Origin of the sequence: Shewanella sp. AC34-MNA-CIBAN-0136, from assembly GCF_040309945.1 — a bacterium.
Classification (GTDB): Bacteria; Pseudomonadota; Gammaproteobacteria; order Enterobacterales; family Shewanellaceae; genus Shewanella.
Genome location: NZ_JBEOPJ010000011.1, coordinates 1 through 57,671, shown reverse-complemented (window position 1 = coordinate 57,671; position 57,671 = coordinate 1). Strand labels below are relative to the sequence as shown.

General features: G+C 42.0%; 43 protein-coding genes (1 of these 43 running past the window's edge). 18 read left to right on the top strand and 25 right to left on the bottom strand.

Features of this window, described 5'->3' with window-relative positions; all coding sequences use genetic code 11:
• The 15 genes from AAEY94_RS12390 to AAEY94_RS12320 form a co-directional block, all read right to left on the bottom strand.
• On the bottom strand, window positions 1-260 hold the 5' portion of the coding sequence (locus tag AAEY94_RS12390; protein ID WP_350978985.1) for a hypothetical protein. Its footprint begins 319 nt before the window's first position; only the first 260 of its 579 coding nucleotides appear in the window; the start codon lies at window positions 258-260; its stop codon lies off the left edge, out of view.
• Between the two features lie 56 nt (window positions 261-316).
• On the bottom strand, window positions 317-1,531 hold the full coding sequence (locus AAEY94_RS12385; protein WP_182744106.1) for a type II secretion system F family protein: 1,215 nt from the start codon (window positions 1,529-1,531) through the stop codon (window positions 317-319).
• Window positions 1,532-1,533: 2 nt separating this feature from the next.
• Window positions 1,534-3,294, bottom strand: a complete 1,761-nt coding sequence (locus AAEY94_RS12380) for a GspE/PulE family protein (protein ID WP_182744105.1) — start codon at window positions 3,292-3,294, stop codon at window positions 1,534-1,536.
• The gene (locus tag AAEY94_RS12375) at window positions 3,291-4,583 is read right to left on the bottom strand and encodes a tetratricopeptide repeat protein (protein ID WP_350978984.1); all 1,293 of its coding nucleotides are present in this window, start codon (window positions 4,581-4,583) and stop codon (window positions 3,291-3,293) included. Before AAEY94_RS12375 ends, AAEY94_RS12380 begins: the two co-directional genes overlap by 4 nt.
• Window positions 4,580-5,524 carry an ExeA family protein gene (locus AAEY94_RS12370; RefSeq protein WP_350978983.1) on the bottom strand — a complete coding sequence of 315 codons (945 nt, stop codon included), beginning with the start codon at window positions 5,522-5,524 and terminating at the stop codon, window positions 4,580-4,582. The genes AAEY94_RS12375 and AAEY94_RS12370 overlap by 4 nt, the downstream gene beginning before the upstream one ends.
• 69 nt (window positions 5,525-5,593) lie before the next feature.
• Window positions 5,594-7,264 (bottom strand): pilus (MSHA type) biogenesis protein MshL, encoded by a 1,671-nt coding sequence (mshL, locus tag AAEY94_RS12365; RefSeq protein WP_101087696.1) that lies wholly within the window; start codon window positions 7,262-7,264, stop codon window positions 5,594-5,596.
• A 13-nt stretch (window positions 7,265-7,277) separates the two neighbouring features.
• A complete protein-coding gene (locus AAEY94_RS12360) occupies window positions 7,278-7,604 on the bottom strand; it encodes an MSHA biogenesis protein MshK (RefSeq protein WP_101087697.1) in 327 nt (108 codons plus the stop codon).
• Window positions 7,585-8,241 (bottom strand): MSHA biogenesis protein MshJ, encoded by a 657-nt coding sequence (locus AAEY94_RS12355; RefSeq protein ID WP_101087698.1) that lies wholly within the window; start codon window positions 8,239-8,241, stop codon window positions 7,585-7,587. Before AAEY94_RS12355 ends, AAEY94_RS12360 begins: the two co-directional genes overlap by 20 nt.
• Window positions 8,238-8,858, bottom strand: a complete 621-nt coding sequence (locus AAEY94_RS12350; protein ID WP_101087699.1) for a PilN family protein — start codon at window positions 8,856-8,858, stop codon at window positions 8,238-8,240. The genes AAEY94_RS12355 and AAEY94_RS12350 overlap by 4 nt, the downstream gene beginning before the upstream one ends.
• A complete protein-coding gene (locus AAEY94_RS12345) occupies window positions 8,855-9,736 on the bottom strand; it encodes a protein-tyrosine phosphatase family protein (protein WP_242445183.1) in 882 nt (293 codons plus the stop codon). The genes AAEY94_RS12350 and AAEY94_RS12345 overlap by 4 nt, the downstream gene beginning before the upstream one ends.
• Before the next feature lie 287 nt (window positions 9,737-10,023).
• A complete protein-coding gene (gene csrD / locus AAEY94_RS12340; protein ID WP_350978982.1) occupies window positions 10,024-11,934 on the bottom strand; it encodes an RNase E specificity factor CsrD in 1,911 nt (636 codons plus the stop codon).
• Window positions 11,935-12,139: 205 nt separating this feature from the next.
• Entirely contained in the window at window positions 12,140-13,387 is a 1,248-nt protein-coding gene (locus tag AAEY94_RS12335) for a malic enzyme-like NAD(P)-binding protein (RefSeq protein ID WP_350978981.1), read from the bottom strand.
• Window positions 13,388-13,822: 435 nt separating this feature from the next.
• Entirely contained in the window at window positions 13,823-14,035 is a 213-nt protein-coding gene (gene rpmE, locus AAEY94_RS12330; protein ID WP_011639173.1) for a 50S ribosomal protein L31, read from the bottom strand.
• A 139-nt stretch (window positions 14,036-14,174) separates the two neighbouring features.
• Window positions 14,175-15,407, bottom strand: a complete 1,233-nt coding sequence (locus AAEY94_RS12325; protein WP_335692182.1) for a FimV/HubP family polar landmark protein — start codon at window positions 15,405-15,407, stop codon at window positions 14,175-14,177.
• 288 nt (window positions 15,408-15,695) lie between these two features.
• Window positions 15,696-16,520: a FimV/HubP family polar landmark protein gene (locus AAEY94_RS12320; RefSeq protein WP_350978980.1), complete on the bottom strand. Its 825-nt coding sequence runs from the start codon at window positions 16,518-16,520 to the stop codon at window positions 15,696-15,698.
• A gap of 82 nt (window positions 16,521-16,602) precedes the next feature.
• On the opposite strand from AAEY94_RS12320, the gene priA reads away from it, so the two are divergent.
• The 7 genes from priA (at window position 16,603) to AAEY94_RS12285 (ending at window position 24,284) form a co-directional block, all read left to right on the top strand.
• Window positions 16,603-18,798 carry a primosomal protein N' gene (gene priA, locus AAEY94_RS12315; protein WP_350978979.1) on the top strand — a complete coding sequence of 732 codons (2,196 nt, stop codon included), beginning with the start codon at window positions 16,603-16,605 and terminating at the stop codon, window positions 18,796-18,798.
• Between the two features lie 182 nt (window positions 18,799-18,980).
• Window positions 18,981-20,726: an arginine--tRNA ligase gene (gene argS, locus AAEY94_RS12310; RefSeq protein WP_350978978.1), complete on the top strand. Its 1,746-nt coding sequence runs from the start codon at window positions 18,981-18,983 to the stop codon at window positions 20,724-20,726.
• A 2-nt stretch (window positions 20,727-20,728) separates the two neighbouring features.
• Complete coding sequence (locus AAEY94_RS12305; protein WP_101087707.1) at window positions 20,729-21,328, top strand: SPOR domain-containing protein; 600 nt, start codon at window positions 20,729-20,731, stop codon at window positions 21,326-21,328.
• Between the two features lie 170 nt (window positions 21,329-21,498).
• The gene (hslV, locus tag AAEY94_RS12300) at window positions 21,499-22,023 is read left to right on the top strand and encodes an ATP-dependent protease subunit HslV (RefSeq protein WP_101087708.1); all 525 of its coding nucleotides are present in this window, start codon (window positions 21,499-21,501) and stop codon (window positions 22,021-22,023) included.
• 25 nt (window positions 22,024-22,048) lie between these two features.
• Window positions 22,049-23,374 carry an ATP-dependent protease ATPase subunit HslU gene (gene hslU / locus AAEY94_RS12295; RefSeq protein ID WP_101087709.1) on the top strand — a complete coding sequence of 442 codons (1,326 nt, stop codon included), beginning with the start codon at window positions 22,049-22,051 and terminating at the stop codon, window positions 23,372-23,374.
• Between the two features lie 174 nt (window positions 23,375-23,548).
• On the top strand, window positions 23,549-23,935 hold the full coding sequence (locus AAEY94_RS12290; RefSeq protein WP_011639181.1) for a gamma-butyrobetaine hydroxylase family protein: 387 nt from the start codon (window positions 23,549-23,551) through the stop codon (window positions 23,933-23,935).
• 127 nt (window positions 23,936-24,062) lie between these two features.
• On the top strand, window positions 24,063-24,284 hold the full coding sequence (locus AAEY94_RS12285; protein ID WP_350978977.1) for a hypothetical protein: 222 nt from the start codon (window positions 24,063-24,065) through the stop codon (window positions 24,282-24,284).
• Between the two features lie 1,728 nt (window positions 24,285-26,012).
• Here the strand turns inward: AAEY94_RS12285 and AAEY94_RS12280 are convergent.
• Window positions 26,013-26,792 carry a helix-turn-helix domain-containing protein gene (locus tag AAEY94_RS12280; RefSeq protein WP_101087712.1) on the bottom strand — a complete coding sequence of 260 codons (780 nt, stop codon included), beginning with the start codon at window positions 26,790-26,792 and terminating at the stop codon, window positions 26,013-26,015.
• A 176-nt stretch (window positions 26,793-26,968) separates the two neighbouring features.
• Here AAEY94_RS12280 and AAEY94_RS12275 point away from each other — a divergent pair, with 176 nt between their 5' ends.
• The gene (locus tag AAEY94_RS12275) at window positions 26,969-27,283 is read left to right on the top strand and encodes a hypothetical protein (protein WP_350978976.1); all 315 of its coding nucleotides are present in this window, start codon (window positions 26,969-26,971) and stop codon (window positions 27,281-27,283) included.
• Window positions 27,284-27,432: 149 nt separating this feature from the next.
• Here the strand turns inward: AAEY94_RS12275 and acnB are convergent, their stop codons facing one another.
• Window positions 27,433-30,030 (bottom strand): bifunctional aconitate hydratase 2/2-methylisocitrate dehydratase, encoded by a 2,598-nt coding sequence (gene acnB / locus AAEY94_RS12270; RefSeq protein WP_350978975.1) that lies wholly within the window; start codon window positions 30,028-30,030, stop codon window positions 27,433-27,435.
• 402 nt (window positions 30,031-30,432) lie between these two features.
• On the opposite strand from acnB, the gene hxpB reads away from it, so the two are divergent.
• Window positions 30,433-31,092, top strand: a complete 660-nt coding sequence (gene hxpB, locus AAEY94_RS12265) for a hexitol phosphatase HxpB (RefSeq protein ID WP_182744122.1) — start codon at window positions 30,433-30,435, stop codon at window positions 31,090-31,092.
• 433 nt (window positions 31,093-31,525) lie between these two features.
• Here hxpB and AAEY94_RS12260 read toward each other — a convergent pair whose 3' ends face one another.
• The 8 genes from AAEY94_RS12260 to ampD all read right to left on the bottom strand — a co-directional run bounded on the left by AAEY94_RS12260 (window position 31,526) and on the right by ampD (window position 47,916).
• On the bottom strand, window positions 31,526-33,790 hold the full coding sequence (locus AAEY94_RS12260; protein ID WP_101087715.1) for a patatin-like phospholipase family protein: 2,265 nt from the start codon (window positions 33,788-33,790) through the stop codon (window positions 31,526-31,528).
• A 108-nt stretch (window positions 33,791-33,898) separates the two neighbouring features.
• Window positions 33,899-38,362 (bottom strand): EAL domain-containing protein, encoded by a 4,464-nt coding sequence (locus tag AAEY94_RS12255; RefSeq protein WP_350978974.1) that lies wholly within the window; start codon window positions 38,360-38,362, stop codon window positions 33,899-33,901.
• Window positions 38,363-38,760: 398 nt separating this feature from the next.
• Window positions 38,761-40,191, bottom strand: coding sequence for a dihydrolipoyl dehydrogenase (lpdA, locus tag AAEY94_RS12250; protein ID WP_101087717.1), 1,431 nt, complete (start codon window positions 40,189-40,191; stop codon window positions 38,761-38,763).
• Between the two features lie 199 nt (window positions 40,192-40,390).
• Window positions 40,391-42,388, bottom strand: a complete 1,998-nt coding sequence (aceF, locus tag AAEY94_RS12245; protein WP_350978973.1) for a pyruvate dehydrogenase complex dihydrolipoyllysine-residue acetyltransferase — start codon at window positions 42,386-42,388, stop codon at window positions 40,391-40,393.
• An 11-nt stretch (window positions 42,389-42,399) separates the two neighbouring features.
• The gene (gene aceE / locus AAEY94_RS12240; RefSeq protein WP_101087719.1) at window positions 42,400-45,066 is read right to left on the bottom strand and encodes a pyruvate dehydrogenase (acetyl-transferring), homodimeric type; all 2,667 of its coding nucleotides are present in this window, start codon (window positions 45,064-45,066) and stop codon (window positions 42,400-42,402) included.
• A 91-nt stretch (window positions 45,067-45,157) separates the two neighbouring features.
• Entirely contained in the window at window positions 45,158-45,910 is a 753-nt protein-coding gene (gene pdhR, locus AAEY94_RS12235) for a pyruvate dehydrogenase complex transcriptional repressor PdhR (RefSeq protein ID WP_101087720.1), read from the bottom strand.
• Between the two features lie 463 nt (window positions 45,911-46,373).
• Window positions 46,374-47,225, bottom strand: a complete 852-nt coding sequence (ampE, locus tag AAEY94_RS12230; protein ID WP_101087721.1) for a beta-lactamase regulator AmpE — start codon at window positions 47,223-47,225, stop codon at window positions 46,374-46,376.
• 136 nt (window positions 47,226-47,361) lie between these two features.
• Window positions 47,362-47,916, bottom strand: a complete 555-nt coding sequence (ampD, locus tag AAEY94_RS12225) for a 1,6-anhydro-N-acetylmuramyl-L-alanine amidase AmpD (RefSeq protein ID WP_350978972.1) — start codon at window positions 47,914-47,916, stop codon at window positions 47,362-47,364.
• Between the two features lie 417 nt (window positions 47,917-48,333).
• Here ampD and nadC point away from each other — a divergent pair, with 417 nt between their 5' ends.
• From nadC to mutT, 9 genes are all read left to right on the top strand, one after another.
• Complete coding sequence (gene nadC / locus AAEY94_RS12220) at window positions 48,334-49,212, top strand: carboxylating nicotinate-nucleotide diphosphorylase (protein ID WP_101087723.1); 879 nt, start codon at window positions 48,334-48,336, stop codon at window positions 49,210-49,212.
• Window positions 49,213-50,277: 1,065 nt separating this feature from the next.
• A complete protein-coding gene (locus AAEY94_RS12215; protein WP_350978971.1) occupies window positions 50,278-50,718 on the top strand; it encodes a pilin in 441 nt (146 codons plus the stop codon).
• A 92-nt stretch (window positions 50,719-50,810) separates the two neighbouring features.
• Window positions 50,811-52,517: a type IV-A pilus assembly ATPase PilB gene (gene pilB, locus AAEY94_RS12210; protein WP_350978970.1), complete on the top strand. Its 1,707-nt coding sequence runs from the start codon at window positions 50,811-50,813 to the stop codon at window positions 52,515-52,517.
• 104 nt (window positions 52,518-52,621) lie between these two features.
• Window positions 52,622-53,881 carry a type II secretion system F family protein gene (locus AAEY94_RS12205; protein ID WP_350978969.1) on the top strand — a complete coding sequence of 420 codons (1,260 nt, stop codon included), beginning with the start codon at window positions 52,622-52,624 and terminating at the stop codon, window positions 53,879-53,881.
• A gap of 32 nt (window positions 53,882-53,913) precedes the next feature.
• Complete coding sequence (locus AAEY94_RS12200; RefSeq protein WP_350978968.1) at window positions 53,914-54,840, top strand: prepilin peptidase; 927 nt, start codon at window positions 53,914-53,916, stop codon at window positions 54,838-54,840.
• Entirely contained in the window at window positions 54,837-55,466 is a 630-nt protein-coding gene (coaE, locus tag AAEY94_RS12195; RefSeq protein ID WP_350978967.1) for a dephospho-CoA kinase, read from the top strand. Before AAEY94_RS12200 ends, coaE begins: the two co-directional genes overlap by 4 nt.
• Window positions 55,459-56,193, top strand: a complete 735-nt coding sequence (zapD, locus tag AAEY94_RS12190) for a cell division protein ZapD (protein ID WP_350978966.1) — start codon at window positions 55,459-55,461, stop codon at window positions 56,191-56,193. The genes coaE and zapD overlap by 8 nt, the downstream gene beginning before the upstream one ends.
• A 42-nt stretch (window positions 56,194-56,235) precedes the next feature.
• Complete coding sequence (gene yacG, locus AAEY94_RS12185; protein WP_162024085.1) at window positions 56,236-56,448, top strand: DNA gyrase inhibitor YacG; 213 nt, start codon at window positions 56,236-56,238, stop codon at window positions 56,446-56,448.
• Window positions 56,449-56,471: 23 nt separating this feature from the next.
• A complete protein-coding gene (mutT, locus tag AAEY94_RS12180) occupies window positions 56,472-56,867 on the top strand; it encodes an 8-oxo-dGTP diphosphatase MutT (RefSeq protein ID WP_192116417.1) in 396 nt (131 codons plus the stop codon).
• Window positions 56,868-57,671 lie beyond the last annotated feature (804 nt).

The window sequence follows — 57,671 nt, the reverse complement described above, 5'->3', positions numbered from 1 at the left end:
GATGTCACATTCGATGCCATATGATGCCAGGACAACTGCATTTTATGAGGTCGGCCAGAAGCTAACCACTGACTACGCACCATAGCTAAGACATTCAAAAAACGATTATGTTCAAACTCTAAACCACGCCCACCTATGTTTGAGGTAGTATTGACATAACGTCCGCCAAAAATAGCCAGCAGCGTTAACACCACCACAATCGCAATAACTCGCCCATAGACTTTAAGCAGATCGCCATCCGCTTTTTGCTGGCTCAACATCTCGATACCCAATGATCTGTTTGCATTCTTTGTTGCATTCTTTGTTGCATTCTTTGCTAACCGCCTTTTACCACATTCAGCATATCCCACATAGGTAGATAAATACCCAGTGCCAATATCAATACAATGCCAGCAACAAATGCGATTAAAATAGGTTCGAGTTTTGCGGTGAGGTTTTTTAAATCATAATCCACCTCACCTTCATAAAAATCAGCGGCATCATTGAGCAGCTGATCTATTTGACCGGTTTCTTCACCCACGGCAACCATTTGCAATACTAATGGGGTAAACAATTGGCTGCTATTTGATACCCTTAGCATTGACTCACCAGATTCAATACCACGGCGCATACCCACAATTTTGTCATGCATATAAGCGTTATCGACCGCATCTGCGACCAAGCTTAATGCCTGTGTCATCGGAACGCCTGCACTGAGCATCATCGAAAAACAGCGACAATAACGTGACAAGGTTGAGCGCTCAATAATAGATCCAATAACAGGTATGTGCAGCTTCCATAAGTCCCATTGCCTCTCGCCCTTTTCAGAGTGATGCCAGTATCTAATCCCGACTATGATGCCGATTAATAGCACAATCATGTGAGGCCAAAAATTAACAAACAGATTAGACGTGCCAATTAAAATTTTTGTCGCCCATGGCAATTCAGCACCAAAACGAGAGAACATATCGGCAAATTTAGGGATCACCATAATGTTCAAAATAACCATCGCAATAGTAATCGCAATCAAGACAAACATCGGATAACGCATTGCGGCTTTAATCCGTCGACGGGTTTCTTGTTCTCGCTCGATATAACCAGACAACTGGATAAAAGCATCTTCCAGCTTACCGGTATTCTCACCAACATGGATCATCGAGACAAACAACGAATCAAATATATCTGGATGTTGATTCATTGCCGAAGATAACGGCCTTCCCGACGTCAGCTGCTCTGAAATATCATCTAAGGCTTTTTTCATTCGATCGGAATGGGTTGTTTCTGACAAGCCCGCTATGGCCCTTAAAATAGGAATACCTGAACGCGTTAACGAATACATTTGCCGACTAAAAATTTGTAACTCTTCCAGCGACACCTTGCTTTGAAATAAGCTCATCGAAAAAGATTGCTTAGTTTTCACTTCGCGCAATTCTAGCGGAATGATCCCGCGAGAAAGCAACGCATCGGCCGCCGCGCTTTCATTAGCAGACTCAAGCTGTGCACTGACCGCCTGCCCTTGTGAATTACGTCCTCGATATTGATATAGTGGCATTGTTATAACCCAATATCTTGTTGGCTAACAATATCTTCCGACAACGGCACTTTCGACTCACTAACGTCTTCAACCAGTTTTGACACCTCTTCCAGTGTTGTGGTGCCAAGGAATAAATACTCCATCGCAGAATGCGCAAGGGGAATAAAGTTAGGACTGCGCAGCGCTGCACGGGCAAAATCTTGCGGATTACCCGTTCGCATGGCATCAATCATATTTTCGTCGAGCTCGAGTATTTCAAAAATACCGATACGACCACGATAGCCCGAACCATTACAGGTTTGGCAACCGCTACCCACTTTAAACGTAGCGCTGCTAATATCTTTTTTCGTCACACTCGCAAGCCAGCTGCGTTCAGCTGCGGTTGGTTGATAATCTACGGCACAATTGTGACAAACGCGCCTAACAAGACGTTGAGCGATAATGACCCGCAGCGCACTAGCAACCAAATAACTCGCCGCGCCCATATCGAGTAATCGCAATGCACTGGTAACCGCATCATTTGTATGCAAAGTCGATAATACAAAGTGACCGGTTAATGCACCGCGTAAGCCAATTTCCACCGTTTCTTGGTCACGCATCTCTCCCACCATGATAATGTCAGGATCTTGGCGAAGCGTGGTACGCAGTACGTTAGAAAAGTCTAAACCAATCTTGTGGTTAACTTGTACTTGGTTAATGCGCGGTAATTGATACTCAACCGGGTCTTCTACGGTGATAATCTTTCTATCGGCAGTGTTCAGCTCACTTAAAATACCGTACAAGGTGGTCGTTTTACCACTACCGGTTGGCCCTGTAACTAGCAACATACCGTGGGGGCGTTTAATCTGTTTACGAATACGCGCCACAATATGCGGTGGCATACCGGTTTCATCTAACGTACGTAAACCTGTGGTCTGATCCAATAAACGCATCACCACCGACTCACCATGATAAATCGGCATGGTCGACATCCGCACATCGATTTTATGACCTTTTATTTCCATATGAAAACGGCCATCTTGTGGCATACGTTTTTCTGAAATATCCAGTCCAGCCATCAACTTAAGCCGTAATACTAAAGCAGAGGCGATATTAACTTCACTGAGAAGGTTTTCATGTAATTGGCCATCGATACGCTGACGGATCCGCAGCACTTTCTCGCCAGGCTCAATGTGAATATCTGACGCACGCATTTGCACCGCATCTTCAAAAATAGACTGTAATAGCTTCACCACGGTGGTTTCGTTATCACTGTCGCTTTGAGTCAAATTAGCCAAATCGAACATGTCATCTGCGGCATATTCTTCATCAAGCTTACCGGCAATTTCAGCAATTTGCCCGGTACGACGATAAAGGTTGTCAAACGCGTCGAGTAATTGTTGCTCTGGTGCCACCGCGATCATTAACTGCTTAGGGGCAACTAACACTTCAATATTATCAATAGCCTGCAAGTCAGCAGGGTCGCTCATAGCAACTAATACATGGTCGGAATGACTTTCCACCACTAAAGCTCGATAACGCCTCGCTTGTACTTCGGGGAGAATATTCACCACTTCAGCGGCAATCGGACGACGACTAATATCGAGGTACGGTAAATTAAGCTGATGAGATAAAAATTTAAGTAACTGGTCTTCAGTAATACTGTTCAAATCAATTAAGGTGCGGCCGAGCTTTTTACCTGAATTGCGCTGCTCTGCTAATGCTTGCTGTAATTGGGTGTCTGTAATAATCAGCTCTTGAACAAGAAGATCTCCTAACCGCATCTTTAACTTAGGCTTCATCGGTTTTCTCCTAGCTGATCTAAACGCTTTTCAATAAATGTCATAGCTGAAGTTGATAGCCCTTCATAGCTTAATGCTGATCGGTATGCTTGCGCGGCTTGTGGATATTTTTGCTGGGAATCGAGCGCATAACCTAACCCCATCCACCAACGAGATTGAGTTGACTCAGATACCAATAAGTTTCGGTAAGCCACCTCCGCTAAAACAAAGTTTTTAGAGTTTTGTGCCAAATCGGTTTGTGCGATCCACTTATCACGAGCCCACGATGAGCTATCTGGGATCATCGCCACCGTTGTTAAGGCTTCATCATAAGCTTTAATTGCGGTTTGAATTTGCGACAAAATCACATAAAACTCCCACTGTTGCGGAAACATACTGATCCCACTCTCGAGTAATCTCATCGCAGTTGTTGGATTATTTTGCGCAAAATAAATTTCAACTAATTGCTTACGGGCTTTATGTAAACTCGGTTGTAAAATAATGGCTTCTAAATAGTAACCCGCCGCATCGTCCAGACGTTGCGCTTGCTCAGCATCCATCGCTTTGCGATATTGCAATTGCGCCATTTGCGTCTTGGAAAGCACCACTTCATTGACGCTCATATCAACAGTTTTTGCTGCAGCAGATACTTCTGCGGGGACTTCTGCGGGTAAGAAGCGAGATGTTTGTGCTACGATTTGGCCTTGAGTTGATTCAGTATTAATCAGCGAAGCCATATTCCGTGAATTATTATCCACCGAACCACTGGGCTTCTCTGTGTCTACGGTTGAAGCTAGCACTGTTTGTTGGTTGACGCTTTCGTTATTAACGGCTGATGCAGTGCTCACTTTGGATGGATCAAGCTCGGATATGCGATCCGTTGGTTCAATCATCTCAGCAGTGATTTCTGGCGTGCTCGCTTGAATAGATGCTTGAGTTGGTATTTGAGCTGCTGCTTGGGTTGGTGCTTCAGTTGAAATTTGAGCAAGCTTAGGTTCAGCAACGACATTATCTTGTGGCTGACTCGCCAGCGATGACTGAATATCTTCGGTAACCGATGTATCGATAGCTGTTGGCTCATTGACCATTTGAATATTGGCTTGGCGATACATAGATAAACCAAACCACAATGTAGGGATCAGGAGTACGGCAACAACAATAAGGCTTATAAGTGGTGAGCGAGATTTAGCTACTGAATGATACTGAATTTGAGGACGCACAAATTCACCTGCAGGTTGCACTGGTGGTTTGTCTGTTCCGGGTTGCTGACGCTGCTCTAAATCTTTCAGCATCTTGATAATCACACTCATTTAATCTCGCTTATTTGTGTCATCCATTCACCACAACAATTATCACCATTTAACCCAATAACCACCATCACTGTTACCAGCAACATAATTATCAGCATGCTGACACGGGAAAACCCTACTTTATGTTGTAAATTAATATCTTCTGTATCCGTTATCGCAGCTAGACAATGGCGAGATGTCACCTTTTTTTTACCTTGGCCATAACATAGCAATAAGCTCTTATGCGCCAATATATTCACTAAACGCGGGATACCTCGAGCAGCTTTGGCAATGTGTTTAATATCCGCGGTATTAAACAATTCAGGTCCTTGATAACCCGCTATAGCAAGTCGGTAACCAATATAAGCTTGTATCTCATCCCATGTTAATGGACGTAAATCATAACTAAAGGTAATGCGTTGTCGTAATTGTCTAAACTTGGGTTGAGCTAAACGCTCATCTAATTCTGGTTGGCCAAACAACACCACTTGCAATAATTTACGACTTTCGGTCTCTAAATTAGTAAATAATCTTAACGCCTCAATACTGTCATCCGGTAATGATTGCGCTTCATCTAACACTAACACCACGTGAAAGCCCTGATGATTTAACGCTAATAAGCGCTCATGGATAAGCCTTGTCAATTGTTGTTGATCTAATTTGTTCGGTAACGCTAAACCGAGTTCGCCCGCTACGGCCAAACGTAATTCTTTAGGATTCAAATAGGGGTTAGGTAAGTAAGCGCAATGATATTGAGTCGGTAAGTCATTCAACAGCTTACGACACACTAAGGTTTTACCGGTACCCACTTCACCAGTGACTTTAATAAAACCTTCACCTGTCTGTAATGCGGTTTGCAGCACTTGCAACGCTTCCACATGCGGCGACAACCCAAAAAAGAAACTCGTATTTGGGGTAAGCGTAAAGGGCAATTGACTTAAGCCAAAGTGCTGCAAATACATAATTACTGGCTATCCCTTATCAATTTCAACCGCTATTTTTAATCGTCAATTCTCTACCGTCAACGGTCGCTATTTAGAAGGGTACCAACGTTCGATTAAATCTTGCGAACGCTTTAATTCATCCTTCCATGTGTCACCACCCACAACCGTTGGCTTCAACATAATAATCAATTCAGTTTTCTTTTTAGATTTAGTGCGACTGGTGAAGGCTTCGCCCAGAAAAGGAATATCACCTAATAAAGGTACTTTAGACACTGTTTCAATATTTTCGCTCTTCATCAAGCCACCAATCACCACTACATCACCAGAAGCGGCGCGGATAACGGTATCCGATTCACGGATCTCACTTTGTGCTAACGGTAATTCTAAGGTTGAATCACTGATTTTAATTTCTTTGGTTTGTGAGGTCACGTCAATCACCGAAGGATGGACATGCAATATTACGTTGCCATATTCATCAATCTGCGGGGTTACATCTAAGGCAATGCCTGAGAAAAATGGTGTCAGCTCAACCTGCGGCGTCGTTACCGGAGTGGTACCCGCTACGGTCGTTGAAGATACATCGGTGACAAAGTATTCGTCATTGCCGACTTTAATAACCGCTTTTTGATTATTAGAAGCGGTAACACGAGGGCTTGAAAGTACATCAACATCACCTTGGGTATCTAACAAGTTAATAATGGTACTGAAATCACTTCCGGTGAAATTAATCGAGGTTACACCGCCAATTGCAGACGTAATCGCATTACTTAACCCTTGTCCTGCTGAGGTACTGAAATCAACATTGGTACTGCCAGCATGACCTAAGACATTTTCCCACTGAATACCTTGCTGGTAACCATCGGATAAGGTCACTTCAATAATTTTCGCTTCCAAAATCACTTGGCGCTGTAGATGGCTTTCGGCTATTTGTAAGAAACTTCGAATTTGACGTAACTCATCAGGGAAAGCTCGAACGGTAACAAGCCCTGCTTGAGGGGTTACCACAACCTGTCGCCCGCCACCTGTTTCACCCATTATTGACATTAATGTGGCTTGTAATTCACCCCAAAAATCGGTCTTGGTCGTTGAACGAATAAACGTACCATTGGTATTGTCACTGCTGTTCGAATTTCCATTGCTACTGTTACTATTTGAACTATTACTACTGTTACTAGTGCTGCTATTGCTACTGCCATTGCTTGAATTATTGTTTTGGTCTGAAATGCGTCCTGAGCTAACGGAGGTTAATGACAACCCCTCACGTTGCATGTAAATATAATTCAAAGGGAAAGTTTCGGTTCGCATACCCGACGGAAACACACGTAAAATACGACCTTCTCGATTCACTTCGTAACCATAAATGTCTTCAACAACTTGAATGGCTTCTGACAAGGTTACCGCTTTTAAAGATAATGAAATTTTACCTTGTACATCAGGATGTACCGCGACACTCAATGGGGTGTCTTTTACTAAGCTGGGGAAAAAAACTCTGGCATCAACTTCATTGGCTGATACATCAAAACGACGCTCGGCGGGCAATGCTCTTGCTGATTGGCTCAACACATTATTACCATTAAGCTCACGCTGAACATCTTCAGGCATTGCCGCTGGAGGTGGCGTAATGGCTTGACTCGCCTCAGCTTGCTGCCTTGACTCATTCAAGGCCGCTTTCGCTGTTTGTGGGTCGGGTCTATCTGTCGTTTGGCAAGCAACTAAGCACAGCGACATCAGAGGAGTAACATATCTAATCACATTCATTTTTATTCTTATCCTATCGCTCTGTTATCGACTGAAATAGCTGAAGTTTTCTTCCATCTGACAAGGTAACATAGTCCTTGTTAATCTTTGATACTCGTAATCCACTACCGCTAATAGCATCACCTACCGAAAGAATAATATTATTAATAACCGCATAAGTATTCTGGCCGTTAACAATACTGTTTAACACCAAAGATTGATTATCAGCTTTGGCCTGCACAGCAACAAAGCCCTGCCCTGGTAAAGTTGGATCACGTAATGTTTGCGCGTTAGCAGCCGACATTAATAGCATCATTAGGCTGGATGCATACGCCATAGCATTAATCTTGTTTCGCAACACTGATAAAGTCCTTATTCACACTAAGTGTGTAAAGTTCTAATTCAACTAACGCATCGGGATGAGATTCAACACGGTAATCTAAACGCTTCCAATACAATTTATCGGGCATACTTTCCACCGCTTTAATAAACGCTAAAATAGAAAAGTAATCGCCTTGTAACGTCAACTTAATACCATGGCTGTAAAGATTAACTTTACTACCATCACCCACTTGCAATAAGGCTTTGGGCGCAATAGAGGCAAACGACATGAGCGAGACGCCTTTCACATTACCCAGCAAGTTGGCTAATACTGTCGGCATATAATCCGCGGGAACCATATCAACCATTTGGTTGCTGAGGTCAGCATCAATCAATTGCATTTGCTCAGTAATCAACTGTAATCGTTGTTGATAATCTTGATTGGGATCGAGCTGTAAACGCTCTTCATAAAGCGCCACTTGTTGTAATGAAATCGAATTTTCTTGTTCGAGTCCCTTTAGCTGATTCTGAACACTTTGCTGTTGCTTCCACAATGACTCTAATGGCATAAACAGCAACATCCCAATGACAACGAATAAGGCTAACGTAATCAATATCCGCTCTCGTGGACTTAGCTCATTAAATTTTGACGACCACACCAGCCATTGTTGCTTCATTGTGCAAACTCCTTAGCAACGGGCTGGCTTATCAATTTAAACGCCAACGGCTGTGCTTCACCGCGATCCATTGTCATCGCTGAAAATGCATAACCCTTTAACGTTGAAGTGGTTTTTAATTTATCTATCCACAGTGGAATACTTTGAGGATTACGACCATAACCTTCAAACTCAATTCGCTGAGCGCTAGTGTTTTGTTGCTCAATAGTAATATGACTCAACCACACATTGCTATCAGCCACAGCAGCCAAGTCGGTCAACATTGGCGAGTAACCTTGGCTTATCATGGTCTTGCGCTGACTTAGTTCATCTTTTAGTAGTTTTTTAAGATCTAAACGTTGTTGCTCAAGTTCAACCTTTGCTACCAAATCGGCATTAGGTTTACGTAAAGCAATTTGTTGTTCTAGTTGTGTCTTTTGGTCAGTTAATCGACTTTTTGTGCTGCTTGCCTGTTGATTTAACTTTTGCAACTCATCGGTATGCCACAACCCTACAACATAAAGTACAGCGCAACCTCCGGTGAAAAAAGCCAATGCCAGCATCATTCTTGCAAAGGTTAGCCTTTGCTTTTTCGGCAACAAATCTGTGGTATATAAATTAACACTGGTTTTTATCACACTTCACCTCGAGCTAATTCTTGCAACGCTAACTGCGCGAGTAAATTCGATACGCCATCGTGAGTAACCGCGACCACTTTTTGATTAAAGTTAGCACTAACGAGATTGGCCAATGATGAACTATCACCTTCAACCAAAATACTAATTGACCCAACTGGAGCTTGACGTAATTGGCTTTCAAAATAATCCATAGAACGTTGGATTTCTAAACTGAGGTTATCGGCTAAGCCTTGCTTTAATTCTTCTAAAGTCGCTTTATCCAGGTGGTTAAATCCTCTAACGCGACGCTGCATTAACACTTCACCCGCTTTAACAACTAACAACAACAATTCTTGCTGCGGCAAGTGAGCGACTAACATATGTGCCATATTATCGTGTGCTAAGACATGGCTTAATGCCAATTCTTCAATACTGATCCCAACAATATCTAATCCATTGGCATCACAAGCACTGGCCAATTGCATTAAAAATTGACGACTACTGACCACCACATTCACTTTTGAACTGGCAATAAAACTGGATTCGAAATAATCTAGATGAATATTCGTAACGGGCTCGGACACCATGTCTTTAACAGACCAAATCAACGCTTGAGTCACTTCACTAGGCTCAACATTGGGTTTTTCAACTTGTAATAATTGATAATACTGCTGCGACAGCACTAATTGCACCCGAACTCGGCCAAACTGACTCTTTAATGCTTCAAAGGCTTGAGACCAATTGTTTTTTTGTACTAAAAACTGGCTGATAACAGGCGCTGATTGACCTTGCTGTGGCTTACATACCCACAGGGAATTTCCGGCGATAAATACACCTACATTACCCATCAATTGCGATGTCTGCCAAAAGGCTAGTTTACTCAAAAAACCATTGTCCATTGCGTGGCCCATATTCGCTAACATATTAATTATTTAAGATTACTGATGATAAATATATCAGTAAAAATGACATTTTTAAGCCAATGTACCAGCATATAACATCAACATGATTCGATTACGCTGTATTGTCGTTTCTCAGTATTATTGCTCAAATCTAAAACGATGAAGCTTTGTTACTGATACGTTAACGCTATAACTGCTCATTAATATAGCGCATATAGATTGAACATAGAGTGCAATCTATTGATAAACAAGATCTAACTTAAACAAACATAGCATTATATGACTTAAACTTCAGTTCTTTGCCCCAAAAAATCGCCTTGGGCTGCACTCACACCAAGAATTTTTAACGTTTGCCATTCTTCTAAACATTCAACGCCCTCTGCAATCACTTTCACTTCGGCTCTATAAAGGCCACCAATGAGACTACGTATAAATAATTGATTTTCTGAGCGTTGATCTACTCGGCGCACGATAGACCGATGTAATTTCACTAAATCAAAGTGATACTCCTGGATATAATGAGTACCCACAACTGATTGACCAACATTATCTACCGCCAATTTTGCACCCATCTTTCTCAACATATCGAGAGTTTTAACTACCAAAGTATTTTTCTGATTTTTGACAATAATATCTTCAGAAACTTCAAAAATAAGTCGCGCAGCTAAAGGACGATGCTCTAATAATGTAGATTGTAACCAACGAACAAATGCCCTACTGGTCAAACTATCAAGGCTTAAGTTAATGCTGTAAGTTGACTCATTATCAGACATTAACCTGAAGAGCACTTGTTCCAGCACTTGCCTCTCAACCTGTGGCATTAATCCACACTTGTTAGCCATGGGAATGAACAATGTCGCGCGAACATCATTACCTTTTAAATCACGGGCGCGGCTGAATATTTCATAGTGCATAATTTGATTATCACTATCAATAATAGCTTGCTGTAAGGTAAAAAATCGTTTGGACACCAATGCATTTTCAATAAAACTACGCCAACGCACAGACCCTTTAGCGATTTCCTCATCTAACGCGCCTTTATCGTACATAAACCAGTTATTAACACGTTGCAGTTGCGCAGCTCGAAGTGCCATTTCGGCTTCTTCAATAAGCTGAACTTGTAAATCGCCAGCGTTAAAAAAAGCACAGCCTAAGTGTAAAAAGTTATCGGGATTACCAATGCCATAAAAAGGTAATGCAAGGCAGGTTTTGAGTATTCGTTGCGCTAACTGGTCGGCTTCTGCCAGTGATAATTGTGGCACTATGATGACTAATTGTGAGTAACTGCGGCGAGCAAAAATACTGTCCTCGTATTGAACGAGTGCGGCTGTAATGGCTTCCGTTGTTAATGACAGCATTGCCTTAACGCCGCTTTCACCGTATTGGTCTTCCACTAAGTCAACATCATCAAACTCAATTAACATTAATACACCATGAGCAACCATTTTCTGATTATGGCTTAATCCGTCGAGACGATTTTGAAAGAATATCGGGTTGCCAATCTGAGTTTGTTTATCAAGAAAAGTGTCTTTACGAATAAATTGATCTAAGCGGCCACGTTCTTTATGAGCATCATCCAACTCGGCCAGCAATTTGCTGATCGCACGATTGATCATCCGTGGTTTGCCATTTGTCGGCATATCGGCAGCTTGCTTTAAATGTCCTTCTAAAATGAGTTTACTTCGTTGAGCAAGTTGTTCAATGCCATCTAGCTCTCTGGAGTACCATCCATAACCAAAACGGACAAAAATTCCGATGCTGATAAAACCAATAACCAGAATAATAAGCTCGTGCCAGCCAAGATCATGTAAAGAAAATGGCGGCGGCATAATTAATGTCATGGATAATTGGCCATGGCTTAATTCGCTCTTATAGAGCGTTAAACTACTTTTAACGATACCTGCTTGATCACGATGAAATTGATAAACTAATTGGTTGTCTTGCGACAGAGAGAATTCAACCGCTTTATAAGCGGTCAATAGAGGGGGTAACCAGGTAGAAAATTGACGACTACCGTGTTGTTGATAATCGTCGGCTAACATGGTTTCTAACTCAGCGACTTTTTGTTGCTGAAAAGTGTAGGTCAATTGGGTAAAGCCCATCACCGCACACAGTAAAAATACAAAAGCCACCGCAGCTAATGAAAGCAGCCAAAAACTGGTTAATTTTTTAGTAAGGATCTTGGTGAGTTTCATTTATCCGCTATCCTGCTGGATTTATTTATTTTATTAATGACTCCAATGTTATCCAGTATAACGATTGTGCTCTACAACTTCACTAATCGTTTTTAATCACGCTTATCTTAGGCCTATAAAAAAGGGGCAAAAGCCCCTTTTATTAACCTCATCAGGTTTATTATCCCTGTTAGGATGAATAAACCTGATTAGGTATGCTTGCTTTCTACACTTTGTATTCAGTCGGTAATGTGGTGATTTTTGCCACCCCTGAATCGATAGCCGCTTGCGATACTGCGCGAGCTACCAGCGGCAGTAATCTTGGGTCCATGGGTTTAGGCAACACATATTGCGAACCAAAACTCAATGATGACACGTTAGGATAAGCCGCTAACACCTCGGCTGGCACAGGCTCTTTAGCGAGGTTAGCAATAGCATATACAGCAGCTAGCTTCATTTCGTCGTTAATGACCGCAGCGCGAACATCGAGTGCGCCTCGAAAAATAAACGGGAAGCACAATACATTGTTCACTTGATTTGGATAGTCACTACGACCAGTACCCATAATTAAGTCTTTACGGATATTATGGGCTAATTCAGGCTCAATTTCAGGATCAGGATTTGAACAGGCAAAGATCACCGGGTTAGGTGCCATTAACGCAATATCATCGGCAGCCAATAAATTTGCACCCGACAACCCTAAAAATACATCGGCATCTTTAATCACATCTTGTAGGGTGCGTTTATCGGTATTGTTGGCAAATAACGCTTTATATTCATTGAGATCTTCACGGCGTGTATGAATCACCCCTTGCCTGTCTAGCATATAAACATTTTCACGCAATGCGCCACATTTAACGATCATAGTCATACACGCAATCGCAGCAGCACCGGCACCTAAACAAACAAATATTGCATCATCAATTTTTTTACCTTGAATTTCCAGAGCATTCAACATGCCTGCTGCAGTAACAATAGCAGTGCCGTGTTGATCGTCATGAAATACCGGAATATTGCATCGTTTAATCAGTTCTTGTTCAATTTCAAAACATTCAGGCGCCTTGATATCTTCTAAATTAATCCCGCCAAAGGTATCAGCAATAGATTCGACAGTATTAATAAAGTCTTCAGTTGTGCGGTGTTTCACTTCAATATCAATCGAATCAATATTCGCAAAACGTTTAAACAGAAGTGATTTGCCTTCCATAACCGGTTTTGACGCTAATGGTCCTAAATTGCCTAAACCTAAAATAGCGGTCCCGTTGGTAATCACCGCAACCGAATTACCTTTATTGGTATACCGATAGGCATTTTCAGGATTAGAAGCGATCTCTCTAACAGGCTCTGCCACACCAGGACTATAGGCCAACGCTAGATCGTGGCTTGATTGAGCCGGTTTTGTCAGGCAAACAGCGGTTTTACCTGGTACTGGGAATTCATGATAATCGAGAGCTTGTTGACGAATATCTGACATTTTATACATCCTGAAATGCGCTATCTATGAAGGAAAGTATGATCCATAGTTCACTTTAACCGTGAACTTGCAGGCCATCTAAAATTTTAATAACAATACGCTAATACAGGGATTATATACATCAAAAACTCAGTGATAGGAGGTGTTGTGAGTCAGAATAGAGGCTACGTTTTATAATTATAACTAATCGAACATGAATATATATAAATCAATAAGTTAAAAATGTAGGAAAATAACAAGATTTACGATAACAATCGGATATAGACGTCGATATTTGCAGTTTATTTTGTCTAAATAACAATAAAGCGAGGTTTGTGCTTTTTTGTATTGTTTACCACTAAAAAATTAGTTTTCGTTACAGCACAATACTGCTGTTGCCATATAAAAAACAAAAAAGGCGCCAAAGGCGCCTTATTCAAGTAAATTGCAATGCAATTACTTTTTACCAAGCATACCAAAACGCTTGTTGAACTTGTCAATACGACCACCAGTATCAACAACTTTCTGAGTACCAGTGTAGAATGGGTGACATGCACCACATACGTCCAAGTGTAGGTTTTTACCTGCAGTTGAGTTCACTTTGATGATGTTACCACAAGTACAAGTTGCAGTAATTTCAGCGTAATTTGGGTGAATACCTGTTTTCATTTTGGGCTACCTTAAATTGAAGGCCATGTCGCTCTCCCAACCCGAAGTTGAGCACCACATGCAGTTAATAACAATATGTTTTAGGCGCAAGATAATACAGTGTCTCTTATACACAAACAAGTAGAATTTCTAAGCGATACTACGATTGTCGATGTGTGCGCTCTAGAGTCTCATAGGTAATTTGTGCCTTAGATGAATTTTGATGTTGCTTTAACATCTCACTTGATGGGCACTGTAAACGGCTATCAGACATCAATAAGTAAATTTTACCATTGGCAAACGCATTAGGGTTTGCCTCATAAATCGCCAGCATTGCACCGTATACACTGATTTGCCATTGTCGATAATAACGATCGGCAACTCGCCATAACGTGTCTTGAGGAAATTTATCCATTAAACAGGTTTTATCTTGCCCATAAGTCGGTATCGATGACTTGGCTATATTATTGATTGGCAATGGCTGAGGCGATAATTTCGTTTCATGAATAGCGGCCAATAACGCATTACTTTCAGATTTTTTACTGTCCATATCATTCACTGAACCATTCATTGATACTGACTGAGTGGCGAGAACAGGCACAGGTAATGTTGGCGTTAATAGTCCTTGAGACTTACCGCGTTGACTGGCGACTAAATTGTCGAATGAGATCCTATCTACCGCGACATTTTGATAGCGCGAAAGCGTCTCCATTGATGGGCAGCGTAACGAGTGGCCTAATTGCAGTAGACTAATTTTATCTTGATAGAATGCAGAGGGATTTGTTTGATAAAGGGCAAGCATGGCGCCATAAATGTTTGAATTCCATTGCTTACGATAGCGAACCGCTATTTTCCATAAAGTATCATTCGGTAACTGATTGATCTGGCAATCATTCAAATTTTTTTGCGTTGTAACAACCTGAGGTATAACGCTGGCTTTACGACTTATAGGCGTAAGCATTGAAGTCGGTAATACCGAAGCTGACTTCATCGTTTTAATTGCTACTGGTTGGTATTGGCTCTGAACAATGGCTTGAGAGAATAAAGGTACCGGTGAGTATTGTAGCCATTTAGCATTACGGTATTCAGAAACAATGAGTGCCGCATCTTTATCGCGGATTTTTTCGGTACCACTTAATACAAAGACATCACGATCACGCTGTTCAACCTCAAGCTTTTCTAACACAATATTATCTTGATAAATTTGGCGTAAATAAAATGTCAGCCGCGATAAATCATGGTGATCGGTTATAACATTCACGGTGAATTGAGGAGATTGTCCGCTTTCAAATGGAATAGTATCAATACTGATATGACTGACTTGTGCAATCACAGTTGAAATACTATCAACCGCCAATAATGCTAATATTGCTAGCACCTTAAAGCTTTTCATTAAATCAATCCTTTCGATTATAAACCGCTTCAGCACAGCGTAAAACACGCTGTAAAACCATGATGTTAAATACACGTATACACTGACAAATAAAATGTTCACGCAAAGCTCATCAGGCTGTAATTTATTATTATTGTTTACTTTTTTAACCTTATCCTTGAGTTAAATCATAAGTATTAACACGGGCAACTATATAAACTAACATAAACAGCTGCAACTAATTACTGATAAACCAAAGTAAATACTCGATTTAGCACTACTTTTTATCACTAATTATGATCAGAAACCTTATTTAGCCGCATGCTTTGCTTCAATGACCTCAAAGACTTTCCTATCTACCGCTTTATTATTGTATTCAGCTAAAATAGCCTTCGATGGGCAATGCAACACAACATCTTTGAGTAATAAATGAATTTTCTGCTTGGAAAAAGCCACTAAGTTAGCCTCAAATATGGCTAACATCGCACCATAAACACTGGTATGCCATTGCTCTTTGTAACGGTTCGCAATACGCCATAATGTATCACTATTATCTCGCTCAATTACACAGATTGCCTGATGAGAGGATTCGGCTGTGGATGGTTCTGATAGTTCTGGTACTGATGATGCCTGCTCTAAACGCCTGTCATCTTGTTGATGTTTTTTGGATGCTTTCCCACTAATGGTGTCTTTTGCTACTGGCAGTACTCGAGACGTAACAACATTAGAGACTAAGGTGGCACTATTAACTGAGTACGGGGCATCAAATAAGGCCATTACTGCTAACGTAACCGCTCCTTTCGCAGTATCTTCGGTAACGATTAACTGTGCATTTACATCACTGATGATATCAGTACCCTTAAGCTGCAATAAAAAACGATTAATACTCTGCACTGCTAACTTCTGCTGCACAACCTTATTGCCAGCCAAGCTGTCATCCAACTGGCGAATATAAAAACCTAACCGCGACGCATCATCATTTTGTGCCACGATATTGATCTTTAATTGCGGAAGATTATTCAATTCAAATTGACGACTATTGATACTGACATGATTCACTTGAGCCATTGGCGTAGCAATATAGCCCAATAATCCAAATACTAGAATGATGACCTCAATAAGTCCTTTACGCATATATGTTGCCCTATCTCTTTGATGACACTTAGAGGTAAACTGATCCGCAATCCACTATCGAATTGAAAAATGATGAAGCCTTATGCCCGTGTTTGTTGAAGTCGCCTTACCCGTCCCGTTACGCAGAAACTTTAGTTATCGTGTAAAAGACGAACAACAAGCGGGATTACAAATCGGTCTTCGAGTCAAAGTCCCTTTTGGTCCTCAACAACTCATCGGCTTAATTACTGCTATTACTGACAGCTGTGACTTAGCACCGCAACAAATAAAACCAGTCACAGCTGTACTAGATGATGCCCCATTGTTACCTGATTCGCTATATAAATTAACCCTCTGGGCCGCCCGATATTACTTTACTACCCAAGGACAAATGCTCAGCCAAGCGCTGCCTGTCGCACTAAGAAAAGGCCTCGAAGCGGCGCCGCAAGCGGTGGTTGAATATCATTTGAGCCCCGAAGGACGCAATGCTGATTCTAGCGTATTAAAACGTGCCCCGGCACAGAAAAAGCTGCACGAGTTATTACTGGCAAACCCCATCAGCCAAGATGAGTTCACCACCCAACAATTAAGCAAAGCGGCATTAAAAGCATTAGAACAAAAACAATGGATTGAACGGCAACAAAAAGTACTCAGCCATGATTTAAGCTGGCGCCAACAGCTTATTATGAATGAGTCACCTCATAAGCTTAATAAACAACAAGCCGTTGCAGTTTCAGTACTCACTCAACAGCAAGGGTTTCATTGCACCTTATTAGAAGGGATCACAGGCTCTGGCAAAACCGAAGTCTACCTCACCTTGCTTGAGACAATTTTAAAACAAGGTAAACAAGCACTGATCCTCGTGCCTGAAATTGGCTTAACACCGCAAACCATTAATCGCTTCAAACGCCGTTTTGAAGTCAATGTTGCCGTGATCCATTCCGGATTAACCGATAATCAACGCCTAGAAGCTTGGCGTCAGGCTCGTGTCGGTGAAGCGGCAATTATTATTGGTACTCGCTCAGCACTCTTTACCCCAATGGCTTATCCAGGGTTAATTATTCTTGATGAAGAGCATGACAGCAGCTTTAAGCAACAGGAAGGTGTGCGTTATCACGCGCGTGACTTGGCAGTAATGCGTGGGCATCTTGAAGATATTCAAGTGGTATTAGGCTCCGCAACGCCATCATTAGAAACCTTACAAAATGCGCTATCTGGCCGCTATCATCACTTGGAACTGAGTGAACGCGCTGGTGCTGCGCAAAAGGTTAAGCAAGGTATTGTCGATATTACCTCGCAACCATTAAAAGCGGGCATGTCGACATCATTAATTAATGAAATGCGTATGCACCTTGATGCGGGTAATCAGGTACTGCTATTTCTAAACCGCCGCGGCTTTGCCCCGGCCTTGCTTTGTCATGAATGTGGTCATTTACATGAGTGCGACCGTTGCGATGCTTTTTTTACCGTCCATCAAGGTCTAAACGAGATTTGTTGTCATCACTGTGGCAATCAATACGCTATCCCGCGCCAATGTCATCAATGTGGTAGCACCATGCTAATGGGCCACGGTTTGGGGACAGAGCAGCTAGAACAAGAATTAATTAAACTGTTTCCCAAATATCCGGTTGTCCGCATTGACCGAGACACCACCAGACGTAAAGGCTCCCTTGAACAGCAGCTCAAAGGGATTTACATGGGTAAATATAAAATTTTGGTCGGCACACAGATGCTCGCCAAAGGACATCACTTTCCAGATGTTACCCTTGTTGGCTTATTGGACGTCGATGGCGCATTGTTCAGTGCAGATTTTCGCGCACCTGAACGTTTTGGGCAGCTATACACCCAAGTGTCTGGCCGTGCTGGCCGTGCAGACAAACCCGGTAAAGTGCTACTGCAAACCCATCAAAGTGATAACCCCATTTTACGTGATTTATTGAAACGCGGTTATGGTGAGTTCGCTCGTACTCAGCTGAAAGAGCGCCAACAGGCACTATTACCACCCGCTTGGCACATGGTATTAATTCGAGCAGAAGCACATTTAGCCGAAGATGCTGATGCGTTTCTCGCCCGCACCAGCGAGCTATTACCACAAGATAAAGACTTTGAAATTATTGGCCCAATTCCGGCGCCACTTGATCGTAAAGCTGGAAAATATCGACGCCAATTAATACTGCAAGCTAAAAGTCGTCAGCGCTTGCAAACCGAATTCGAACGCGTATTAGCACTCATTGAACAAATACCTGAAAGTAAGCGTTGCCGTTGGAGTATCGATCGTGATCCACAGGATTTAATGTAACACAGCGGCATTTTTACTAAGCCAACGGACCCTATATCTGTCATAAACTTCGCTTAGGTTGATAATCAGCATAAAAAAACCAATATTTCCGTTAAAGCAGATAGCAATCACCCCCCATAAACGGCTAAAATATGCGGTTCCGTCATGTCATTCATTTAACGAATTAGTGCAAGCAAACGCCCATGAAATCACATATTGAATCTTTACTAGAACAAACCATCGAATCCTTCAAACAGCAAGGAATTGTGCCGGCTGATTTTCAAGCTCGCATTCAGGTCGATCGCACTAAAGATAAAAGTCATGGTGACTTAGCGACTAACCTTGCAATGATGCTGACTAAAGTTGCTAAAAAGAACCCGCGCGAATTAGCACAGCTTATTATTGATACCTTGCCAGCATCATCTTATGTGGCCAAAGTAGAAATTGCCGGACCAGGGTTTATTAACTTTTTCATTGATGACAATGCATTAGCTAATCAACTACAGCAAGCACTGACGAGCGACCATTTAGGAGTGGCTTTACCGACTAAGCAAACTATCGTTGTCGACTACTCTTCGCCAAACTTAGCCAAAGAAATGCACGTCGGCCACTTACGCTCAACCATCATTGGTGACAGCGTCGTGCGCGCACTCGAGTATTTAGGCCATAAGGTCATTCGCCAAAACCACGTCGGCGATTGGGGGACTCAGTTTGGTATGCTGCTGGCGTTAATGGAAGAGTTACGCGCAGCTAATGGCGAACAAGCCAAAATGGAATTGTCTGACTTAGAAAGTTTTTATCGTGCTGCTAAAGTACGTTTTGATGAGTCTACTGAATTTGCCACTCGCGCTCGTCAACTTGTCGTCGCGTTACAATCAGGTGATGAGTACTGCAATAAGCTATGGCGCGAATTTAACGACATCTCATTAAGCCATTGTCATGATGTATATAAGCGTTTAGGCGTTAGCTTAACCCGCGCAGATGTTCACGGCGAAAGTGCCTACAATGCAGACTTAGCCCAAGTGGTTAAAGATTTAGATGCCCAAGGCCTGTTAAGCGAAAGCAATGGCGCTAAAGTGGTATTCCAAGAAGCGTTTCGTAATAAAGAAGGCGAGCCTTTACCGGTTATTATTCAAAAAGCCGATGGTGGCTATTTATACGCCACCTCAGATCTTGCCGCCATGCGTTACCGCTCAAACGTATTAAAAGCCGATCGCGCCATGTACTTTGTCGATTTACGTCAAGCCTTGCACTTCCAGCAAGTGTTTAGCCTTGCCAAACTGGCTAAATTTGTTCGCCCTGAAATGTCGCTAGAGCACACAGGCTTTGGCACCATGAATGGTGAAGATGGTCGTCCATTTAAAACCCGTTCAGGCGGGGTGGTTAAGTTAGTCGATTTACTTGACGAAGCCGATGTTCGCGCTCTTGAACTGGTTCGCAGTAAAAATCCAGATATGGATGAAGCTACCCTCACTGAAATTGCTCGCGTAGTCGGTATCAGCTCAGTTAAGTATGCAGATCTGTCCAAGAACCGTACCAGTGATTATATTTTCAGTTTTGAGCAAATGCTTAGCTTTGAAGGTAATACTGCACCTTATCTTCTTTATGCCTATACCCGCGTGGCAGGTATTTTTAAACGTGCAACAGATATTGATCTTAGCCAAGCTAAGATTGTGCTCGAGCATGAAAAAGAAAAAGACTTAGGCACTAAACTGGCACAATTTGGTGAGGTGTTAACTCGCATGACAGACAAAGGCTTACCGCATGTATTATGTGGTTACCTGTATGAGCTAGCGAGTGAGTTTTCGAGTTTTTATGAAGCTTGCCCAGTGCTTGCTGCCGAAACAGAAGCACAAAAGGAAAGCCGTTTATTGCTTGCACAATTAACCGCTAAAACCTTAAAAACGGGCTTGTCGCTACTTGGCATTGAAACCCTAGAGCGGATGTAATCATGAGTCGTGACTACGCAAATCGCAAACCTCGTGCGGGCGCAAAAGCCCGTGCGCCACAACGAAAAAAAGCACCTAAACGCTCTTTTCCTTACTTGGCTGTTTTTGTGATACTCACCTTAGTCATAGGTTTTGGTTATTTCTTATGGTCCATTAATGGCAGCTCCGACTCATCGGTCGTATCTGAGCCAGCTCAACAACCTAAAAAGAAAACGCTATCAACCGCGACCGTAGAAGCGCCAAAAAAAGTGGTCAAGAAAGATCCTAACGCACTGCCACCTAAGCCGCAGGAAGAATGGACTTATCTGGAAGAGCTTGAAAACAAGCAAGTGGAGATAGACTTACCTGAAACAGGTGTAGTGTCTAGTGGCATCTATCAAATGCAATGCGGATCGTTTAGGCAAGAGTCGCAAGCAAATGAAATGAAGGCCAGAATTGCCTTCCAAGGTGCTGAGGCACAAGTGCGCCGCAGCGAAGGTACCAATGGCGTGTGGTATCGCGTGGTATTAGGACCCTATCCGAACAAGCGCGATGCGGAACATAATCGTCATAAGATGCAGAACGCAGGGTTAAATGGCTGCATCATTTGGTTGTGGGAATAACGCTGCTCGTCTGATATTGCTGTATAAATCACTTTAGCCCTGTTCTCTGCAACAGGGCTTTTTGTTGTCCATCGCTTGATATCTGTCATTTTGTCCCCATATCCATTTTATCAATCAACAATTGCATTCACCCTAATGACCCGTTGATGTATTAGTGAAGAGGATTTACCGTGACTACTATCGTATCCGTACGCCGTAATAATCAAGTTGTCATCGCTGGTGATGGCCAAGTGTCTCTAGGCAATACCGTGATGAAAGGTAATGCACGTAAAGTGCGCCGCCTATACCACAATAAAGTATTAGCCGGTTTTGCTGGCGGTACTGCCGATGCATTTACTCTTTTTGAGCGTTTTGAAACCAAGCTCGAAATGCATCAAGGCCATTTATTAAAATCTGCCGTAGAGCTTGCCAAAGATTGGCGTAGCGACAAAATGCTGCGTAAGCTCGAAGCTATGCTGGTCGTAGCGGATACTGAAACATCATTAATTATTACCGGTAATGGCGACGTTGTTCAGCCAGAATATGACTTAATTGCCATTGGTTCTGGTGGAAACTATGCTCATGCATCAGCCTTAGCATTACTGCAAAATACTGAGTTAAGCGCGGAAGAAATAGCAGAAAAATCACTGACGATTGCAGGCGATATTTGTGTATTCACCAACCAATTCAAAACTATCGAAAAGTTAGACTACTAATTCGAGCGTTAATAAAGGAACAGTTATGTCTGAAATGACTCCACGTGAAATTGTTCACGAACTAGATGCACATATCATTGGCCAACAAAATGCCAAACGCTCAGTAGCCGTTGCATTGCGAAATCGCTGGCGCCGGATGCAACTTGAGCCAGAACTTCGTCATGAAGTCACGCCAAAAAATATTTTAATGATTGGCCCAACAGGTGTCGGTAAAACTGAAATCGCCCGTCGTTTAGCCAAATTGGCTAACGCACCTTTTATCAAAGTTGAAGCGACAAAATTTACCGAAGTGGGTTATGTCGGTAAAGAAGTGGAACAAATCATCCGTGATTTAACCGACTCAGCAGTGAAAATGACTCGCGAACAGCAAATGAAAAAATGCCGTCATCGCGCCGAAGAAATGGCCGAAGAGCGCATTTTAGATGCCTTATTACCTAAGCCAAAAGATGACTGGGATACCGACAAAAAAGATGACTCTACCACCCGTCAGGTTTTCCGTAAAAAGCTGCGCGAAGGTCAATTAGACGACAAAGAAATTGAGATCGATGTTGCTGCGCCTCAAGTTGGTGTTGAAATCATGGCCCCTCCAGGCATGGAAGAAATGACCAATCAACTACAAGGCTTATTTCAAAATCTTGGCCAAAGTACCTCTAAACGTAAAAAGCTTAAAATCAAAGATGCTTACAAGCAGTTGGTTGAAGATGAAGCGGCAAAGCTAGTCAACCAAGAAGACTTAAAAGAACAAGCCATCGAGCTGGTTGAGCAAAATGGTATTGTGTTTTTAGACGAAATCGACAAAATTTGTAAGCGCGGCGAAAGCTCAGGCCCAGATGTATCCCGTGAAGGTGTACAACGTGACCTACTGCCATTAGTCGAAGGCTGCACAGTTTCCACTAAACACGGCATGGTTAAAACCGACCACATTTTGTTTATTGCTTCTGGTGCATTCCAGATGTCTAAACCGTCTGATTTAATTCCAGAGCTTCAAGGCCGTTTACCGATTCGTGTTGAATTAGACGCCCTTACCGCTGCTGATTTTAAACGCATTCTAACAGAGCCATTTGCCTCACTAACTGAGCAACATGTCGCCCTGATGAACACCGAAGGCGTAACCATAGAGTTTACTGAATCAGGTATTGAGCGCATTGCAGAAGCGGCATGGCAAGTGAATGAGCGCACCGAAAACATTGGTGCACGCCGTTTACATACCGTGATGGAAAAATTGATGGAAGAGATTTCATACGAAGCTTCTGAAAAGTCGGGTTCTAAATTTGTCATTGACGCTGAATATGTCAATGACCACCTTGATACCTTGGTACAAGATGAAGATTTAAGCCGCTTTATTTTATAACCATTATTTGAATCAAGCGCCCTCCCATTTGGTTATTATTAATGGGAGGTCTCGTGACTTTTTGGTTTATGAATAAACATCACGAATGCAGGTTACAACAATAGGATTAACAGCAAAATCGCGTATGATGATAATCTGCGATTTAGCGTTAATCCTTTTTTTATAGGTATTCCCATGACCCAATCAACGCCTACCGTCACCGGCATTAAGCTTAAGCGTCAATCTAAGTTACTCGAAGTGACCTTTGATAACGACCAAACTTACAACATCAGTTGTGAAATGCTCCGAGTCTTCTCGCCATCGGCTGAAGTGCAACGTCATGGCGACCCAATATTGGTTACCCATAAGAAAGCTGTAAATATCAAAGCGCTCGAACCTGTTGGTCATTATGCGGTAAAAATTACCTTTGATGATGGTCATGATACTGGCTTGTATTCTTGGCAGGTGCTACATAACCTGTGCAGTAATCAAACTGAATTATGGCAACAGTATTTAGCCCGATTGCGGGCAGAGAAAGGCTCACGAGAACCACTGATTTCAATGAATATTAAGTATTCATGATTACGGTACGTTTTAACGATAGACGTTAATTTCAACACTATATTTGCATAACTTTACTCATTGCGATCAGCAATTGACACTCAAACGATTATGCTTAGTCATAGTCTTCACTCGTATCGAGGTGTGTATGAAACAGTCAATTCAATTTCCGATGATTAAAGTTATATTGGTCGGATTCGCTATTATCAGTTTAAGTGCTTGCGCCCCACGTGCTCATCATGGACACGCAAAAGCGCCTACTAATAAAAAGACGGTAACTAAAGTGGTCGTTGTTAAACCAGCGGCATATCGCGTCGTTAATGTTAATAACGTTCATCAAAAGGATGTTGTTATCATTCGAAAACGTTAAATGACTCTACTATAAGTGCCAGCTATTTTGCTGGCATTGTTGAATGATGAACTTAGTTAACTCGTGTTAACAATGGCCTGCAGCCACTAACGTCGTGGCGCTTGGCCCACACCAGACCAAGTGCTAAAGTTGCATTTCTGGCAATAAATTTAATCCAAATAAATCTCATTAACCTCGTCATCCCGGCAATGCTTTTGAGCCGGGATCCAGGTGTTTCGTTATGCTTAGCACTTATCCCTGATGGCATACGGCCACTAAGGTCGTAGCGCCTCGCCCACACCAGATTTTTCAAACTTCGTTTGAATTAACATCGCAAGGTTCCACCCTGCACCGGCCAAAAGGGGATCAACAGCAATCCCCTCTTGGATCACCCCTGCCGTTCCGGCAACATTTTCGCTATTTAACCAAACAACAGCAGCGAAAAATTGCGACGGAAATGGCTCTAGCTTTTGGCCTCTTTATCGTGTTCTTCGGACTTATTTGAAAATGCTAACGCTTCAGATGGGGCGTCCCTTCCCCTCTAAAGCTAAGCTCACATCCATGTGAGCTTCACGCTATTTTCTTCAACATCCTCAATAATATGAAACCTGAAAGAGTTTAATCAGTTCTAAACTTTAAATAACTGACAACCATAAATAACGTTAATCGAAGAGATAAAAATCACAGATTTAGATGAGTCTGCGAGTATCCAAAGCATGGAGGTTTTGGATACGTCCACATGGATGCTAATTTTTACATCAAGAGTCGGCGTCTCGCTGAATTATCTACACGATAACCTGCGACTGGCAATTGGTTAAATTGAATTTTTGGACTGCTATTTTAGAATCAACTTCAGGAATGGGGATGAAACCATAGATATCATAATTACTATAAACGTTATCCTTTAAGTACAACTATATTGTTCCATACTCGGAACAAGCATTCTATGCTGTGCGAAAGCACTTTTATATGTTTAAATTTGCCATCGGTAAACTCATCGGAAGAGGTGATATAAATGAAATTTAACCACAAGCTTACTCAGGCAAAACTGAGTGCTGTAACCTTATGCCTTGGGGTTTCATTTGGTATGTCTTTACTTATCGGAAGTACAGATCCTTTTATCGGTCTTATGTTGGGCATAATAACCATCGGAGTTTATATTATGATCTTATCGGGGAAATGGCATTCGAAGAACAAATAAATGATTTTACATCCCAAAAATGTCAGCATTTAATTTAACGTCGCTTGTCATCGGCTTCGGCCCATTTTTCAATAAAGAGTGTAAATGCTAATGCTTCCGATGGTACATCTGATGTCGACAGATTCACGAATGCCGTGATGACAGGACAATAAATAACGACTTTTTTACAGTAATAGATAGCCTGAATCTGATAACTAGAATGCCTTGAAGCACAAGGATGTACGTTAAAGGTCTGCCAGGCTCAAACATCCTGTTGTAAAGAGTCTTCAACGTCATTAAGCTCAATGATATCAATTGCTTGCCGATAAAATCTGATATGTAAATGAATATCAACATTATCAAACTCACATCCTTATCCCAGATGATTTATTCCGACTATTATCTCCAAGATTGTTTATAGGGACCACATTTAAAGCTAGGTAGCGGCTGAGAATACCCGCTCTGAACATAAATTGTTATATTGTTGCCCTGCACACACCATTGATGTTATTTAGCATTAGCCTCATAAAATAAATCTAAAAAGTGACATTATCAAGCGATCGACTCTTCTACAGGCTTTTTAGAAATTGCTCTGTTTGTGCATTTGCAGGATAGTAATGCTCCATCAACAATTCCGAGGCTGTTATGTCTAACGGCGTACCAAATGAAGTCAATGTAGTTAAAAAGCGCAGCGTTTTACCAGAGACCACTATGTCTAAATAGATAAAAGGTTCAGTCGACACGATAAGTGTTTTATCCGCTAATAAATTCGCTACGCCAGGATATTGATATAAAGATTGGATCAATTCATCATGACGTTTAGGGGCGTATTGATTCTCCAGATTCAAGCGTTGCAAAGTGGTTTTAGCCACTTCCTGCCAGTTGGTCATCACATGACGTAAACCATTAGGGTGCATTAGCCAGTGAGCAATATTATCCAACCAGATACATTGCGGGTTTTCAGCCTCCATTAAGGCAATTAATTTATCAAAGCCTTTATTGCGGATCACTACATTCCAGTACCAATCAACCACAATAGCTGGGAATGGTTCATGTTTGGCGACTATAAGCTCAAGAATACTCGCCACTTCCACTTTTTTATTATCACTCAGTGGCGTACGTACATATTGTTCAGCAAAGCCTGCTAACGTGATCAGTTCATTACGGTTTCTTAAGGGCAAACTAAGTACTTCACACAAGTTCATGACCATTTCTTTACTGGGTTTGGCGCGACCCGTTTCAATAAAACTAATATGCTTAGTACTCACGTTTGCTTCTAATGCTAAATCTAGTTGGCTCAAACGACGACTAGTACGCCAAAAGCGTAACTGCTGACCAAATTTATTCATGATGACCCTTGCTAACGTTTTATAGGACTATGTTACCGCGATTTAAATCAATGAACATTACCTCCGAGGTAATAGCTTTTATTACCTGCAAATATCAATATAGTTTACACACACAACAAAGAGTAAAAGCGATGACTAATTTTAGAGTGGCATTGTTAATATCATGGATATTAATTATGAGCATAACGGCTTACGCTATCGTACAAGCCGGTCCTAATTGGCCCGCTATCTATTTTGGGGATTTATTTTTAGGTAATCCTTGGCGCCAGCAGTTTAATACTGATTTTTTAATTCACTTATTCATTTTATGTTCATGGGTGTTTTGGCGTGAAGAATCGAAACTGAAAGGGGCAATTTATGGATTTTTGAGCATTATTATGGGTGGCATGTTTGGCTTTATGTACATCCTTTATGCATCGTATCAAACAAAAGGAAATGTTAGTAAAATCCTGCTTGGTCAGCATTGCCATAAGTTAAAGAAAGAAACATAACTGTTTGTTTTGAAAGGCTCACCGTAAATTATCTTATTGCTAAATATTACATTCTAACAAAGCAATATCTAATCCTACATAACTAAAAACCAAATAAAAATGCCAGCATTTCTGCTGGCATTTTTGATCAATTGTTAACTCGTTTAAGCTTAAAGCGCGGCTTGGAAAATCACGCTGTCGGCTTTCTTAGTGTAAGAATCGATTTGGTCGAAGTTCAAGTAACGGTAAGTATCAGCTGCTGTTGCATCTAATTCTTTAGCGTATTCTTGATACTCTTCTGCTGAAGGTAAACGACCCAATAACGCTGCTACTGCTGCTAACTCAGCTGATGCTAAGTATACGTTTGCGCCAGTACCTAAACGGTTAGGGAAGTTACGTGTAGAAGTTGATACTACAGTAGCACCTTCTGCAACACGTGCTTGGTTACCCATACATAGAGAACAACCAGGTATCTCGATGCGAGCACCAACACGGCCGAAGATTGAGTAGTAACCTTCTTCCGTTAATTGATCGCGGTCCATCTTAGTTGGTGGTGCAATCCATAAACGAGTTGGTAGCGTAGTAGCAAACTTTTCTAACATCTTACCGGTAGCACGGAAGTGACCGATGTTAGTCATACAAGAACCAACAAACACTTCGTCAATCTTAGTTTGTGCAACGCTTGATAATAATACTGCATCATCAGGATCGTTTGGTGCACAAAGGATTGGTTCTTTGATGTCGTTTAAGTTGATTTCGATAATTTCAGCATATTCTGCATCTTTATCTGCTTCCATCAACTCTGGCTTGGCAATCCACTCTTGCATCGCAGTAATACGACGTTCAATCGTACGACGATCGCCATAACCTTCAGCAATCATCCACTTTAACATCACGATGTTAGAGGTTAGATATTCAATGATTGGTTCTTTGTCTAGCTTAATGCTACAACCTGCAGCTGAACGCTCAGCAGATGCATCAGATAATTCGAATGCTTGTTCAACTTTAAGTTTTTCAAGACCTTCGATTTCTAATACGCGGCCAGAGAAAGCGTTGATTTTGCCTTTCTTCTCAACCGTTAGCAGACCCATTTCAATTGCTTTTAATGGGATAGCATGGACTAAATCACGTAAGGTAATACCGGGTTGCATTTCGCCTTTAAAGCGCACTAGCACTGATTCAGGCATATCAAGAGGCATGACACCTGTTGCAGCAGCAAACGCCACTAAACCAGAACCGGCAGGGAACGAAATACCAATAGGGAAACGAGTATGTGAATCACCACCAGTACCGACGGTATCTGGTAGTAACATACGGTTTAACCACGAGTGAATAACCCCGTCACCTGGACGTAAAGCAACACCACCACGGTTCATAATGAAATCCGGTAGTGTGTGGTGAGTCGTTACATCAACTGGCTTTGGATAAGCGGCAGTGTGACAGAATGACTGCATGGTTAAATCAGCACTAAAGCCTAAACATGCTAAGTCTTTTAACTCATCACGTGTCATAGGGCCGGTAGTGTCTTGTGAACCTACAGAGGTCATCTTAGGTTCGCAGTATTGACCAGGACGAACACCTGATACGCCACATGCTTTACCAACCATTTTCTGAGCTAAAGTATAACCTTTATCAGAAGCGGCGATATCTTGTGGACGAACGAATACCTTCGATGCTTCAAGACCTAAGGTTTCACGCGCACGGTCAGTAAGGCCACGACCAATGATCAACGGAATACGACCACCAGCACGAACTTCATCTAACAATACTTCGGTTTTAAGCTCAAATGTAGAGATCACTTCATCAGTGCCGTGACGCTTAACTACACCTTCATAAGGGTAGATATCGATCACATCGCCAGTGTCCATTTGATCAACGTTGAGTTCGATCGGTAATGCACCCGCATCTTCCATGGTGTTGAAGAAAATAGGTGCAATTTTGTTACCTAGACAGAAGCCACCAGCACGCTTGTTAGGTACAAAAGGAATGTCATCACCCATAAACCATAACACTGAGTTAGTGGCAGATTTACGTGAAGAACCCGTACCAACAACATCGCCAACGTAAACTAAAGGAAAACCTTTAGTTTTTAACGCTTCGATTTCTTTGATTGGGCCAACAACACCTGATTCATCAGGCACAATACCGTCACGCGCATTTTTTAGCATTGCTAATGCGTGTAATGGAATATCTGGACGAGACCATGCATCTGGCGCTGGAGACAAGTCATCAGTGTTGGTTTCACCAGACACTTTAAACACTGTTAATGATACTTTGTCAGCCAATTTTGGACGGTTTAAGAACCAGTCAGCATTGGCCCAAGCGTCGACAACTTGCTTAGCAAAGTCATTACCCGCTTGCATTTTTTCAACAACATCGTGGTATGAATCAAACATCAACAATGTATTTGAAAGTGCTTTAACAGATAGAGGTGCTAGTGCTGCATTATCTAGTTGGTCAATTAGCGGCTCAATGTTGTAACCGCCTTGCATGGTGCCAAGCAGTTTAACAGCGTGTTCTGCGCTTAAGATAGGAGATGACACAGTGTCTTTAGCGACTGCATCAAGGAAAGCGGCTTTAACGTAAGCAGCTTCGTCTACTCCTGGTGGAATACGATTTTCGAGCAAGTCGAGGATGAACGCCTCTTCACCTGCTGGTGGTGTTTCAAATAACTTAACCAGTTCAGCCACTTGTTGTGCATTTAATGGCTTAGGGACTACGCCCTCTGCAGCACGTTCTGCGACGTGTTTACGATATGCTTCTAGCACGGCAACATTCCTCTTTGTTTGGCGCCTAACGGCGAAACTCAGCGCCACTATGGTTACGCTGATAATTCCACTGGTTCGGGCTTGAAATCCGACCTCCAGTATACTACAGCTTTATAAAAGTATGAATCAGCTCACACTCTCAGAGGTATGAAATCAACGCGATTTATCAACCTAAAAATCAATTTAGCGCTAAGTTGAATAAAATAAAATTAGACAATAGTTTGAAACAGACGGAAAAACATTTAAATACATTAACTTATACAGCACCCACTGATTAAACTATATACAAAAAGATATCCCCTTTTTTAGATGAAATATTTTTTAAAAAGTGTGTTTTGATTGTGTCTAATCAACAACAACGTAATAATTAACACTTTACGTTGTGCCGTTTATGGAGTCAGTATTGTGTCAAACCAAATAAAAGCCGTTATTTTTGATATGGATGGAATTTTAATCGATTCCGAACCGGCTTGGCAGTTGGCCGAGCTGACGGTGCTAAATAGCTTTGGGCTTAACCTCAGTCTTGAAGAAGTAGAGCAAACCACAGGCTTGCGTATTGATCATGTTGTTAGCTATTGGTACCAACGTTTTCCTTGGCCGAATTACGACAATACAGCTACAGCGAATACCATCGTTAATGAAGTGGTAAGCCAAATAAAAGCCAATGGTGAACCGATGCGAGGCGTTATTGAGTCGCTAGAGGCGTGCAAACGTTTAGGGCTTAAAATAGGATTAGCCACCTCGTCATCGTCATTAATTATTGAAGCTGTGCTGCATAAGCTGGCCATTGGCCATTATTTTGATGCGATTGAGTCAGCTGAAAATCTCGATTATGGTAAACCACATCCTGAGGTATATTTAAATTGTGCTAAAGGGTTGGGCATCGCACCGGGACAATGTATCGCAATTGAAGATTCGTTTAATGGCTTAATCGCCGCGCGGGCAGCCAGTATGCAAACCGTGGCAATTCCTGCGCCTCACACTGCTACACAAGCTAAATGGGTGATTGCCCATCATCAGCTAGCTCACGCAGGATTATTACCCGCGCTGCTAGAGGCCTAGGCCGCTACGCGGATAGTCCGCTGCGCTTCTAGAGCGGACTTCGTCCTGCTAGGGACAGCTTCGCTGCGAGGACGATAACAAGCGATAACAGCGAACGCTGCGCTCACGGATAGGGCACTCTAGGCTTTTGGCTCGATTGTTATCTCTCATCATCGCTTGCCACCGCTCGTCACCAAGATTTTATAGCCTTTAGCCGCGCAGCGCTCTAGCCTCTAGGCTTTTAGCTCGATTGTTATCTCTCGTCATCGCTTGCCACCGCCCGTCACCAAGATTTTATAGCCTCTAGCAGCGAAGCGCTCTAGCCACTAGGCTTTTAGCTCGATTGTTATCTCTCGTCATCGCTTGCCACCGCTCGTCACCAAGATTTTATAGCCTCTAGCCGCGTAGCGTCCTAGCAGCGAAGCGCTCTAGGCTTTTGGCTTAGATAGACTGCCTAAAAGTTTTTACCGACAAACAAATAGAATGCTGTTTCACCGCGATCGGTAAAACCAAAACCTAATGCTGCCGGGCCCCAGTCGGTATCAGTACCTAAATACAAACTACTGGCGTAAATCAAATCATCTAAATCGACATCATCACGATCAAACCACACATTACCAGCTTCAAGACTGGTACCTAAATACAAAGGCAAGTCGGTGATCAGTACATCACGGCCGAGATCGTATTGATAAATCACGGCCCCAAACACTTTATGTGCACCAATTAAGGTGTCTTTACGGAAACCCGACAAATTCAAGAAGCCGCCTAAATCTGCCACATGCAAGGTAAAGTTACCGTCATTCTCAACAGTTGCCAGTTCCATCTTACCTACAATGGCGTGATTTCCGAGTTTCAACGCCCCCTTCCAATCCGCTTCAAATTGCCAAGCAAGATCATCACTAAAAGTCGTATCGACATTGCTTAGTCCATTGTAGGATTCATCTCTTAAGTAGCTGACAAAGGTAATTCGATTACCTTCCGTCGGGAAGCTAATGCTGTTTAGGCTGTCGTAGGCCACTTTCAAATAGCCACCCGTGGAATGATAATCTAGTGAATCAACCGAGCCAAATTCACTGCTAACCCGACCATCTTCACCGACAAAGCCTAATTCGATAATACCATCTGAATCAAAGTTATAACCGATCCCTAAAACGATTTGAGCAACATTATTTTCGAGTTCTACATAACGGCTATCTTGATCAATTAAATCCCAATCTTTCATTTCATACTGGAATCGCGCTAGGCTATAAAATGTTTGATCACGGTCTAATGGTTGATAAAACTCAGTGCCGACTAACTTTTTATACCCCAGTTCTAATTCGTTACGCCACTCACCACCATTTTCAGTTAAGTCGGTCATGGTGTAAGCCAAACTGAGTGTAATAGCCGAATCTAAGGTAAAATCATCTTCCCAGTTAAAGCCTGCTTGAAAGTAATTCGGCCCCCATGATTTGGCTCTGGTGGTAATGGTTAAAATTCGGCCCTGTTCAACATCTTCAAACTCGGCATCGACACGCTCGAATTTATTCAGTGAATACACTCGATTTAAGGCTAAATTTAACTCTTCTTTGGTCAGTACAACGCCTTCGGTAATCCCTAAACGCTCACGCAGTAATTTTTCACTGACTTTTGATTGATTGTCGAAAGCAATTTTATAAATGGGTTTTTTAAGCGGATCGATCCACAGTAAACTTTGTTGTAATTTATCCGCTTGATAAGCTAAATAGTCTTGCTCACTAATACCAAGCGCTTCCAGCTTCACTAACTCTAAATTGGCGGCATTTTCACCTAATTTGAGCGCTAATGGCATGATTGAAAAATCAGTGGTGCTTAGGCTATCAATGGCAGGACGAATGAGGATATCGCTAGACGTCAGTAAGGTTTTTTGGCGAGCTGTGCTCGCTTGAGTCAAAATAGTTGAAAGCTGCTCTAAAACCGCAATGGTACTGTCTAAATGTTCTTGTTTGGTCAGTGCGGAACCAATATCGACGGCAATGATGATATCTGCCCCCATGGCTTTTACCACATCGATAGGCATATTATTGGCAATTCCGCCATCAACCAGTAAACGACCGTTAATCAATGCTGGCTGCAATGCACCTGGAACGGTGGCAGATGCTTGCATGGCTTGTACTACACTGCCGCTGGATAACACCACTGCTTCACTGGTTGCTAAATCCGTCGCCACCGCTCGGTACGGAATCGCGAGTTCATCAAAGTCACCAAACTGTTCAACTAACCCAGTGGAGTGGCGCAGTAATTGAGACATGCTTTGGCCACGTAACAAACCACTAGGTGAGGTTAAGCTATTATTGTTATAACCCACGGTCAGTGGAATATTAAACTGATCTCGTTGCTGTTTATCACGGTAGCTTAATTTATCGCGCGGAATGGTGTCTGAGTAGCCTTTAGACCACTCACCACTAAGCATTATTTCTTCTATTTGATCGGCGTTATAGCCTAACGCGTACATGCCAGCAACATAAGCACCAATACTGGTACCCGCAATGTAATCAACAGGAATATGATATTTTTCAAGTACTTTCAACACACCAATATGAGCAGCACCTTTTGCCCCGCCGCCACTCAGCACTAAGCCAATAGTGGGCCTTTCTTTAGCGGCTTTTTTTGCAGCATAGACAGGTTGCACTACTAGACTAAAGCAAATACAGCTAGCCAAAAACCAGGTAGGTAAGTTAAGGCGCAAAATTTGTTGCATAAATCATTCCGAAAGTAGGTAAAAACAACTTATTCTAACAAAATTTAATCAATACCCATACTAATGGATAGCAGTAACAAGATTACCCTGGCATCACTAATGAACTCATCATTCATTAATCCCCATTTGTCGCTTAATATCGAGCTCAAGTTCGGCTTTGGGCATCGGCTTGGCAAAATAATATCCCTGAATAATATGACAACCACGCTTAACGACTTGTGCAAGTTGTTCAGATGTTTCAACACCTTCAGCCACGACTTCAAGCGATAGGTTACGTGCTAATTCAATAATACTGCTCACAATGGCTTGATCGGCTTGATGGTTGTCAATATGAATTAAAAACGAGCGATCTATTTTCAGAATATTAACTTGGAATGAACGTAAATACGCAAGCGACGAATAACCTGTACCAAAATCATCTATAGCAACATCAATACCTAACTGCTCCAACGCGAGTAAATGCTGGCTGGCGATAGCAATTTCTTTCATCAATACGCCTTCGGTAATTTCTACCGACAAACATTTAGCAGGCATGCCAGTTTGATGTAATGTTGCGGTTAAAAAGTCGATAAAGTCTGGCTGTCTGAAATGCATTGCAGACACATTAACCGACACTTTTATGTCGCTTTGGTATCGCTGATGCCAATCTGCACCGTCGAGACAAGCTTGAGTTAGCACCCAACGATCAATCTCAACAATCAAACCACAGGATTCTGCAATACCTATAAACACATCGGGGTTAACCATGCCATCTTTTGGGTGTTTCCAACGAATTAACGCTTCAACGCCAACAATACTGTTTTGTTGGTTAACATCTATCTGAGGCTGGTAATACAATTCAAATTCATTGCACAGTATCGCTCGATGCAAATCAGCCTCTATGCGTAAGTGATATAAGGCTTCTGCATTCCGTTCTGCTGAATAATATTGAAAATTACCACGGCCCTCCTCTTTAGCATGGTACATGGCTAAATCGGCGTTTTTAATTAAGGTTTCAGGCGTTTGATCATCGCCAGACCAAATGCTAATACCAATGCTGGTCGAAATAAAAAATTCTCGACCGTATAATTTAAAAGGCGTTTCGATTTGTTTTAATAACTGTTTGGCAATGTGGTTAATGGTGTCGACGTCTTTTGCATCACGCAGCAAAATAACAAACTCATCACCACCAAAACGACACAATAAATGTTCTTCAGACAAACAAGACTGTAGTCGACTTGCAGCTTCAACGAGTAATGCATCACCCATACTGTGACCGTATGAGTCATTAACATGTTTAAATCTGTCGAGATCTAAAAACAATAACGCTAGGGTTTCTTTATGCTGTTTTGCTATTTCAATAACCTGGCCCAATCGGCGCGAAAACATCGCTCGATTAGCTAAGCCGGTTAACATGTCATTGTTTGCTAAGCGGCGCAGATGTAACTCATTATGCTTACGTTCAGTGATATCAGAAAACACCACCACATAATGTAATGCCGAACCATTCATATTGAACATGGTCGATACATTGATCCAAACAGGGCATCGGCTACCATCACTACAATTAAATTCACATTCTCCGGTCCAAAAGCGCTCCTTATCGAACACATCGTCCATATCAAAAGGCTCTACAGTCTCAAACACTAAGTCGGAAAAAGGTGTGCCGGCCAAATCACTCTTTTTAGCCACTAGAATTAAATTAGCCGCAGCATTGCTAATTTTGATGTTCTTTTTCATGTCTAATATCAACATGCCTTCGGAAGTATTTTCAAATGCTTGGGCTAATAAATTAACCTCACTTTCAAGGGTTTTTTGTTGAGTGATGTCGGTATACATCCCTGCAGCATAAATTAATCTTCCATTGCTAAGATCTACCTCAATAGCACGGCCTTTAATTCGTAACCAATGCCACTGATGATCATGCTGATTACGATATCGATACTCGGCATCAATCATCTCGACGTTACCGTTAACAAGGTCCTGCCAAACCGATGTGATTCTCTCAACATCGTCTTGATGAATTGGGATCTCTTCTAGTTTAACGTCAATCTGCTGCTCTGGTCCTAATACACCACCGCGATTATCGAGTGACAGCACTTGTGTTGATTTATGCCACTCCCATAGGTCCGAATCGCTGCCTTTTAACGATTGACGTAGGCGTTCATCACTTTCAACCAAAGCATGATTCATTTGCTTAAACCGATGAATTTGCCGCTGTCTATATAACAATATAATGGCGGCTATCAGTAATATGCTAAAAATCAATGCGCCTTTAAATTGTTGTGAGCGCCACCAAAACTGCTTTACAGTAAATCGATATTGAAATGGCTCATTCGACCACACGCCATTTCTTTTATATAAAAGCTCAAGTGCATACGACCCAGCGCTTAAACCGGTAATATTAATCTGTGACTGGCCTTCTAATAACACGTAATTGCCAGAGTCTGTGCCATCTTTGACCAAACGATACTGTATGGTCATTGGCTTATCATCAAGGTAATCGAGCACGGCAATTTGAAAGCTAATTAAGCTGGCACCCGGTTCGACTTGCGACAATTGACTTGGAATGAGATAAACCTCGGTATTGTTTTCATAAAATACCGACACAGATTCAAGTATCACTTTGTCATTTACAGTCCGCGGCGCCAGTTTATCGAGGTCGATTAACATCGCTCCGTCTGGCGTACCCACAAAAAAGCCTTTTGCAGGGTCATAAAACTTTGCCGACTCATTAAATTCATCGGAAATAAAACCGTCTTTATGGCTAAACGAACTGACTTTACCTGTCGCCTTATTAACCTTAATAATGGCACTGGCACAGCCAACAATATGGTCTGTTTCAGTGTCCTGTAAAAAGAACACCACTTTACAATCAATCTTCCACTGTTGATCCAGCGAAATAAGCTCATCGGTTTGAGTATTGAATTGATATATACCTTGCTGGGACGTGCCTAGCCATATAACCCCCGGCGCCACTTGCATAAGACTATTCATGGTTGGGACATTTGTAAAATCAGCAAATACATCCACTTTAGAAATATATTCACCCGCAGTGGTTAAATAGCCAAAATGTTTACTGCCACTAATCCATAAATGATCAGCATCATCCCTTAATAAGGCTTTATATAGCGTATGACTTAATGACTGCTGGCCATCTAATAAAACTTGTAACGTCAAATCAGTATTACCATCTTGCCAATAATACAATCCTTTAGTGGTGGTAAACCAAATCACATCACTCAGTAACTCGTCACGATAAATCCCAATGACGATTCTATCGTCCAGTGACTCTTTACCACCACTCCATGTCGCAAAGTCGGTACTGGCATTAGTCAATTTATTAACAACATATAAGCCACTGGTCGTGGCCAACACAAGATGCTGTGCGTTTAAAGACTCAATTCGATAAATACTGTCACTCAGTTCAAATCCTTTGGGGATTACCATGGTTGAGGTTTGGCTCTGAATGTTAACGACAGACAAACCACCATCGGTGCCTAGCCACACCTTATCGCCTTCGCTGTATACCGACCACACCATTTCATTATCAAGTTGATAAGGCGGCTTTTTAGAATAATCTTCAATTAAAAAATGAGGTTTACCCGCTATCACCGCTAACCCATCACCAGAGCCACCAACCCACAGTAAACCTTCAGAATCCACAGCCATATCATGAATGTAATCAATGTTAGCTCGCTGTTTAAGCTCGTCATGGTATACGGTTAACTTGTTGTTTTCTGGACTCCAAAAAATCAATCCTGCTCGGCTTGAAATCCACAAGTCACCATTAAGATCTTGCTCCATTTGGTCAACATAATAGGGAATCTCAGGCACAGATTGCACCGTAAGCGTTTCGGTATTGACCTTAAATAAACCTTTCGATGTCAACATCCACACTCGTTGTTGTCTATCTTGAAACAACTTTCTGATGGAATCATTTTTATCAGACAACGAAAATAGACCAATGAAGCTACCATCGGCTTGGTGAAGTTGAAGCTCGTGATTAGTTGAAAACAAATACTGGGAATTGTGCAATTCAAGCGCATTGCGCCAAGGTAAATTATGGTCTAAAGAATGACTTGGAGATAAAGACAATTGCTGAGAAGCATCATCAAAATAATACACTTGACCAGAATAAGCGAGTATCAGCAATCGTCCATCAAGCTGACGCTGAGTTGCCGCCACGCGAATACTGTTATTGATATTAGTCGCATCATTATCTTCAGGTTTAAGCAATAAACTGAAGTGATTATCTAAAATACTGTAAAGATATAGCGAGGAATTGGTGCCAACAAGTAAATGGTCTTGGCCAGAATTAACTACTGTTGTAATCAGTTCGTCATCAAGTACCGAATCAAAACCCACTTTATCAATACGTCTTACTTTACTATTACTAACGCGATAAAGACCTTGCTGAGTCGCCAGCCAAACATAACCATAACGGTCAAAACTAATGTCTTGAATCGTCGCATTAGCTAAGCCATCTTTGGCGTTAAAGACTCGCTGAACAATGTCTGCACTGCACGCAGGCAATACAGTAAATAAAGACAATATAAAACAGCCTAGGCTCACCAATACTGCTCTGGTCATAAATTCAGTTTATCCTTTACGTGATCAAATGCAGGCAAGCCCCACACGTAGCAAAAAACAGGCTTATCATCATCGACACATTAATCATCTTGGTGTTGTGATGGATCGGTTACTAGCCAAAAAAGTTAATATCACTTATTTTTATTGTTAACGACTTGAATGCGATTTTTATAAGTAATATTAATGTTTTAACATTATTTTAGTAGGAAAGTCACCCCCGATTGAATCATTATTCGATTCGCTTTCTATTCTGCTAAATCAACATGTTGTGAAATGCCCTATAACGTAATATAACTTACACATATTAATCATTAAGACTAGCCTAAAATATCAGAAAAAAGACAAAAAAAAGCACCCCAAAATGGAATGCTTTTTTAAGGCTATTTAGTCAGTGTAAGTTACTTCTTCTTAACCGCTTTAGGGTTAGGTAAGTCAGTAATTGAACCTTCATACATTTCAGCCGCTAAGCCTACAGACTCATGTAATGTTGGGTGAGCATGAATCGTTAATGCGATATCTTCAGCATCACAACCCATTTCAATTGCTAGGCCAATTTCACCTAATAATTCACCGCCGTTAGATCCAACAATAGCACCACCGATCACGCGATGAGTCTCTTTGTCGAAAATTAACTTAGTCATACCTTCACTGCAATCTGAAGCGATTGCACGGCCACTTGCAGCCCAAGGGAAAGTCGCGGTTTCGTAAGCAATACCTTGCTCTTTCGCTTCTTTCTCAGTTAAACCGACCCATGCTACTTCAGGATTAGTATAAGCAATTGATGGAATCACTTTAGGATCGAAGTAGTGCTTCATGCCCGAAATCACTTCCGCAGCAACATGACCTTCATGCACACCTTTATGAGCCAACATAGGCTGACCAACGATATCACCGATAGCATAAATATGCGGTACGTTAGTACGTAACTGCTTATCAACGTTAATAAAGCCACGTTCATCAACATTCACACCTGCTTTTTCAGCAGCTAAAGACTTACCATTAGGTGAACGACCAATTGCGACTAAAACAGCATCGTAACGAACAGGTTCGGCAGGTGCATTCTTGCCTTCCATTGTTACGTAAATACCGTCGTCTTTTGCTTCAACTGCGGTCACTTTAGTTTCAAGAATAAGGTTAAACTTCTTCTTGATTTGCTTAGTGAATACACGGACAACGTCTTTATCTGCAGCAGGAATAACTTGGTCAAACATTTCAACCACGTCAATTTTGCTGCCTAAAGATGAATACACAGTACCCATTTCTAGACCAATAATACCGCCACCCATCACTAATAACTTACCAGGCACTTCTTTCAGTTCAAGTGCATCAGTTGAGTCCCAAATACGTGGGTCGTCATGTGGAATAAACGGTAATTTAATTGGACGTGAACCCGCTGCAATAATGGCTTGTTCAAACTGAACAACTGTCACAGTGCCATCTTCAGCAGTAACTTCTAAGCTATTAGGGCCAGTGAACTTACCAAAACCATTAACCACATCAACTTTACGCATTTTAGACATTCCGCCTAAACCGCCTGTTAATTGGCCAATGACTTTATTTTTAAAGCTACGTAATTTGTCTAAATCAATCTTTGGCTCACCAAAAACAACACCATGGTCAGCAACAATTTTGGCTTCTTCAATGACTTTTGCTACGTGCAATAGTGCTTTTGAAGGAATACAACCAACGTTTAGACACACACCACCAAGGGTACTGAAACGCTCAACAATTATGGTGTCTAAGCCTAAGTCAGCAGCACGAAACGCCGCAGAATAACCTGCTGGGCCTGCTCCTAGTACGACTACTTGAGTTTTGATTTCGTTACTCATGATTTCCTCTAATCTTGTTCATTCCGTGTGAAAGACGGATCGGCCCAAATGTCGATGTCGCCAGCTTGAAACTTACGTTTCACTTCCAATTTCTTTCAATTGTGGACTAAAAAATTGGGATGGGCGCATTTTATACTCAAATCAATTTGTTTGAAACCGATCACAATAAAAAGGTCGCTCATATGAGCGACCTTTGTGGTTATAAAATCAATGTACGAATGTCTGATAGTATCGCAGACAAGGTCACACTAAAGCGTGCAGCCATTGCGCCATCAATAACGCGATGGTCATATGACAACGATAACGGCAACATTAATTTAGGTTCAAACTCTTTACCATTCCACTTTGGCTTAATTTCAGATTTTGATACACCTAAAATAGCCACGTCTGGGTAGTTAACAATCGGCGTAAACGCCGTACCGCCAATACCACCTAAACTTGAAATGGTAAAACAGCTACCTTGCATGTCAGCAGACTTAAGTTTGCCGTCACGAGCACGGATAGAAATGTCGGTTAACTCACGCGACAATTCAACAATGCCTTTCTTATCAACGTCACGTACCACCGGAACCATTAGGCCATTTGGCGTATCAACAGCTACACCAATGTGGAAGTACTTCTTCTGAATAAGCGACTCACCATCAGGGCTCAAACTAGAGTTAAACACTGGGAACTCAGCTAATGCTTTGGCGACAGCTTTCATCATGAACACTAGTGGAGTGATCTTGTAATCCGCTTTCTTCTTCGCGGCAAGGTCGTTCTGCTGCTTACGGAATGCTTCCATCTCAGTGATATCAGCTTCGTCAAACTGGGTGACATGTGGAATGGTTACCCAGTTGCGATGCAAGTTAGGACCAGAGATTTTCTGGATACGGCTTAGTGGTATTTCTTCCACTTCACCAAACTTACTGAAATCAACTTTAGGCGCTGCAATCACGTTTAAGCCACCAGCACCACCAGAAACCGCTGTAGCAGCAGTTGCTTTAGGGCGTGATAATTCGTATTTCACAAACGCTTGCACGTCGTCTTTTAAAATACGCGCTTTACGGCCAGTACCAGAAACCTTGGTTAAATCAACACCAAATTCACGCGCTAAGCGACGTACCGCAGGCGAAGCATGAACAACGCCAGTTGATGCAGTCACTGCAGCACTTGGGTGAAACGGCACTGGTGGAGTGGATGGACGATTAGCCGCCATAGTTGGCGCGGCTGCCGCTGGAGCGGGTTCTGCTTGAGCAGGAGCAGCTTGCGCTACTGGTGCAGAGCTAGTGGTTTCAATGGTCGCAATTAAGCTACCTTGAGACACTTTATCGCCCACTTTAACCGTTAACGACACTAATTTACCGGCAAACGGTGCTGGTACTTCCATCGTAGCTTTGTCTGTTTCAAGGGTAATTAACCCTTGATCTGCAGTGATTTCATCACCAACAGCAACCAACACTTCGATAATATCAACATCATTGGCGTCGCCAATATCAGGCACATGAATTTCTTGTACTTGAGTTGTCGTTGCGGCTTGTGCTGCAGGAGCCTGAGCCGCTTGAGCAACCGGTGCAGCGGTTTGTGGCGCAGATGCAGTAGGTGCAGCTGCAACAGGCGCAGAACCGGCAACTTCTAGCGTGATAACCAATGAACCTTCAGACACTTTGTCGCCAACGGCCACTGTTACTGATTTAACCACACCCGCTTTAGGTGACGGTACGTCCATGGTTGCTTTATCGGTTTCTAAGGTAATTAAGCCCGTATCAACGTCAATGCTATCACCAACAGCAACTAATACTTCAATGACTGACACGTCTGTGTCTCCGCCGATATCAGGTACTTTTACTTCAATCACTTCTGAGCTACCAACACTTGGTGCGGCAACTGGCGTCACTGGTGCAGGAGCTGCTGCTTGTGCCACTGGCGCTTCAGCTTTAGGTGCTGGCGCAGCTGCTTCGGCTTTAGCCGGTGCAGCGTTAGCTGCACTCATCATCGCAATCAAGGTACCTTCAGAAACGGTATCACCGACAGCGATTTTTAATTCTGCTAACGTACCAGCAAAAGGTGCTGGAATGTCCATGGTCGCTTTATCACTTTCAACTGTAATGATTGATGCTTCTTTTTCAAGATAATCACCAACCGCAGCACAAATTTCAATAACCTGTACTGCATCAGTATCGATGTTAGGAACCAAAACTTCTTTTAATTCAGCCATTTTGTATCCCCTTACGCGAACTGTGGGTTAATCTTGTCAGCATCAATACCATATTCAGCGATGGCTTTCGTCAACACATCAACAGGCATTTCATTACGATCAACAAGAGACTTCAGTGCCGCTATAACAATAAACTTAGCGTCTACTTCAAAGTGATGACGTAAGTTTGCGCGGCTATCGCTACGACCAAAACCATCAGTACCAAGTACTTTATAGTCTGTCGGTACGAAAGCACGTAATTGCTCGCCGTATATCTTCATGTAGTCAGTAGCCACAATCGCTGGCGCGTCTGCAGATAATACTTGGCTAATATATGCTTGCTTAGGTTTTGCTGTTGGGTGCAACATGTTCCAACGCTCAGCAGCCTGGCCGTCACGAGTTAACTCGTTAAAGCTAGTTACACTGAATACGTCAGCGCTTACGCCAAAGTCTTTTGCTAATGCTTGTGCAGCTTTACGCACTTCTTCAAGTATCGTACCGCAACCCATTAACTGCACTTTACCTTTACCACTACCGGCAACTGTTTCAAGCTTGTAAATACCTTTGACAATACCTTCTTCGGCACCGGCTGGCATTTCTGGCTGAACATAGTTTTCGTTCATTGTGGTGAGGTAGAAGAAGATATCTTCTTGATTTTCGCCATACATACGACGAATACCATCTTGTACTACAACTGCAATTTCATAACCGTAAGTTGGATCGTAAGAGATACAGTTTGGAATAGTGTTAGCCAATACGTGGCTGTGACCATCTTGATGCTGTAAACCTTCGCCGTTTAATGTTGTACGGCCTGAAGTACCACCGACTAAGAAACCACGAGCGCGCATGTCGCCAGCAGCCCATGCCATGTCGCCAATACGTTGGAAACCAAACATAGAGTAGTAGATGTAAAACGGAATCGTTGGCATGTTATTGACTGAGTAGCTAGTTGCAGCTGATACCCAAGATGACATTGCACCTAATTCGTTAATACCTTCTTGTAAAACCTGACCGGTTTTATCTTCACGGTAGTACGCCACTTGATCAGAATCTTGTGGGATATATTTTTGGCCTTCGTGAGCATAAATACCCACTTGACGGAATAAACCTTCCATACCAAAAGTACGCGCTTCATCAGGAATAATCGGCACAATACGCTTACCAATACCCTTGTCTTTCAATAACGCGGTTAATACCCGTACAAACGCCATGGTTGACGAAATTTCACGGCCATTAGAGCCTTTCAAAATCGAATCAAAAATTTTCAATGAAGGAATTTCTAACTCTTCAGTGAACTTTTCACGACGTTGCGGTAAATAACCTAATAATGCTTCACGGCGACTCTTTAAGTATTTCACTTCTTCTGAGTCTGGACCTGGATGGTAGAAAGGCAAATCTTCTAGCTGGTCATCAGGGATCGGGATATTGAAACGATCACGGAAGTAGCGAATAGATTCAGCGCCCATCTTCTTCACGTTGTGAGCGATGTTTTTACCTTCGCCTGCATCACCTAAACCGTAACCTTTAACAGTTTTAGCTAAGATAACGGTTGGGCGACCTTTAGTTTTCTGTGCATGTTCAAGTGCAGCGTAAACTTTAACAGGATCATGACCACCACGGTTTAAACGCCAAATGTCATCATCTGACATGTTAGCAACCATTTCGGCAGTTTCAGGGTACTTACCAAAGAAATGCTCACGCGTATACGCGCCGCCTTTGGCTTTACAGTTTTGGTATTCACCGTCTACGGTTTCTTCCATTAACTGTAATAATTTACCGCTAGTATCACGAGCCAATAACGGATCCCAATAGCGTCCCCAAATCACTTTAACCACTTCCCAGCCTGCGCCGCGGAATTCGCCTTCAAGTTCTTGGATAATTTTACCGTTACCACGGACAGGACCATCAAGACGCTGTAAGTTACAGTTAACAATAAAGACTAAGTTATCTAATTCTTCACGAGCAGCTAAACCAATAGCACCTAATGCTTCTGGCTCATCACACTCACCGTCGCCTAAGAAACAGTAAACCGTCTGCTTAGAACAATCTTTTAAACCACGGTCAGTTAAATACTTTAAATAGCGTGCTTGGTAAATCGCTTGAATAGGACCTAGACCCATCGATACCGTCGGGAACTGCCAGTAAGTAGGCATTAACTTAGGGTGTGGGTACGAAGAAAGTCCTTTGCCATCAACTTCTTGACGGAAGTTAGCCATTTGTTCTTCAGTAATACGGCCTTCAAGGAACGAACGCGCATAAATACCAGGTGCAATATGACCTTGGAAATACACCAAATCACCACCGTCATGCTCATTAGGCGCACGGAAGAAATGGTTAAAACACACATCGTAAATTGTCGCACTAGACGCGAAACTTGAAATATGGCCACCCAGCTCTAAATCTTTCTTAGAACCACGTAACACCATAGCCAAAGCATTCCAACGAATAATCGCCCGAATACGGCGTTCCATTTCTTGGTTGCCAGGCATGTTTGGTTCTTGCCCTGCTGGAATAGTGTTTAAATACGCAGTTGTCGCGTTATACGGTAAATGAGTACCGTTACGGCGAGCTTTGTCGATTAATTTTTCGAGTAAAAAGTGTGCACGTTCAGGCCCTTCTTGCTCTAACACAGCTTGTAGAGCATCAACCCACTCTTGGGTTTCTGATGGGTCTAAATCTTGAAGCATATCTTCAGACATCTCGCAGTCCTTCTCTATATACGGATTATATTTCGGCTTTTTGCTGCTTGTTGACACAGCAAAAGTGTATTCTTATTCAAAGTGACAAGTGCTACACGCCGCTCTTTAAACGGCGCAAACTACGTTGCAACCGACTGTCTTCTTCCCTTACTGACAACATGACTTCTTCGATGTAGCTTAAGTGCTCATTCGAAGCTTCACGTGCAGCGTCTGGGTCCCGGCGTATAATCGCAGCCAGTAACGCGCGTCTGTGATCATTTGCCATGGTGGAAGCTTCTTCGCGTATGCTTAAAAGCTCCAGATTTTGTGCGACATTTTTGTGCAGCACAGGGGTTAAACTTAATACTAAATGCAACATAGCAACATTGTGTGACGCCTCAGCAACCGCACGATAAAAACGTACAATGGCAGCAGCTTTGGCCTCAATATTCGTCGCAGCTTCTACTTCAATAATTCGTTTTTGAATATTCTGCATATCCGAATCGGTGCCGCGCAGCGCAGCATAATACGCCATCATGCCTTCAGTGGCGTGACGGAATTCGAGTAAGTCATACTGACTTTCAGAGTCGTTATGCATTAATTCAACGATAGGATCGGCAAGGCTTTGCCACAGTTGTTCTTTAACATAGGTGCCACCGCCTTGACGACGCATGAGCAACCCTTTAGCTTCTAATTTTTGAATCGCTTCACGTAAAGAAGGACGAGACACTTCAAATTGCACCGCGAGTTCGCGCTCAGGAGGTAGTTTCTGACCAGGCTGCAAACTGCCTTCTAGGATCATCCGCTCTAATTGCTCCATGATCACATCAGAAATTTTTGGCTGGTTAATCTTAATATAAGCCATGTAGCGCTCTGCTCCCTAAACAAGCAATTGTCAATTGGTCTTACCAATTAATATGAGAGAGCGCACTTTATCAAATCATACAAGCCGTGTCTAGTTATCAGCATACCGACAAAAGAACACCGCTTTGTTTAAAACGCTCAAGCCCAGAGCATAACCGATATTTATGCTTAAGGGGTCAGACCATTTACCCGAAAGTCCTAGAAACTAGAGCGCTACGCTTCTAGAGGCTATAAAATCTCAGCAGCGAAGCTGTCCTAAAATCTTAGCAGCGAAGCTGTCCTAGAATCTCAGCAGCAAAGCTGTCCTAGAATCTTAGCAGCGAAGCTGTCCTAGAATCTTAGCAGCGAAGCTGTCCTAGAATCTCAGCAGCGAAGCTGTCCTAGAATCTTAGCAGCGAAGCTGTCCTAGCAGGACGTAGTCCGCCCTAGAAGCGCAGCGCCCTATCTGCTTAGCACCCTAGAGTCTAACTAACAAATCCAAAAATGGTTAATACCGAAACCATGGTTAGCAGTAATACAAAGTTACGCTTACTTAATGCCAGTAATGCCAAGGTAGATTGCACACTCAACGGCGCATCTCCAACTTCAGGTAAAGACTCTGCCGCAACAGCAGTATGGGTCACTATCGTTTTAGCATCGGTATTGACACTTAAACCATATTGTCGCCAAACGCTTAACCCTGAACTAAACTGACCACTTAACACATAACCAAAACTAAACACTCTGCTTGGCAACCAATCAAATATCATTTGTAAACGGTCGACCAATGGCATTTCAAGCTTATTCTTACTGTTGTACTCACTATAAAAACGCACTGTACAATATAAAACTGCACCTACTGGGCCTAAAAATATCAAATACAACGCCACAGCACCGTAATAGCGGTAATTAATCCACGCCACCATTTGGCCCACTTTGCGGCCTAAATCCTGTTCGTCCACGACATCCAAATGCTCTGTAGAGTCCAACTCGCTAGCGTAACAGTAACAGGCTTGTACATCTCCGCGGCATGCCGCTTGAATATACTGTTTAAACACAATTCGTAATGTTTGGTGACTAAAGCAAATAATCGATATCAGCACCCAAAACAACAAGCTCAATAAATCAAAAAAAATGCCATCAAGCAGAAAACAGATCAACAACACTAATAAAGCAGGCAACACGATGGCAATCACCACACCGAATGGTGATTTTAGCGACTGGCTATCCCAAAACTGCTTTTGGTAACGCGTCATCACACTATCGAACTGCCAACCACTCGGCAGAAGCTTCATACGCTCAACTAGAATTGCCACTAATAATGAAAATAACGCCATGAATATCCTTTTAACTTCAATTCAGTTGTTGCTATCGCCATTAAAGAACCGTTTTTACGTGGGCGATGGCTACAAATGCTCTCAGCAAATGAGATCAATAAATGCGACCAACAACAGTTATGTCCACAAGACTAGCCTAAGCAACGGCAATGGCTTGCTTATATCGAGGCCAATCAAAACTAAAACCTGGGTCTGTTTTACGCCCTGGTGCGATATCACAATGGCCAACAATATTATTTACGTTAATCATAGGATACTGCGCCATTAACTCAAATGTTAACAGCATTAATTGATGATATTGCTCATCGGTATAACCACTACTATCGGTGCCTTCTAGTTCAATACCAATTGCAAAGTCGTTACAGCCCTTACGCCCGTTAAACTCAGAGATACCAGCGTGCCATGCTCTGTCATCACAACTCACATACTGCACCACTTCACCATCGCGGCGAATTAAAAAGTGTGCCGAAACTTGCAAACCTGCCAACTCAGCAAAACTGTCGTCAGCCTCAATATCTAAGCAGCCTTGAAAAAGTGCATCAATGTGCGGTAAGCCAAAACAACCCGCCGGTAAACTAATATTGTGTATCACCAACAAACTCACCTCATCTGTTGGCCGTGAATTAAAATGGGGCGAAATACACTTTCTAGCGCTGGCTAACCAACCTTGTTTTAATAAGCCTTTTGCCATATTCATCCTTTAAACATAACGACATAACCTCAACCAGAGTTAACAATAGGATTGTAAGCCAAAACTAGCATAATTGGCCTATTGGATATCAAACTTGTCATTTGCTTAGTTAACAAGGTGCTGCCACTTATCATTAGCAGTGCCAGTAGCTGGTCTATTGTAAGTCAATGCAACACAGTTAGCGGCTCAAAGGACAGTTCGATAACCGTTTATTATCCCAAGCTAAGGTTATTTAACCATTATCAATCTGAATTTAACAGTATTCAACGGCCATACCCATGCTGAAAATTGCCGACTGGGTAGTGTCAGTATCTAGCCAAGTTATGGTAATCTTTAACAAATGCATTCTGTAACAAACACTCCGTTGAATGCAGATACTGTTTAGCCTTATTACACTCTTTAGCAAGGATTTTGCTTATGTTAGAAAACGACATCCGTCATGCAGTGCAAACAGCGCTTGATGAAGACTTAGGTCACACAGCCCATAATACCATTCACGATATGCTCAATGCTGATATTACCGCTCAGCTTATCCCTGCAGACAAACACGTTTCCGGCGCGTTAATCACCCGCGAAGATGGGGTGTTTTGCGGTAAAGCGTGGGCAGAGCAAGTATTTAATCAACTGGGTAGTGAAGTCGTGCTGCATTGGCATGTTGATGACGGTGACTTAATTGTAGCCAATCAATTGTTATGTGAACTATCTGGCCCTGCACGCGCTATTTTAACTGGCGAACGTACAGCAATGAACTTCATTCAAACCTTGTCAGGGGTAGCCAGCTTAACCAAACTGTACGTTAATAAGCTTGCAGGCACCCATACTCAATTACTCGACACCCGCAAAACTATCCCAGGTCTTCGCACCGCCCAAAAGTACGCAGTCACCTGCGGTGGCGGCAAAAACCATCGCATTGGTTTATTCGATGCCTTCTTAATCAAAGAAAACCATATAATGGCTTGCGGTGGCATCTCACAAGCCATTACAGCAGCGCGCGCTTTAGATGGTAACAAGCCGGTAGAAGTCGAAGTAGAGTCTCTTGATGAGCTCACCCAAGCACTTGATGGCGGAGCCGATATCATTATGCTCGACAACTTTGACGTCACCATGATGGTCGACGCAGTCAGCCTTAATAATCGTTATAAAGATCAAGCTAAAGGCGCAAAGTTAGAAGTTTCAGGCAATGTCACGTTAGACACCCTAGCCACCTTCGCACAAACTGGCGTTGATTATATTTCGGTAGGTGCCTTGACGAAGCATGTCAAAGCATTAGATTTATCATTGAGATTAAAGGCTTAATACTTAGATCTGCTAGGTTCTAGAGCGGACTGCTAGAGTCGCAGCGCTACTAGAACCTAGACTTAAGACTTTTAGCTCGCATGTCATCGCTTGCCCCCGCTTGCTATCTCTCGTCACCGTATCTCATCACTTGCTATCTTTGGTCACCGTATCTCATCGCTTGTCACCGCTTGCTACCTTTCGTCACCGTATCCCATCACTTGCCATCGCTTGCTATCTTTCGTCACCGTATGTCACCGCTTGTTGCTAAGATTTTATAGCATCTAACAGCGCAGCGTTCTAGAACCTAGGCTTTTAGCTTAGCGATAAACCTGCCACATCGGCCATCAAAAAAAGCGCCAACAAACCGACATTGTTGCATTTTTGTCAAATAATTTTTCCTCTATGCCTAGCACGTCAAAAAACATATAGGGTATAATGTGCGGAAAATGTGAAAGCAGAGCATTTTTAGACATTTATTTTTAATTTGTATCATAAAACTATTCCTTTTTTAGGCGGTTTATACTAACGTCTAATGTAGGCGAGTTGGCCTTTCGGCCATGTACTGCAATACTAAAGTTGCAAAAAACGTCTATTTTTTATCAATCACGTAACATTGATTCAACGGCTTGTTAGTGATATTAATATTACCGATTAATAAAACGAGCGTTTACACTAGCATTGCAGCTCAGCCGAAATGCAATACTGACACAATAAAGTAAGTAGCTTGTTGCTATCTATAAGTGATGAAATTTACTGTCCAATGGATAACAAACATAGCGATGGCTAAACTATAAAACTTGTTATACTGAAAATGTTTCATAGGTTTAGCCCTCTAAAGCACATTTTAGAAAAAAGAATTAACAAACCTTGTCATCATGGACACATAAAACTTAAATCATTGCACACTATGGTATGAGTAATATGCACAAGCGACGACATAAACGACATCGTGACAATTATTGTCACATATTTGTGTCTGTAAGGCCTTAGGCATATGGATTGCCATTTAGCACACTCAACTATAAACAAGTGTGCTAAAACTCTAGGATTGAAACTGCCACAGCCTATTTTACGGAGAGAAAAATGAAAGGTATTAACCAAATCAAAAACGCTAAGGGTTTCACCCTTATCGAATTAATGATCGTAGTCGCGATCATCGGCATTCTTGCAGCAATCGCATTGCCTGCTTATCAGGATTATACAAAACGAGCACATGTTACCGAAGGTTTAGGTTTAGCTTCAGCGGCTAAAGCTGCTGTTACAGAATATTACTCATCTCAAGCAGCATTTCCAGCTAACAATGCAGCAGCAGGTCTAGCTACAGCAACAGCTATTTCAGGTAATGCAGTAACAAGTGTAACAGTGGCAGCTAACTTAATAACCGTTGTATTCAATGCTAAAGTTGACAATGGTAAAACTATAATTCTTACTGCAGCAGCACCAACTGCAGCAGTAAACACAATAGTTTGGACTTGTACTGCCGGTACTTTAGACGATAAATTTAAACCGGCAAACTGCCGTTAATATTATTTTATATACTAAAGGCAGCATCTTGCTGCCTTTTTACTTTACATCATTCGAGATGTAGAATTATTATATTTGGATAGGTAACTTACATGTCATCAGCTGTAATTCATTTAGGTCTATCGACTTTATTTATTCGTAAAGGTCTCCTAAGTGAAGAGCAAATATCTATTTCAATTTCTGAATCACGTAAACAAAAACAATCTTTAGTTACTACTATCATTAATACTAAACAACTTTCCGCCCGTGAAATAGCAGAACTGTGCTATGAAGAATACGGAACGCCATTACTTGATTTGGCTGAATTCGATATTTCAAGTATTTCAGAAGAGCTTCTCAATAAAAAACTAATCGCTAAGCACAAGTGTTTACCACTTTATAAGCGTGGTAATCGACTTTATATCGCAACATCAGATCCGACCAATATTGCAGCACTTGAAGATTTTCAATTCAGTTTAGGTTTACATGCCGAGGCCATTTTAGTTGAAGATGATAAGCTAAATAAAACCCTTGAAAAAATACTTGAAGAAGACATTAGTGGTCTTGGATTAGAAGGTATTGACGAAGAAGCTCTTGCTGGTATTGAAGTCACTGACCCTAGTCGTGACGATGAACCAAGCGGTGATAGTAGTGACGATGCACCTATCGTAATCTATATTAATAAGATTCTTACTGATGCTATTCGTAAAGGCGCCTCCGACTTACATTTTGAGCCTTACGAAAAACGCTACCGGATTCGCTTCCGTATTGACGGTATCTTGCATGAAGTATCTGAACCGCCAGTCAATCTCTCCAATCGTATTTCAGCCCGTTTAAAGGTAATGTCAAAACTTGACATAGCAGAGCGAAGAGTGCCGCAAGATGGCCGCATTAAAATGAAGCTGTCACGCACCAAGTCAATTGATTTTCGCGTCAGCAGCTTGCCGACCATCTGGGGTGAGAAGATCGTAATGCGTATTTTAGACTCATCTTCCGCCCAGCTGGGTATTGAAAAGCTCGGTTATGAAGATGATCAACGCTTATTATACGAAGAGATGCTCGCCAAACCCCAAGGGATGATTTTAGTTACCGGCCCCACAGGTTCGGGTAAAACCGTTTCCTTGTATACCGGTCTCAATATTCTTAATACTGAAGAGCGTAATATTTCAACCGCCGAAGACCCTGTCGAAATTAACCTCGAAGGCGTTAATCAGGTTCACATTAATTTAAAAGCCGGTTTAACTTTCGCATCAGCTCTACGTTCATTTTTACGTCAAGATCCCGATGTAGTGATGGTCGGTGAAATCCGCGATTTAGAAACTGCAGAGATCGCCATTAAAGCCGCCCAAACCGGTCACTTAGTGTTATCAACATTGCACACTAACTCGGCTGCAGAAACCTTAACCCGTTTAATCAATATGGGTGTGCCTGGTTATAATATTGCCAGCTCGGTCAATTTAATTATTGCTCAACGACTTGCCAGACGCCTGTGCCCAGCATGTAAACATGAAGAAATAATTCCAGTTGCAGAACTGCAACGGCTAGGATTTAGTGAAGCTAATATAGCCAAAGGTTTTACCGTGTTCAAACCTGTCGGTTGCGAGCTATGCTCCGGTGGTTATAAGGGCCGTGTCGGCATTTACGAAGTGATGAAAATGAGCGATGAAATTGCTCGCACGATTATGGAAGGTGGTAACTCGCTCCAAATAGCTACCTTAGCCAAGCAACAAGGCATGCGAGATTTACGCCAATCCGGGTTACTCAAGGTCATTCACGGCGTAACCAGTATCGCGGAAATTAACCGTGTCACCAGCTTTTAAATCAGCTATAGTCAAATCTGTTAGAGTATATCAACTATTTGATTTCTTTCTATTAACAATAATATTTTTACGTGGTGCAGCAAAAAATAAAAAGGATTGGCTAAATGGCCACAACAGCAAAAAGAAAGCCAAAAGCGAAAAAAACTACCAAACATCAGCCTAAGGTATTTACCTTCCAATGGAAGGGTACTAATCGTGATGGCCAACGTACCTCGGGTGAACTCAAAGGCTCAACAATTGCTGAAATTCGCAGTGTCTTAAAAGCCCAAGGAGTCACCCCCAAAGGCGTACGCAAGAAATCCGCACCATTATTTAAGTCTGAAAAAAGCATCACCGCAATGGACATTGCGATGATCACCCGCCAAATAGCCACTATGTTAGCGGCTGGAGTTCCCTTGGTAACAACCATTGAGCTTCTAGGCAGAGGTCATGAAAAAGCCAAAGTACGCGAATTATTAGGTACAATTCTATCCGATGTCCAATCTGGTATTCCACTTTCAGATGCATTAAGACCTCACCGACGCTATTTTGATGATTTATACGTAGATTTAGTCGCTGCCGGTGAGCACTCAGGCTCACTCGATGCGGTATTTGACCGCATCGCTACTTATCGCGAGAAAGCCGAGCAATTAAAGTCAAAAATCAAAAAAGCCATGTTTTATCCCGCTGCCGTTGTGATTGTTGCAATACTAGTGACATCACTACTACTATTATTTGTAGTGCCACAGTTTGAAGATATTTTTAACGGCTTTGGCGCTGAACTGCCCGCATTTACCCAATTTATTATTGGCATATCACGTTGGTTGCAAGCTTCATGGTATTTCTTTGTTATAGCCATTGTTATTGGTATCTGGCTTTTTAAACGAGCCCATCGTACTTCTCAAAGTTTTCGCGATCGAATAGATCAAATGGTACTTAGAATCCCTATAGTTGGCGATATTCTCCACAAAGCGGCGATGTCACGTTTTGCCCGTACCTTATCAACTACTTTCGCTGCTGGTGTACCGTTAATCGATGGCTTAGAATCTTCTGCTGGTGCGTCAGGTAATTATGTTTATCGCAAAGCATTACTAAAAGTCCGCCAGGAAGTGATGTCTGGAATGCAAATGAATGTCGCGATGCGTACTACAGGTTTATTCCCTGACATGCTGATTCAGATGGTTATGATTGGTGAGGAATCCGGCGGTTTAGATGAAATGCTTAATAAAGTGGCCAACATTTATGAAATGCAGGTTGATGATGCAGTAGATGGTTTATCAAGCTTAATCGAACCGATTATGATGGTCGTCATTGGCACTCTAGTCGGTGGTTTGATCGTCGGCATGTATTTACCTATTTTCGAAATGGGTAATATTGTCGGTTAGAATTCAATAACACTTTACATAATAAGAACAAAATGACTGAATTTATCACAACTTTTATTACAACAATGACTCAATACCCTTGGGTATTTATCGCAATTAGCTTTATTTTTGCTGCCACCATTGGCAGTTTTCTTAACGTCGTGATCCACCGTTTACCAGTGATGATGAAACGTGAATGGCAAAGCGAATGTAACTTTTATCTCAACGAATATCATCCTGACATTGTCAAACAAGTAGGCAGTGAGCGTTTACAGAAAGCCATCGATCCCTTTCCTGAAAAGTACAATCTGGTAGTGCCAGGTTCTGCATGCCCTAAATGCAAAGCCAATATAAAGCCTTGGCATAATCTGCCAATATTAGGTTGGTTGATGCTCAAGGGTAAATGTGCCGATTGCAAAACCAGCATTTCAAGCCGCTATCCCATTATTGAACTGTTATCCGGTGTATTAGTTGCCGCATTAGCCTGGCATTTTGGCCCTACATGGCAATTTGTGTATGCCAGCATTCTAACGTTTGTGTTAGTGGCATTAACAGGCATCGATTTAGATGAAATGCTGTTACCAGACCAACTCACGTTACCAATCCTGTGGTTAGGATTAATCATTAACCTTAAAGGTATTTATACTAGTCCGGAAGACGCGATTATTGGCGCTGCTGCAGGGTATTTAAGTTTATGGTCGGTATTCTGGTTATTTAAATTAGTCACTGGTAAAGAAGGCATGGGATACGGTGACTTTAAACTATTAGCCGTTTTCGGTGCTTGGTTAGGCTGGCAAATGCTGCCATTAATTATCTTACTGTCTTCACTAGTAGGGGCGGTAGTGGGTATAACCATGATTATGACTAAACAACTTAATAAAGGTAACCCAATCCCTTTTGGTCCTTATATTGCTGCTGCAGGCTGGATAGCGTTAGTATGGGGACATGACATTCTTAATTGGTATCTTAGTACGTTATGAGATTAAACAAGTATGTTGTAGGGTTAACAGGCGGCATAGCCAGTGGTAAAACCACCGTGGCTAACTTATTTGCAGAATATGGCATAGACTTAGTGGATGCCGATGTTATTGCCCGAGAGGTGGTATCAATAGGTTCTGATGGACTCAAAGCAATAGTGCAACACTTTGGTCAGTCACTGCTATTAACCGATGGTAGCCTTGATAGAGCAGCTCTACGAGCACAGGTATTCGATAATCCTCAACAACGTTTATGGCTTAATAATTTACTCCATCCAATGATCCGCCAAAAGATGCTCGACCAAGTGCAAGCATCGACTTCTGCATATGTAATAATGGTAGTGCCCTTGCTATTTGAGAATCATTTAGATAGTTTAGTTAATACTACTTTGGTTGTAGATATAGCATCAGAGTTACAGATTTCAAGGACGATGCAACGTGATGGTGTCAGTAAACAACAGGTAGAGCATATTCTGGCGAGTCAAATGACTCGAGAGCAACGACTTGCTAAAGCTGATAACATTATTGATAATCAAGGAGAATATGAGCTGTTGCGCAGTCAAGTACTTCGTCTGCATCAACAATACTTACAACAGGCAGCCGATTTAGAAACTAACGTCAATGACTGATTTAATTTATGAACAACCATTAAATGAAAAAATACGCAGTTATTTACGTATAGAAAACCTTGCCCTACAGTTGCAACAGCATGCCGAACAAGATACTCAACATCAATGTTTTAGCCCTTTATTTGCTCTTGCCGAACTAACTGAACGATGTGATTATCGCACCGATATTTTAAAAGATATTGAAAAACAAATTCAGATAATTTCTCATTGGCGTGCCCACTCAAATGTAGATAATGCTCAAGTGGATCAACTCACCCAAAGACTTATCGCGCTAAAATTACCACTGCAAGCACAAGAAAGAATTGGCTGTAGCCTTAAACAAGACAAATTTATCTCTGCATTACGACAGCGCTTCAACATGACTGGCGCATACTGTAATTTCGACTTTCCACAGCTGCACTTTTGGCTTGGCAAAGACTGGCAACATCGACAGCAAGATATCAAAAGTTGGCTTATTCAATACCAGCCTCTACTAGCCCCAATCACATTACTTCTGGAACTGATTCGAACGACAGCAGATTTTGGTTTATGCCAAGCTCCAGTGGGTTTCTACCAAGGTAACTCAGTTCAACCTCTGTCATTAATTCGAGTACAAATAAATTCCAATCAAAACTGCTATCCTACCATCAGCGGCAATCGAAATCGTTATGCCATTCATTTTGTAGATTTCGATTTACATCGTCATACCAGTGAAACTGTTGAGTTCTCACTAGCAACCTGCACATAAACACTTTAACATCACTAGTAATATTAATAACCAAGAATGATTATGCCTTTAACAGTAGTAAACTGCCCAATTTGCAGAACCAAAGTTGAATGGAAAGACGAATCCCTATTTAAACCTTTTTGCAGCGAACGCTGTAAATTGATCGATCTTGGCGACTGGGCCAGCGAGAAGCATGCTATTCCGCTGAAGAATAGTATCGATCCAGATATGCTTGATGACATTGGTTTTGATGAAGGTGACTTCTTTAAACAATAAGTTCAAATTATAAAGGGGCAAACATGCAAAAAAGAATTCATGTCGCTGTCGGTGTCATCATTAATCAAGATAGGCACATTTTACTGGCTAAGAGGCTAGGACACCTTCATCAAGGTGGAAAGTGGGAATTCCCAGGCGGTAAGGTGGAAATTAATGAAACGGTTACTGAAGCGTTAATTAGAGAACTCAAAGAGGAAGTTAATCTTGATGTAGCTAATTCAACTCCCTTCATGGACATCAGTCATGATTATCCAGATAAACACGTCAGACTTGATATTCATTTAATTACTGAATTTTCAAACCAAGCGCAAGGTATGGAACAACAACAAATTGAATGGGTGCCGATACATAGTATTGCAGAATACGACTTCCCAGAAGCCAATCAGCCTATCGTAGAAAAGATATTAGCTGAACTCTGAAATTGTCCCTCCCTATTTGTATACCGATCTGAAACAATAAGTCCATTGCTAATAAAGTAATGGCCTTAAAACTGATATTGTCCTGCCTTGAAAAAATTCACAAATACTCCTTCTCTATCAATATTCATTGGAGCATTACATAGCGCCGTAATTAACCGTTGCTTAGTCATTTTAAAACGTTAAGTCGATAAAAACGTGGTCATAGTTATAACGACTATCTGACTACATCAATAGCCGAAATGACAGCCTAAACACGTGCCCCTGTTTGGAGTGCAAATTTAATTGACCAGATCAATATCGTCTGCACTATGATGGATGCTATCAACCACCATACTCTCAAATTTTGAACAAAAAAAACCGCTATATAATAGCGGGCTGTTTCGCGACTCTCTAAAGTCAATTAGGCGCCTTGAAATGACCTACTCTTTTATCCCCGAAGGGGACGCATGGGCATATTCGACAAACTGCTGTCATGTTTTGGCCAATCACAAACTCTACACTATAAATTGCAGACGTAAAAAAGCCCGTTACGTTAGTAACGGGCTTATCACTACTCTTTCGAGTAATTAGGCGCCTGGAAATGACCTACTCTTTTATCCCCGAAGGGGACGCATGGGCATATTCGACAAACTGCTGTCATGTTTTGGCCAATCACAAACTCTACACTATAAATTGCAGACGTAAAAAAGCCCGTTACGTTAGTAACGGGCTTATCACTACTCTTTCGAGTAATTAGGCGCCTGGAAATGACCTACTCTCGCATGGGGAGACCCCAAACTACCATCGGCGATACTGTGTTTCACT

Excerpts from the sequence above, each read along its gene's own strand:
- AAEY94_RS12385 (WP_182744106.1), bottom strand. The coding sequence starts at position 1,531 with ATGCCACTATATCAATATCGAGGACGTAATTCACAAGGGCAGGCGGTC.
- AAEY94_RS12380 (WP_182744105.1), bottom strand. The coding sequence starts at position 3,294 with ATGAAGCCTAAGTTAAAGATGCGGTTAGGAGATCTTCTTGTTCAAGAG.
- AAEY94_RS12375 (WP_350978984.1), bottom strand. The coding sequence starts at position 4,583 with ATGAGTGTGATTATCAAGATGCTGAAAGATTTAGAGCAGCGTCAGCAA.
- AAEY94_RS12370 (WP_350978983.1), bottom strand. The coding sequence starts at position 5,524 with ATGTATTTGCAGCACTTTGGCTTAAGTCAATTGCCCTTTACGCTTACC.
- mshL (WP_101087696.1), bottom strand. The coding sequence starts at position 7,264 with ATGAATGTGATTAGATATGTTACTCCTCTGATGTCGCTGTGCTTAGTT.
- AAEY94_RS12355 (WP_101087698.1), bottom strand. The coding sequence starts at position 8,241 with ATGAAGCAACAATGGCTGGTGTGGTCGTCAAAATTTAATGAGCTAAGT.
- AAEY94_RS12345 (WP_242445183.1), bottom strand. The coding sequence starts at position 9,736 with ATGGACAATGGTTTTTTGAGTAAACTAGCCTTTTGGCAGACATCGCAA.
- csrD (WP_350978982.1), bottom strand. The coding sequence starts at position 11,934 with ATGAAACTCACCAAGATCCTTACTAAAAAATTAACCAGTTTTTGGCTG.
- AAEY94_RS12335 (WP_350978981.1), bottom strand. The coding sequence starts at position 13,387 with ATGTCAGATATTCGTCAACAAGCTCTCGATTATCATGAATTCCCAGTA.
- rpmE (WP_011639173.1), bottom strand. The coding sequence starts at position 14,035 with ATGAAAACAGGTATTCACCCAAATTACGCTGAAATTACTGCAACTTGT.
- AAEY94_RS12325 (WP_335692182.1), bottom strand. The coding sequence starts at position 15,407 with ATGAAAAGCTTTAAGGTGCTAGCAATATTAGCATTATTGGCGGTTGAT.
- AAEY94_RS12320 (WP_350978980.1), bottom strand. The coding sequence starts at position 16,520 with ATGCGTAAAGGACTTATTGAGGTCATCATTCTAGTATTTGGATTATTG.
- priA (WP_350978979.1), top strand. The coding sequence starts at position 16,603 with ATGCCCGTGTTTGTTGAAGTCGCCTTACCCGTCCCGTTACGCAGAAAC.
- argS (WP_350978978.1), top strand. The coding sequence starts at position 18,981 with ATGAAATCACATATTGAATCTTTACTAGAACAAACCATCGAATCCTTC.
- AAEY94_RS12305 (WP_101087707.1), top strand. The coding sequence starts at position 20,729 with ATGAGTCGTGACTACGCAAATCGCAAACCTCGTGCGGGCGCAAAAGCC.
- hslU (WP_101087709.1), top strand. The coding sequence starts at position 22,049 with ATGTCTGAAATGACTCCACGTGAAATTGTTCACGAACTAGATGCACAT.
- AAEY94_RS12290 (WP_011639181.1), top strand. The coding sequence starts at position 23,549 with ATGACCCAATCAACGCCTACCGTCACCGGCATTAAGCTTAAGCGTCAA.
- AAEY94_RS12285 (WP_350978977.1), top strand. The coding sequence starts at position 24,063 with ATGAAACAGTCAATTCAATTTCCGATGATTAAAGTTATATTGGTCGGA.
- AAEY94_RS12280 (WP_101087712.1), bottom strand. The coding sequence starts at position 26,792 with ATGAATAAATTTGGTCAGCAGTTACGCTTTTGGCGTACTAGTCGTCGT.
- AAEY94_RS12275 (WP_350978976.1), top strand. The coding sequence starts at position 26,969 with ATGAGCATAACGGCTTACGCTATCGTACAAGCCGGTCCTAATTGGCCC.
- AAEY94_RS12260 (WP_101087715.1), bottom strand. The coding sequence starts at position 33,790 with ATGCAACAAATTTTGCGCCTTAACTTACCTACCTGGTTTTTGGCTAGC.
- AAEY94_RS12255 (WP_350978974.1), bottom strand. The coding sequence starts at position 38,362 with ATGACCAGAGCAGTATTGGTGAGCCTAGGCTGTTTTATATTGTCTTTA.
- lpdA (WP_101087717.1), bottom strand. The coding sequence starts at position 40,191 with ATGAGTAACGAAATCAAAACTCAAGTAGTCGTACTAGGAGCAGGCCCA.
- aceF (WP_350978973.1), bottom strand. The coding sequence starts at position 42,388 with ATGGCTGAATTAAAAGAAGTTTTGGTTCCTAACATCGATACTGATGCA.
- aceE (WP_101087719.1), bottom strand. The coding sequence starts at position 45,066 with ATGTCTGAAGATATGCTTCAAGATTTAGACCCATCAGAAACCCAAGAG.
- pdhR (WP_101087720.1), bottom strand. The coding sequence starts at position 45,910 with ATGGCTTATATTAAGATTAACCAGCCAAAAATTTCTGATGTGATCATG.
- ampE (WP_101087721.1), bottom strand. The coding sequence starts at position 47,225 with ATGGCGTTATTTTCATTATTAGTGGCAATTCTAGTTGAGCGTATGAAG.
- ampD (WP_350978972.1), bottom strand. The coding sequence starts at position 47,916 with ATGGCAAAAGGCTTATTAAAACAAGGTTGGTTAGCCAGCGCTAGAAAG.
- nadC (WP_101087723.1), top strand. The coding sequence starts at position 48,334 with ATGTTAGAAAACGACATCCGTCATGCAGTGCAAACAGCGCTTGATGAA.
- AAEY94_RS12215 (WP_350978971.1), top strand. The coding sequence starts at position 50,278 with ATGAAAGGTATTAACCAAATCAAAAACGCTAAGGGTTTCACCCTTATC.
- pilB (WP_350978970.1), top strand. The coding sequence starts at position 50,811 with ATGTCATCAGCTGTAATTCATTTAGGTCTATCGACTTTATTTATTCGT.
- AAEY94_RS12205 (WP_350978969.1), top strand. The coding sequence starts at position 52,622 with ATGGCCACAACAGCAAAAAGAAAGCCAAAAGCGAAAAAAACTACCAAA.
- AAEY94_RS12200 (WP_350978968.1), top strand. The coding sequence starts at position 53,914 with ATGACTGAATTTATCACAACTTTTATTACAACAATGACTCAATACCCT.
- coaE (WP_350978967.1), top strand. The coding sequence starts at position 54,837 with ATGAGATTAAACAAGTATGTTGTAGGGTTAACAGGCGGCATAGCCAGT.
- zapD (WP_350978966.1), top strand. The coding sequence starts at position 55,459 with ATGACTGATTTAATTTATGAACAACCATTAAATGAAAAAATACGCAGT.
- yacG (WP_162024085.1), top strand. The coding sequence starts at position 56,236 with ATGCCTTTAACAGTAGTAAACTGCCCAATTTGCAGAACCAAAGTTGAA.
- mutT (WP_192116417.1), top strand. The coding sequence starts at position 56,472 with ATGCAAAAAAGAATTCATGTCGCTGTCGGTGTCATCATTAATCAAGAT.